Here is a 54,910-nt window from a genome sequence, read left to right on the forward strand (position 1 = left end):
CATCGCCCTGGTCGCCCGCCCGGGCGACGCCTCCCGGCACGAACGCATCGAGCTCAGCCCGCCGCGCCTGGCGCCGGTCGGTGTTGGCGGCGCGCCCTCGGGAGGCGCCGTGATGACGGCGCGCACGCAGCGGGACGCACCGGATACCGGAGAGTACGGCCTGGTGCCGGAAGCCGTCACGCCGCCCACCCGTGCCGAGGCTGCCCCTCCGGAGGCAAGGGAATGGCAGTCGGTCGAAATCGCCCCCGGCCAAACCCTGTCCGGGGCTTTCGATGAACTCGGCCTGGGCCCCAGCCAATGGATGCCGCTTCTCGAGATGGATGAGGAGGGCATCAGCCGCCTGCGCCGACCGCGCGCCGGCGACCGCATCGAGGTACAGAGCGAGGATGGCGAGCTGTTGGCGTTGCGCCTGGAGCTCGACGAGTTCCGTACGCTTTCCATCGAGCGCACCGGCGACGGCTTCGAGGCCTGGACCCTTTCGGCGGACGTCGAGCGTCGCCCGGCCTTCGCCTTCGGCCGCATCGAATCCTCGCTGTTTCTCTCCGGCAAGGCAGCCGGCATGTCCGATCGCCTGATTATGTCGATGGTTCAGGTACTGGGCTACGACATCGATTTCGCCCTCGACCTTCGTGAAGGCGACCAGTTCATCGTGCTCTACGAGGAACTCTACCGCGATGGCGAGAAACTGCGCGACGGCGAAATCCTCGCAGTGGAGTTCGTCAACCGCGGCCGCGAAGTGCATGCCCTGCGCTACGAGGACGAGGGAGGCCACACCAGCTACTACCGACCCGACGGCAAGGCCGTGAAGACGGCCTTCCTGCGCAACCCACTGGATGTCGTGCGTATCAGCTCACACTTCAACCCCAACCGCCGGCATCCGGTGCTGAACACCATTCGCGCCCATCGCGGCACCGACTACGCCGCGCCGCCCGGCACACCGATCAAGAGCACCGGCCAAGGCAAGATCGTGCACGCAGGCCCGAAGGGCGGTTACGGCAACGCTGTAATCGTCAAGCACGGCGGCACCTACCGCACGCTATATGCGCACATGTCGCGCATTCGCAGCGGCGTACGAACGGGCAAGCACGTGCGCCAGGGCGAGGTCATCGGCTACGTCGGCAGCAGTGGCCTGGCCACGGGGCCACATCTGCACTTCGAGTTCCTGGTCAACGGCGTGCACCGCAATCCGCTGACCGTGCCATTACCGCGTGCCGAGCCCGTCCCCAAATCGGAAATGGCGCGCTTCGAGTCCCGAGTCAAGCCCTACCTCGCACAGCTGGAAGCGCTGCGCCGCACGCAGACCGCCGACGTCAGCAACTGAGCCAGCCCGCATGGCACGTCTAGCCATCGGACTGATGTCCGGAACCAGCGCCGACGGTGTCGATGCCGTCCTGCTGGAGGCCGGCGGAGCTGGCTATCGCGTGCTCGGGCACTCGCACCACCCCTATCCCGAAACTCTGCGGAGCGCCCTGCTGCGCTGCGGTGAGGAAGACCATCGCATCAGCCTTCGCGAGCTGGCCGAGCTCGACGCCGAGGTCGGCGAGGCCCAGGCCGCGGCGGCGATGGCACTGAAGGCAGCTTTCCCGAAAGCAGGCCGTGCCGAAGTCATCGGCATGCACGGTCAGACCGTCTGCCACATCCCGCCGCGTAACAGCCTGCAAATCGGCGCCCCCGGACCGCTACTCGCGCGGCTGCGGATCCCGGTGGTCTGCGACCTGCGTCGCGGCGATCTCGCCCTCGGCGGACAAGGCGCCCCGCTGGTCCCCCCCTTCCACGCCGAAGCCTTCGGCGCCGGAAATGGCTGGCGCGTGGCCATGAATCTCGGCGGCATCGCCAATATCAGCTGGCTGCCGCCCACGAGCGGCGGCGCGCTCACCGGCTACGACACCGGACCGGCCAACGGTTTGCTTGATGCCTGGCATGCCCGGCATTGCGATGGCGCTTTCGACACCGACGGCAACTGGGCGGCAAGTGGCGAGGTGCTGCCGGAACTGCTGACGGCGTGGCTGACACACCCCTACTTCGCCCAGACGCCGCCCAAGAGCACCGGCCGGGGCACTTTCCACCTCCAGGCGCTCTTCGAACTCGCCGCACCCGGCGCGGATGCCCGCCCGGAGAACGTGCAGCGCACGCTGCTGGAGTTGAGCGCACGGAGTGCGGCCGACGCGCTGCAGCGTGACGGGCGCGACGTCGCAACGGTGATTATCTGCGGGGGTGGCGCGCGCAATCGCTGCCTAACGCAGCGTCTCGCCGAGCTGCTGGCGCCCGTACCCGTCCAGCACGCCGAGGATTACGGCATCGGCGCCGATCAGGTGGAGGCCGCGGCCATGGCCTGGCTGGCGCTGCGGCGTCGGGACGGCAAGCCCGCGACGCGGGCCACGGTCACCGGCGCGGCCGGCGACGCTGTCTGCGGCGCGCTGCATCTGCCGCCGCAGTCTACGGCGGGCTAAACCGCGAAGGAGTTGCCGCAGCCGCAGGTCGTGGCGGCGTTGGGGTTGCGAATGACGAACTGCGCACCTTCGACGTCCTCGCGGTAGTCGATCTCGGCCCCGGTCAGATACTGGGCGCTCATCGGATCGACGACCAGCGTCACACCACATCTCTCGATGACGGTGTCATCGTCTTCCTGAGCCTCGTCAAAGGTGAAGCCGTACTGAAAGCCGGAGCAGCCACCGCCCGTCACGAAGACGCGGAGCTTGAGGGCAGCGTTGTCCTCCTCCTCGAGAAGGCCGCGTACCTTCATGGCTGCGGGTTCGGTGAAGTTGATTGCTTGTGCTGTGCTCATGACCTGCGTCACTCCGAATGCTCGGCTTAGACCTGCGTACGGGCGCCGAGGTTCGCCCCATCGTTCGAATCGCCGCCTTCTTCCTGGCGGCGGGCGCTGTCGCCGCGGCTCTCGAAGGCCGTGACGTTGCCGCGCTCGCTTTCCACCTCGTGGACCATCTGGCCGTTGACGGTCGCGCCGCTGGCCATCTCCATGACCTTATAGTGCACATTGCCGGTCACACGCGCGCAGCTGTGCAAGGTGAGCTGCCCGAGGGCGTGGACGTCACCGTGGATACTGCCATTGAGAATCACGTTGGCAACGTAGACGTCGCCTTCGATGACCCCGGACTCGCTCACCGACAGCACAGCCTCCTTGTCGCCGCTGGCACTGACTTTCCCCTTGACGGTGCCGTCGATGTGCAGGCCGCCCGCGAAAGAGATATCCCCCTGTAGCTCGGTCTGACGACCGACCAGCGTATCGACCGTGCCTCCGGTGCCGCCGTTGCCCTGCGCTGGCTTCTTGCTGCTCTTGAGCATCGGCTCAACCCTCCGTTTCGGCAACGACGCGCTGCCATTCGTAGCTCGTATCCACCGGCTCGTCCCCGCCTTCACGGCGCAGCCTGACGCGCACTTGGCGCGGGCTGAAGCCGTCCGGCATCGTCATGGAGCCGGTGAACTCCTGAAAATGACGATACGAAAATAGCATGTCCGTCTCGCCCTCGGCATTGCTGGCCTGTAGCGTCTCGGCTTCGCCATCGCGCACGCCCTCAATCTGCAGGCTGAAGCGCCCCCGGACGCGGTCACTCTGATTGCGACCCTGAACCAGCACCATTTCGTAGCGCAACTGCTGCCCGCGCTGGCGGAAGATGAGATCGTGCACGCGCACGCCGCTGCTCTCATCCTCCGGCGTCACGATGCCCCGATAGAAGGCGAGTTGCTCCTGCGCGTCGACCAGTCGCGATTGCAGATCGCGCAGCGACTGGCGCAGCTGTTGGCAGGCTTCGCGGTCGATCTGCTGCGACTTTTCCAGATAGGCCAACCGCTCACGTAGCTCCTCGGATTTTCCCTGCTCCGCGCGCAGACGCTCGGCGAGGTCGCGCCGCAATGCCAGCAGGCGCTCACGGTCCCCGGTTGCTGCCGCGTAGCGCTCGGAGAGTTCGCCGGTCGTGAAGCTGTAAACCGCGTAACCGGCCGCCAGCAGCAGCACGACGCTGCCGCCAACGATCAGCCATCGGATCCATTTCGGCCGTTCATCGCCGCCGGTAACGATGCGCGGGCGCTGCCGCGACATCAGGGCCAGAGCGCCGGCTGGGCAAGGCCGGCAGCCTCATCAAGGCCCAGCATTAGATTCATGTTCTGGATCGCCTGGCCCGAAGCCCCCTTCACCAGATTGTCGATCACCGTACAGACAGTCACTCGCTGCCCGGACTGCGGCACCACCGCGATCTGACAGCGATTGCTGCCCCGGACATTGCGCGTCTCGGGCAGCACGCCGACCGGAAGCACATCGACGAAGGGCTCGTCCCGGTAGAAACCCTCGTAGAGCGCCTGCAGATCCTGGGCTTCATGCAACCGGGCATGCAGCGTGGCATGGATGCCGCGCTGGATGGGCAGCAGATGCGGAGTGAAGATGCAATCCACGGGCACGCCGGCGATGCGGCTCAGCTCCTGATTGACCTCAACACCGTGGCGGTGCCCGCTGGCGCCGTAGGCGCGGAAGGAATCGTGATTCTCGCTGAAGAGGCTGCCCGTCTTCGCCTCGCGACCGGCACCAGTCACGCCGGACTTGACGTCGGCCACCATGCTCTCCGGCACAAGCAACCCCTCGGCAAGCAGAGGTGCAAATCCGAGCTGCACCGCCGTGGGATAGCAGCCGGGATTGGCCACCAGGCGTGCGCCCGCGATCGCCTCGCGCATCAGTTCCGACAGGCCGTACACGGACTCGGCCAGCGCCTCGGGTGCCTCGTGCGACATGCCGTACCAGCGTTCGAAGACGGCGGCGTCGCGCAGCCGGAAATCGGCGGACAGGTCGATCACGCGCACGCCCGCCTCCAGCAGCGCCGGCGCCGCGCGCATGGCGATACCATGCGGCGTAGCGAAGAAGACGACATCGCAGTCGCGCAGCTCGGGCGTGTCCGGATCGCCGAAGCGCAGATCGGTAACGCCGCGCAGCGAGGGAAACATCGCGGCCACGGCCTCGCCGCGGTGCTGCCGACTGCTGATGCAGACCAGCTCCGCACCCGGATGCCCGGCGAGCAGGCGCACCAGCTCCGCACCGGTGTACCCCGTACCTCCCACGATTCCCACGCGCGCCTGGCGCATCGACGACTCCGCACTGCTGGCTGTCAGGCGCGCAATAATAGGGCCTTCACCCCCGTATTTCGAGGAAACGCATGCTCTGGCTGAAAGCTCTGCACCTGATCTTCATGGTCACCTGGTTCGCTGGGCTGTTTTATCTGCCGAGGATCTACGTCTATCTCGTTGAGCGTCAGGGCGAAGCGCTGCACGAAACGCTGCAGATCATGGCGCAGCGCCTCTACGCCATCATGACCATCGGCATGGTGGCGACCTGGGTCTTCGGCATCGCGCTGCTGGTCTGGAACCCCGGCTATCTGTCGCTGGGCTGGCTGCATGTCAAACTGACGCTGGTGGTCGCGCTGTCCGGCTACCACGGCTGGCTGAAAGTACAGCTCAAGCGCTTCGCAGCCGGCACCCAGAACCACAGCGGCCGCTTCTGGCGTCTCGCCAACGAAGTGCCTGCCGTGGCGCTGGTCGCGATCGTGCTGCTGGCCGTTCTGCGCCCCTTCTAGGGCGCGCGTCGGCGAACTGCTCTACAGCTGCGACTGCAAGTAGTTCTGCAGGCCCAGCTGCTCGACCAGCCCGAGCTGCGCTTCGAGATAGTCGATGTGCTCTTCCTCGCTGTGCTGGATCTCGACCAGCAGACGGCGCGTGACGTAGTCCTCGGCGCGCTCGCAGATGCCGATCGCCTCCTTGTACATGGGATGGGCTTCCTGCTCCAGCTTCAGGTCGCAGCGCAGGATCTCGACAACATCCTCGCCGATATAGAGCGCATCCAGGTCCTGCAGATTGGGCAAGCCTTCCAGGAAGAGGATGCGCTCGATGAGACTGTCGGCGTGCTTCATCTCGTCGATCGACTCGTCGTACTCCTTCTTCGCGAGCTTCTCGTAGCCCCAGTTCTGGAGCATGCGGTAGTGCAGGAAGTACTGGTTGACCGCGGTCAGTTCGCTCCGCAGCGCCCGATTCAGAATTTCAATGATTTGATTGTCGCCGCGCATGGCCCGACTCCTTGGTATCTGGAGCGACAGAGTAGCGGATCAAGGCTGGCCGATCAACGCTATCTGTTTGATTTTTATATAATTTTTAAAGCTTCTGCGTGCGATTCCCAATCGCGTCAGGCGCTCTCTGCCAGCGCGGCTTGCTGCCTACCGGCCCAGCGGCGCACCACCGGCAGTAGCTCCGCTTCGGCTTCACGCTCGGCAACCGCGTCCATGACCCGACGCGCGTGTCGCAGGCAGCGACCGCAGCCGGTGCCCAGGCCCAGCTCACGCACGGCGTCGCCGAGCCTGACAACGCCATCGCTCGTTCTGGCCTCGGCCAGAGCACGTAGCTGAGCTTCCCGGACTCTCTTGCAACTGCAGACAATCATGGCGGTCTCCTGATGCGTCGCCGCCATACTAACACGATTTGTTTTGAGAATTGTTCCTATTTGTGTTTATGATAGTCCCGCGGTCGGGTGCTGCATCCCGGCACCCTTCCGTCGCAGCCGGTCTTGCTGCGAACGCCTCTAACTGGCGCGGTCTATCGACCGCGCCTTTTTTATGCGCTGCCGCCGGCCAGAGGCTCGGCGCCATGGCGCCGGCTGAGGCGCGCATCCTCGCGGTACAGGGCGCGCTCAGCCGCGCGCAGCGCCTCCCGCTCGTGCAGGGGCGGATCCCCGAAGCGCTCACGATCGCGCGGCTGTACTGCGCCCACGCGCGCGTACTGCTCGATATCCGCCAGCCGCGCGCGCTGCTTCGCCAGCGCCTCGCCTTCGGCGTGCACGCGCAGGCCGTCAGCATGCGCCTCGCGTAGCGCGTTGTGCGCTTCGGCTGGGCAAACGTTGCGCCAGGCCTCGCCCGAGCGACCGCGTGCGTACTGGGCGGCCGTTGTGCAGAAGCCCGCCAGGCCCTCGGCGTGGCCGGCGCGAAATGCCGCCCGCGCCTGCTGCACGCCTGCGTTCGAACAAGCCTCCAGATGCAGCTCGACGATGCCCAGGCGATGCCCCGCTTGGCCCTGCGCTTCGCCGAATTCCGCCCAGTCGGCCGGGCAACTCTGCGCCCCCGACTGACGGGCTTCGGGCGGGTGCGCCGCGCATCCCCCCAGCAGAAGTGCCAATGCAACCACCCCGATGCAGCGAGTGCCGGCAAGCCGCAACACGCTCAGCCGACCAGGTGCCGGCGCGGCCATTGCCGAACAGGGGCACGCCCGCCCGGCGCCTTCGGCGCGAGACCTATCATGGGCCCCAGCTCGCGCAGCGCCGCGTCGTACACCGGCCGCTTGAAGGCGACCACCTCGCGCGCGGCCTGCGCGCAGGGGACCCAACGGAAGGCGTCGAATTCCGGCCGCGGGCCGCGATCGAAGCAGGGTTCGGCCTGCTCGTCGAGCAGGCGCAGCATGAACCACTTCTGCTTCTGGCCGATGCACTGCGGCATCCCGTCGCGAAGAAAGCGCTGCGGCAAGCGATAGTGCAGCCAGCCGCGCGTGCAGCCGACGATTTCCATCTGGCCGCGCTCGAAGCCCAGCTCCTCGTAGAGCTCGCGCCAGAGGGCGTCCTGAGGGGACTCGCCCGGGTCGATGCCACCCTGCGGAAACTGCCAGGCGTTGCGGCGGACACGCTTGCCCATGAGCAGCCGGCGGTGCGCATTCACCACCATGATGCCCACGTTCAGGCGATAGCCTTCCGCGTCGATCACGCCCGGCCTCCGCGTTATCGGGACTCGGCAAATAGACTACCACCCCCGACCGCGAATCCGAACCACCATGGCGCTTGCCGTTTTCGACCTCGACCACACCCTTCTGCGCGGCGACAGCGACTATCTCTGGGGAGAATTCCTCATCGCCGCCGGCCTTGTCGAGGCCGAGCACTATCGCGCGCAGAACCAGGCCTTCATGGCGGCCTACAACGCCGGCACGCTGGATATCCATGCCTTCTGCGCCTTTTCCTTCCAGCCGCTGGTGCGCTGGGGGCGCGGGCACCTGGAGCCGATGCGCCGGCGCTTCTTGGAAGAGGAGATCGCCCCGCGCGTCGCTCCCGGCGCACGACCGCTGCTCGACCGGCACCGTCAGGCGGGCGACCGACTGCTGATCACCACAGCAACCAATCGCTTCGTTACCGAACCCATCGCCGATCTGCTCGGCGTGGCCGACCTGATCGCCACCGATCCGGAAGAGCGCGACGGCGCATTCACCGGCGCCATTGCCGGCACCCCCAACTTCCGCGAGGGCAAGCCGCAGCGCCTGCGCCAGTGGCTGCGCGACAACGATGCCGAGGGGGAGACACTGGTCTGCTATAGCGACTCGCGCAACGACGTTCCGCTGCTGGAGATGGCCGACCGGCCGGTGGCGGTGGACCCGGACGATGCCCTGGCCGCACACGCCCGCGACCGCGGCTGGCCCATCATCTCGCTGGCCGAAGCGGGCGAGAACTGATCGGGATCAGACCAGCTCGCGCTGCAACCTGCGGTAGAGCTCGGGGGTCGCCGCAGCCAGCGCGTCGCCGGTCTCCAGCGTCAGCTGGCCACCGTCCAGCTCAGTGAAAACGCCGCCGGCCTCGCGCACGATCACTGCCAGTGCGGCGATGTCGAGGATGTTGATATCCGATTCCAACACCGCATCGATCTTGGCGCTGGCGAGCAGGTGGTAGTGCAGGAAATCGCCGTAGCCGCGGATACGCTGCAGCTGCGGAATCACCGAAGCTGCGAAGCGCGCAAAACGCGGCTGGCCAGCCAGCGTCGCGATATTGCCCATCGACAGCGAGGTCTCCGCATAATTCTCGGCCCGGCTCACCTGCACGCGGCTGGCGGCCGCGGCTTTCGCATCCACACCCTCACAGCGCCAGGCGCCCATGCCGCGTGCCGCAAAGAAGGTCTCGCCAGCCCCGAAGCAGGGTGCGCAGGACACGCCAACGATCAGCTCACCGCGATGCATCAGCGCGATCTGCGTCGAGAACATCGGATAGCCGCGCACGAAGGCCTTGGTGCCGTCGATGGGGTCCACCAGCCAGACATAGTCGGCGTCCGGCCGGTCGATGCCGAACTCCTCGCCGTAAAAGCCGTGATCCGGGAACAGCGCCGCAAGATGCGCCTTGATGGTCTTCTCGGCCGCTTCGTCGACTTCTGTGACCGGACTGGCGTCGGCCTTGGTGCGCACTTTGAAGCCACCGGCGTAACCGTCGCGAATCACGCCCGCGGCGGCGGTCGCGGCGCCCAGCGCCGCGTCGAGGAACTGCTGCATGTTCTGCCCGTTGCTGAACAATGAGGGGGCGCATCTTACCGGAAAGCCTGCTTACCCCCGGCCGGGCCGTTATGATCTGGGCCCCCGAGAAGACAACCAGAGCATGGGAAACCGACTCAGCAAGATCACTACCCGCACCGGCGACAGCGGCGAGACCGGCCTGGCCACCGGCGAGCGCGTCCCAAAGACCTCGCCGCGCGTCGGCGCCATGGGCGAGATCGATGAGCTCAACAGCCTGCTCGGTATCGCACTGGCCGACGGCCTGCCCGAGCCGCTGCCGGGGTTGCTGGCGCCTCTGCAGCATGAGCTCTTCGACCTCGGCGGTGAACTCGCCATGCCCGGGCACAGCCTCCTCGGCGAAGCGGCCGTCGCGCGCATTGAGGAAGCCAGCGGCCAGATCAACGAACTGCTGCCGCCACTCAAGGAATTCGTGCTGCCCGGCGGCACTGTCGCGGCTGCACGCCTGCACCTGGCGCGCGCCGTAGCGCGCCGCTGCGAGCGCGCCCTCTGGATCCTGGCCGCCGACGAGACGGTCACGCCCGAAGCGCTGATGTATTGCAACCGCCTCTCCGACCTGCTCTTCAACGCCGCCCGCCTCGCGGCCCGCGCCGACAGCGACAACGAAATCACTTGGCGACGACCCGGCCAACGCTGAGCTGGAACAGCGAAAGCTAGAGCCGCAGATTTCGCAAGTCTCCGGGGATAGGTCGACTGACTCAACGGGACGCGATGCCGCGAAGCGGCGAGCCGAGTAGTGCGTGCCCTTTGAGGTGTGATGCGCGACCGATTTGCCAGCGGCAAGTCGCAGCGCGCATCACGGCTGGGCCATGGGTCGATCGCATGTCGATCGACGGGTGCACAAGGATGTGCACCCCGGGCTTCGGGCGGAGCAGGAGTGCGCAGCCCGAAGGCCCAGCCAGGGTCACTTGGAGCAGTGCGCCGAGGAGGAGGGGCCCCGCGCCAGCGGGGATCCGACCGGCGCATCTGCGACGAGGTCCGGAAAACCGAGCCTAGTGACTGCGGCGATCTTTGCGCTCCAAGCAAAAGCAGCTATGCGGCAGGAACGTCGCTGCCCCAACTGCCGCTGTCACTAAGCTCGGCTCCTGCCTCGCTGAGTGATCCGGCCCGGACATCCATGTCCGCGCATTCACCCGCTGCGAATGCCCGCTGGGCATTCGGTCGGGCTCACCCGCACCGCCAGTGACGCTACGACCGGCAGCGCCAAGCTGACAGGGCGCGGAACCGTCAACACGACGGGTTCAATGCCCTCTGCACCAAGTCATTACCGGAAACTGGGGGATTTCGCACCGCCCTCCTAACGCCGATAACGCAACTCCGCCAACAGCCGCTGCCAGTCGAAATGCGGCCCCGGATCGGTCTTGCGCCCCGGCGCAATATCGCTGTGGCCAACGATGCGCGCTGGCGCGATCCCCGGATAGGCCGCCATCAGAGCGCGCGCAGCGCGCGTCAGGCTGGCGTACTGCGCCTCCGTGAAGCCCTCGGTGTCGCAGCCCTCCAGCTCGATGCCGACGGAGAAATCGTTGACGCGAGAGCGGTCGCCGAAGCTGGAGGCGCCAGCGTGCCAGGCGCGTGCGTCGAAGCCAACATATTGATGAACACCGCCGTCGCGGAAGATGCAGCAGTGCGCCGACACTTGCAGGCCGCGCAGTGCAGCGAAATAGGGGTGTGCGTCGCAATCGAGAGCGTCGGTAAAAAGGGCGTCGATGTGCGCACCGCCGTATTCGCCGGGTGGCAGCGAGATGGCGTGCACCACCAGCGTGTCGATATCGGCGGCGCCGCCCGGCCGCGCGTCCTGATGCGGGCTCGGGCGCCAATCAGCGGCATCCAGTCGGTGGCTTTGCGCATCGACCGTCCAGGGCTGTGGCAGCAGCGTGTCCGGCAGGCGAGCACGAGGGGTCATCATGAGGCAGCGAGCTCCCGGCGCCGCGCTACACTCGGTGCCCCCATTGCTTCTAGCCTGAGCTCCATGCCGCGCAACGCATCAATGCTTCGCATCCTGCCCCTCTGCCTGGGCCTTCTGGCCGGCTGCAGCCTCACCAACGAGCGCCCGGCCACCGCCGATGCGCCGGAGTTGCCACTGCCCACGGTCGACTGGTCGCAGCATACCCTCGACAACGGCCTGACGCTGCTCGTGCACGAGGACCCGAAGGCGCCAGTGGCGGGCGTCTACGTCTGGTATCGGGTGGGCTCCAAGGACGAGTCGCCAGGCCGCACGGGCTTCGCGCATCTCTTCGAGCATCTGATGTTCACCGGCACCGAGCACTTCGACGGCGAGTTCTTCGAGCCGCTGATCGCCGTCGGCGCCACCGGCATGAACGGCACCACCAGCACCGACCGCACGAATTACTACCAGACCGTGCCGGTGCGTGCGCTGGATCGGGCGCTGTGGCTGGAGTCGGAGCGCATGGGGCATTTCATCGGTGCCGTCACCGAGGACAAGCTCGAGCGCGAGAAAGGCGTCGTGCAGAACGAATACCGCCAGCGCCGCGACCGGCCCTACGGCGCGATGTGGGATCACCTCGTCAAGGGCAGCTACCCACAGGGCCATCCCTATTCCTGGCCGACCATCGGCCGCATGGAGGACATCGCCGCAGCCGAGCTCGACGAAGTGCGCGAATGGTTCAACACGCACTACGGCGCGGCCAACGCCATCCTCGTCGTAGCCGGCGACGTCGAGGCCGAGGCCGTGCGCGAGCGCGTGGCACATTACTTCGGCGGCATCGATCCGGGCCCCACCCTGCACAAGCCCCAGCGCGACATCGCGCGAATGGACGGCGAGAAGCGAGAGGTCATGGAGGACAAGGTTCCGCAGGCGCGCCTGTTGATGGCCTGGAACATTCCGCCCGAATTCGCCCCCGCGACCAACGCCCTGCATCTGGCCGGCGATCTGCTCGCCTCCGGGCGCGCCAGCCGCTTGCACCGCGAACTGGTCGAAGAGCGCGAGCTGGCGACCCAGGTCTCGGCCGGCGTCTGGGGTAAGAAGCTGGGCTCGCAATTCATCGTCGACGCCACCGCCGCCGAGGGCGTGTCGCTGGACGAGCTGGAGGCCGCCATCGACGAGATCCTCTCGCGCTTCAAAGCCGAAGGCCCCTCGGCGGAGGAGCTGCAGAGGGCGCGGGTTCGGCTCTACGCCTCGACGATCCGCGGCCTGCAGGATGTCGGCGGCAGCGGCAAGGCCGATCTGCTGGCGCGCTCGCTGGCCCTGGGCGGCAGCCCGGATGCCTGGCGCGAGCAGCTCATGCAGTACCGCGACGCCACCCCCGAGAGCGTGCGCAGTGCTGCCGCAGAGTGGCTGGAGGAGGGCCGCTACGTGCTGGAAGTGCACCCGCGCGGCAATCTCGCCGCCGGCGAGGACAAGGCCGACCGCAGCAAGATGCCCGAACCGCAGGGCGAGCCCCCGGCGCTGTCGCTACCCGATCTGCAGCACATGACGCTCTCCAACGGCCTGAAGGTCGCACTGGCCGAGCGCTCGGGCGTGCCGCAGGTGGAGTTCCGCTTCATCGCCGATGCCGGCTACGCCACCGACCCGGCACAGCTGCCCGGACTGGCGAGCATGGCCGAAGCGCTGCGCACGCGCGGCACGCCCGAGCGCGACGCCATCGCCATCAGCGAGACGACCGACTCGCTTGGCGCCCAATTGTCCGCCAGCGTGACGCGCGATCACGCCATCATCGGCCTGAGCGCGGTACGACCCTTCCTCGCCGACAGCCTGGCGCTGTTCAGCAATGTGCTGCGCGCGCCCAGCTTCCCGGAGGAGGAACTGGCACGCATGAAGCGCCGGCGCGAAGCGGCCATCACACAGGAGAAGGCACAGCCCTCCGGCCTGGTTTCGCGTCATCTGTCGACCCTGCTCTATGGCGAGGGCCACCCCTACGCCCAGCCGCCCAGCGGCACCGGCACAACGGAATCTCTGGCAACCATGACGCGCGCCGACCTGCAGGCCTATCAGCGCGACCATATCCGACCCGACAACGCGCAGCTGCTGGTCACCGGCGACATCGACATCGAGGCACTACGCCCGCTGCTCGAGCAGCACCTCGGCGCGTGGCAGCCGCCCGCGAACGCACTACCGAAGCAGCGCAGTCTGGCCGTGCCCGAACGCGACAACGGCCGCGTCTTCCTCATTGATCGCCCCGGCGCCCAGCAGTCCTACGTCGCCGCCGCGCGCACCGCTCCGCCTTCCGGCAGCCCGAACGACGTCGGCTTCGAGCTCGTCAACGAAGTGCTCGGCGGCAAGTTCACGGCCCGGCTCAACCAGGAGCTGCGCGTGGCGCGGGGCTGGTCCTACGGCATCGGCTCGGCGCTGACCGAGGCGCTCGGCCCGCGCCCCTTCTACGTCTACGGCGCAGTACAGACCGACCGCACCGCCGACGCAGCCGCGGTCATTCGCGACGAACTGGCCGCCATCCGCGGCGAACGGCCACCGACGCCCGGAGAGCTGGATGACGCCGCGCGCAGCCTGACGCTGAGCCTGCCCGGCGAGCATCAGACCCTCGGCCAGGTCACCAGCAGCCTAGGGGAGCTGCTGCGCCTGAATCTCCCCGAAGACTACTTCGCCGACTACGTGCCGGCCGTCAACGCCGCCGGCCCGGAGCAGGTCGCCGAAGCGGCAGACAAGCTGATTGCACCCGACGCCATGACCTGGCTCGTCGTCGGCGACCGCAGTCGCATCGAGGCGGATCTACGCGAGCTGGGGCTGGGCGAGCTGACGGTGCTCGACCGCAACGGCCAGCCGGTCGAGTAGGGGCGGGACATCGGCTGATGCACGTCGTCTACAAAGCGGCCGACCCGCTGGAGGCCGCCATCGTGCGCGACCTGCTGCGCGAGGCCGGGCTGAGCGCCGAATGCCTGGACGAGATGGCATGGGGCGCTCAGGGCGAGCTTCCGGCCAACCTTTTTCCGCGCGTGGCCGTGCGCTGGCAGCAGGAAGTCGCCCGCGCCCGCGAACTGATCCGCGACTATGAGCACAGCCCGCGCCAGTCTGACTGGCGCTGCCGCAGCTGCGGCGAAACCGTCGACGGCAGCATGGGGCTCTGCTGGAAGTGCGGCGCGCAACCGCCCGGCGAGGGCAGCGCGTGAGTACCGCCGGCCCGGCGGTGGTCCTGCTCGAACCGGAGATCCCCGGCAACACCGGCAACATCATCCGTCTCTGCGCCAACGCGGGAGCGGCGCTGCATCTGGTGCGGCCGCTGGGCTTCAGCCTGGAGGATCGCCTACTCAAACGCGCCGGCCTCGACTACCACGAGTATGTCCGCGTGCAGGTGCACGACGACCTGCAAGCCGCGCGCACGGCGCTGGGCGAGCGCAGATGGATCGCCTTCTCGGCGCACGGCACGGGCACGCACGCCGATTGGGACTACCGCCCGGACGACGTGCTGCTATTCGGCCCCGAGACGCGCGGCCTGCCGCCCGCGACACGCGAGGATGCCGCGGCTTGCCTGCGCATCCCGATGCAACCCGACGTGCGCAGCCTGAACCTTTCCAACGCCGCCGCCATCGTGCTCTTCGAGGCCTGGCGCCAGCAGGCCTTTGCGCCGGACTGGAGGCGCGGCTAGGGAAGTTCTGCAAAACGTCGCGCGCGAAAGCAGGTTGTCAGGCACATCCCTGTGCCTGTCCCCTGCGGGGCTAGCGCGCCACCGCCGGCGCTCAAGATGCCAAGCGCAGCAGTCGTGCAGAGCTTCCTAATCGGTCTCGGCGCGTGGCGGCCTGGTCGCCAGCCGTCGCAACGCTTCCACCGGCGTCGTCTCGCCGGCGAGGATAGCGACGACCTGCTCGGTGATGGGCATCTCTACGCCGTACCGCTGGGCGAGCCGCAGCACTTCCGGCGCCACGCGCACGCCCTCGACCACCTGCCGAATCTCGCGCTGAGCCGCTTCCAGCGACTTGCCGTCGGCGAGCGCCTTGCCCATGCGACGGTTGCGGGAGAGATCGTCGGTGCAGGTCAGCACCAGATCGCCCATGCCGGCCAGCCCCATCAGCGTCTCGCGATTGCCGCCGAGCGCCTCGCAAAGGCGCATGATTTCGGCGAGCCCGCGCGTAATCAGCGCCGTGCGGGTATTCGCACCCAGGCCGATGCCGTCGGTCATGCCAGTAGCGATGGCGATGACATTCTTGACCGCGCCGCCCACCTCCACGCCGATGACGTCGTCGTTCCAGTAGGCGCGGAAGGCGCCGTAATGGAATGCACCGACGATCTCCTCGGCGAAATCCTCTTCCTCGGAGGCGATGGCCACGGCCGTGGGCAGGCCCTGTCCGACTTCGCGCGCGAAGGTCGGGCCGGAAAGCACCGCCAGCCGCGGCCAGTCGCCGAGCACGGCCTGCGCGACCTCGTGCGGCAGTCGCCCGCTTTCCGGCTCCAGCCCCTTGCAGGCCAGCACCACACCCTGGCCTGCGCGCAAGTGCGGCTTCATCTGATGCAGCAGTTCGCCCAGGGCGTGACTCGGCACGACCACGAGCACCGGTCCGTCGACAGCCATCGCACGCGCCAGATCCGGCTCCACGCGCAGCGTCTGTGGCAGATGGCAACCGGGTAGGTACTCATGATTCTCGCGCTCGGCGTCCATGGCCGCCAGCGCTTCGGCGTCACGCCCCCAGAGCACGACCTCGTCGAGATGCTGGGCGAGGTGCGCAGCCAGAGCGGTGCCGAAGGAGCCGGCACCCAGCACGGCCATCGTCCGCACTGCCGGCACCTCGCTCATGGCTACTGCACCGTTTCCTTGGCACCGGAGCGCTGGCGCTCCAGATGCTCGCGATACAGCGCGTCGAAGTTCACGGGTTGCAGCAGCAGCTGCTGGAAGCCGCCGCGCTGCGCGAGCTCAGAGACCGCCTCGCGCGTGTAGGGAAAGAGCGCCTGCGGGCAGTGCGTATTGAGCACTTGCGGCAACTCCTGCTCGGAAAAGCCGGTCAGCAGGAAGAGGCCAGCCTGCTCAACCTCGATGATGAAGGCGGTCTCTTCCTCGAGCTTGGCCGACACCGTCACCTTCAGTGCCACCTGGTAGTAGCCAGCCTGTTCCAGCGCAGTGGTGGCAGTGCTCAAATTGACATCGACGGAGGGCTTCCAGGTTCTCTGGAAAATCTCGGGCGCCTTCGGAACCTCCAGCGAGGCGTCCTTGAGGTAGATCTTCTGTAGCGCCAACTGACGCTGCGGCTGCTCGTTTTCCGCCATTTCAGCTCTGCTCATTGATGTAGGGGGCAAGCATGGCGTCAAGCTTGCCGGCACGGTCCAACGCCGCCAGCTCGTCGAAGCCGCCGACATGCGTCTCGCCGATGAAGATCTGCGGCACCGTGCGCGACGCTGGCGCGCGCTTCTGCATCTCGGCGCGGGCAGACTCGTCCTGATCGATGCGCAAATCGTCGTAAGCCGCTCCTTTGGCGCTCAGTAGGCGCTTGGCCATGACGCAGTAGGGGCAGATGCGGGTGCTGTAGACGCTGATTCGGCTCATTTCGATGCATTGCTTATGGGTAGGCCGGCTTGCTGCCAAGCGTTGATGCCGCCGCGCATGGCGTAGACCTCTTCAACGCCCTGCTTGCGCAGCTTTTCGACGACACCGGGGGCGGTCGCCCCCAGCGCGCAATAGACGACCAGCGGTGCGCTCTTCAACTTGCCGAGTTCCTTCTGCGAACTGTCGATCTTGTTCGACGGAATGTTGACCGCACCGATGACGTGCCCACGCTTGAAGTCGGCCGGCGTACGCACATCGACAAAGCGCGCGTCGCGGTCGTTGGACAGCCGCACGGCTTCCACCGGCGTCAGTCGACGACCGCCGCGCAGCGTGCCGTGCAGCTCGTTGGCCACGATAAGGAGGGCGACAACGCCGAGGGCGCTGAAAAGCAGCGGGTTCCGGGCGACGAATGCGAGGAGCTCTTCCATGGGATCGGGTCTGGGAATGGGTGCGCGACGGTCGTGCCGCTTCGCGATGGCATTATCGCACTTCGCGAAGCCGCTCATAGACGCCCGGACCCGCAGCCATGCGCCGCCGCCTCCTCCTTCTGTCGCTGCTGCTGGCACTTTCGCCAGCAGCCGCAGCCGAGCGCGATTACGCGCAGAGCGCCGAGGCGCTGGAAGAGCTGCGCGACCGCATCGCCGAGATCGACGAGCGCCTGAGGGAAGCCGGCACGCGCCGCAACCGCCTGCGCGAAGCGCTGGAAGCGGCCGAGCGCGCCGCCTCGAAGGCAACCGCCGAGCTGGCCGAGACCAAGCAAGAACTACAGCGGCTCGAGGCGCGCGAGGCCAAGGCGCGCCAGCGCGTGCGCGAAGCCGAGACCGCGCTCGCCCGGCACCAGCAGGCCCTTGCCGATCAGCTGCGCGCAGCCTGGCTGCTCGGTCGTCAACCGCAGACCAAGCTGCTGCTTGAGCAGGATGCTCCGGCACGACTGTCACGCATGCGCGCCTACTTCGCGCGCATGAGCGCCGCCAGCGCCGATGCGCTGGAGCGCACGCGCCAAGCCCATGCCGAGCAGGAAGCCGCGCTGCAGTCGCTGGCCGAGACCCGGGAAGAACTACGCGCCGCGCGCGCCGAACAGGAAGCCTTGGCTGCCGAGCAGCAGCGCCGGCGCGAGCAGCGCGCGCGCACGCTTGCGGCGCTGGGCAAACGCATCGCCGACGACAAGCAGGCGCTGGCGCAGACGCGGCGCGACGCCGAGGAACTGGAAGCCCTTCTGCGAGGCCTGCGCGAGGCGCTGGCGGACATCCCCGCCGACGCGGGCGCCGCCGCCCCTCTCGATCAGCTGCGCGGCGAGCTGCCCTGGCCGCTACGCGGACCGGTGCTGGCCGCCTTCGGGCAGGCACGCGCCAGCGGCCTGCCCTGGAAGGGCATCTGGATCGCCGCCGACGGCGGCGCGCGTGTCGGCGCCGTTGCTTCAGGGCGTGTGGCCTGGGCTGGCTGGATGCACCGCTACGGTCTGGTCGTCATCCTCGAGCACGCTGGCGGCTTCTACAGCCTCTACGGCCATGCCGAGCGAAGCCTGCGCCGCGTCGGCGAATGGGTGGAAGCCGGCGCAGCCATCATCACAGCGGGGGACTCCGGCGGCCAGTCCCGCAGCGGCGTCTATCTGGAGCTGCGCAAGGGCGCCGATGCCCTCGATCCCATCGCCTGGCTCCGCCCCCGCAACTGAAGCTGCGGGCCGCCCGCGCGCTGTCTGCGCCCCGCCGAGCCAGCGCTGGTGCTGTGCTAGTCTGCGCCGTCAATCGTCACCTCCGCACGTGCCATGTCGTCTAAGTCTTCGCTACGCACCCTTCTGGGCATCGCCTTCGGCACCCTGTTCGGTGTTTCCATCGCCATCACGCACGGCGTGCTCGCCGAGCGAGAGGCACCCATGGCGGACGCGGCCGGCAACGCGGGCATCCCGGTGCAGGATCTGCAGACCTTCGTCGAGGTGCTGACCCGGGTTCAGGACGGCTACGTCGAAGAAGTCAGCGACACCGAGCTGCTGGAGCACGCGATTCGCGGCATGCTCAGTGGCCTTGATCCGCATTCGGCCTATCTCGACGCGCAGGAGTTCGAGGACATCACCGCCTCGACGCAGGGCCAGTTCGGCGGCCTGGGCATTGAGGTACAGATGCAGGATGGCCTGGTGCGTGTGGTTGCGCCCATCGACGACACGCCAGCGGCACGCGCCGGCATTCAGCCCGGCGATCTGGTCGTCAAGATCGACGACACCAACGTCAAGGGCATGACCTTGACCGAGGCCGTGCGCCGCATGCGCGGCGAGCCGGGCACCGACATCGAGCTCACCATCGCCCGCGAGGGCGAGGCGCAGCCGGTCGTAGTGGAAATCGAGCGCGCCATCATCAAGGTCTCCAGCGTAAAGTCACGACCACTGACCGACGACATCGGCTACCTGCGCGTCAGCACCTTTACCAACAACACCGGCAAGAACCTCGTCGAGGAAGTGGGCAAGCTGCGCGATGCGCTGGATGGTGAGATGCGCGGCATGGTGCTCGACCTGCGCAACAACCCCGGCGGCGTGCTCAACGCCGCGGTGGACGTCAGCGGCGCCTTCCTTGAGAGCGGCGATGTCGTCTCGATCCGTGGTCGCGCCGAGGGTCAACGCCGCAACTTTTCGGCCGACGCCGGCGACATCCTCGACGGCATGCCCATGGTTGTACTGGTCAACGGCGGCTCGGCGTCGGCATCGGAGATCGTCGCCGGCGCGCTGCAGGATCACCGCCGCGCCGTCATTGTTGGCAGCAAGACCTTCGGCAAGGGCTCGGTACAGACCATCCTGCCGCTATCCAATGAAGGCGCCGTCAAGCTGACCACGGCGCGCTACTACACCCCGGACGGCCGCAGCATCCAGGCCGAGGGCATCGACCCCGATATCGAGCTGCAGTCTTTCAAGCTGGAACGCGTCGCCGGCGGACTGTCGGTGCGCGAGGCCGATCTCGACAACCGTCTGAGCAACGGCCAGAAGGACAGCGAGCAGCAGGACGGTGCGCGCGACGAGGCCGTCAAAGCCGCCGAGGGCGACGACGAGGACGGCAAGGACGACGGTGGAAAGGGCGAGGACGGCAAGCTCAAGTCGCTCGACCAGATCGCCGAGGCGGACTTCGGCCTCTACGAAGCGATCATCGTTCTGCGTGGCCTGATCGTCTCGGATCGCCACCGCGCCGACGACTGATTCGGCGCGAATGCGGTCGCTCGTCCGCCGCGTCGTCTCGCTGCTGCTCTGCGGCTGGGTCGGCGCCGCGGCGGCGGGCGACGCGCCCAAGCTGGCGCTGATACTCGACGATCTCGGCGAGCAACGCGTCGCCGGCGAGCGCGCCCTGCGCCTGCCTGCCTCAGTGGCGCTGTCCTATCTGCCGGCAAGCCCGCACACCGCTGCCCAAGCAGCCCGCGGCGCAGCCAATGGCCATGAGATCCTGCTGCATCTGCCGCTGCAGGCCGAGGACCCGCGAGCCACTGACGCCCGCGCGCTATCGGTGACAGCCACACCGGCACGTATCGCTCGCACCCTCGGCGTCGCCATGGCGCAGCTGCCGCAGGCCGTGGGGGTCAACAACCATCAGGGCAGCCGCTTCACGGCCGACTTCGGCGCCGTCGACGCACTGATGCGGGCGCTGGCCAGCCTGCCGGGCACGCCCTACTTCATCGACAGCCGCACCACCGCCGCCACGCGCGCCTTTGCCCGCGCCCGCGCGCTCGGCATTCCCGCCGCCGAGCGCCACGTCTTCATCGACGCGCAACGCGGCGAAGCGGCGGTGCGTCAGGGCTGGCAGCGCTGGCTGGCACACGCGCGCCGCGAAGGCCGTGCGCTGGCCATCGCGCACCCCTATCCGGAAACGCTGGCGCTGCTGGAAGCCGAGCTGCCGCGCTTGCGCGCACAGGGCTACAAGCTGGTGCCGCCCTCGGAGTTGCTGGAAGGCCGCGGCGCGCTCAGCGCGCGCGCCACCAGCTCCATGCACCCAGAGCCGCGCTGACCATCGCCAGTGCCGGCCCGCCCGGCAGGCCGATACCGGCCGCTTCCATCCCACCGAGGCCGACCGCGGCGAGAATCAATGTCGCGCCGATGATGCTGCGCCGCGTACGCTGGTTATCCTCGGCAATGCGCGCCTCCAGCTGCGCCAGCCGCGCGGCCGTGCTGCGCACACCGGGCTGCTCAGCCTCGACCAGCGCGCGCTCGGCGAGCCGCGGCAGCGCCTCGATGACCAGCGGCGCCTGGCGCTGCAGCGCCTTCGAGAGCCGCGCAGGGGACAGGCGGTCGCGCATCCAGTCCTCCATGATCGGCTTGGCCGTCTTCCAGAGGTCGAGTTCGGGGTCGAGCTGGCGGCCGAGGCCCTCGACCTGCAGCAGCGTCTTCTGCAGCAGCACGAGCTGCGGCTGCACCTCGTAGCGGAAGCGGCGCGCGATCTGGAAGAGGCGCAGCAGGAAGAAGCCGAAGGAGATGTCCTTGATGGGCTTGCCGAAGATCGGCTCGCAGACGGTGCGGATGGCCGATTCGAAATCCTCGACGCGGGTGTCGGCCGGAATCCAGCCGCTGTTGACGTGCAGCTCCGCGACGCGGCGATAGTCCTGGTTGAAGAAGGCGAGGAAGTTCTCGGCCAGATAGCGCTGGTCATCCGGCGTCAGGCTGCCGACGATGCCGAAGTCCACCGCCAGATAGCCCGGCTCGGCCGGGTCGGTCGTATCGACGATGATGTTGCCGGGGTGCATGTCGGCGTGGAAGAAGTTGTCGCGGAAGACCTGCTTGAAGAAGATCTCGACGCCGTGCTCGGAGAGCTTCTTGAAGTCCACGCCCTGAGCGCGCAACGCCTCGAGATCCCGGATGGAGGTGCCGAAGACACGCTCCTGCGTCAGCACCTCTGGCCGCGTGGCTTCCCATATCACCTGCGGGTGATAGATCAGCGGCGATCCCAGCCAGTTGCGACGCAGCTGGGCGCAGTTGGCGCCCTCGCGCATCAGATCCAGCTCGTCGAAGAGGATGCGCTCGAACTCGGCGACGATCGCCAGCGGCCGCAGTCGATGGCCTTCCGGATGCAGGCGCTCGATCAGCCCGGCCAGGGTGTACATCAGCGCGACGTCGCGGGCGATGGCCTCGCGCATGCCGGGACGCAGGATCTTGACGATGACGGCCATGCCGGCGCCGCCGTCGGCCTCGCGCAGCCGCGCGCCGTGCACCTGGGCGATGGAGGCCGAGGCCATGGGCTCGGCCTCGAAATCGACGTAGACCTCGTCGATGGAGCGGCCCAGCGCGCGCTCGATCTCGGCGCGCGCCTCGACTGCCGGGAAGGGCGGCACGCGGTCCTGCAGCCTGGCCAGCTCGGTGGCGATCTCCGGCGGCAGCAGATCCGGACGCGTCGAAAGCGCCTGCCCGAACTTGACGAAGACCGGGCCGAGTTCCTCCAGCGCCAGCCGCAGGCGCTCGCCCTTGGCCGCGGCATCCACCGTGATATCGCCGCGCAGCAGCTCGCGCAGGCGGTAACGGCGGGCGACGGCGAGAATGCGCCAGAGGCGGGTGATCTTCATCGGCGGCTCCCGCCGCCGCGGCGCCGCTCCAGGCGATCCACGCGAGCGGCGGCGCGGGCGGCGCGATCGCGCAGCGCGTCGACCTCGTCGATGAAGCCCTCGACGCTGTCGCGGTCGGCGATATCGCCGGTCTCGTACTGCAGGTAGTCGGCGGTCTGCCGGCTCAGCGCATCCAGCGCGCCGCGCCCCCAGGCGAACAGGCCGGTGGCAGCCTCGGCCACGCGCTGGGCGGCGACGTCACCCAGCCAGGGCTCGAGAATCTCGGCCGGATCGAAACCGACCTGCATCAGCAAGGCCTGGAAGCGCTGCAGCAGCTCCGGATCGCCCTCGACGCGCAGTCCGCGCGGCAGCGCGCTACCGCGCGCGAGCTGTTCCTGGAAGAGCCGCGCATAGACCGAGGGCGCGCCGCGCACGACCGCCTCGGGCGTCGCCTCCGGCTCGGCGGCAACACGCACGCGGTCGCCGATGATCTCGAAGACCAGCTGCCAGCCCGGCGGATCGAAGACGAAGGCCAGCGAGCGGCCGTGCAGCGTGCGCAGCTCCTCAAGCGCCCGCGCGTCGAGGCCGAGATAGCGGTTCAGCGCGACCTCGACGGCCGCGCACACGGGCGCCGGCGTGCTCACAGCCGATAGCCGCGATGCACCGCGACGACGCCGCCGGTGAGGTTGTAGACCTGCACGCGCGCGAAGCCGGCCGTCTCCATCATGCCCTTCAGCGTGTCCTGATCGGGGTGCTTGCGGATGGACTCCGCCAGGTAGCGGTAGGCCGCCTCGTCGCGCGCCACATAGCGCCCGAGCAACGGCAGAACGCTGAAGGAATACGCGTCGTAGACACGCGAGAAGGCCGGGCTCAGCGGCTTGGAGAACTCCAGCACCAGCAGGCGGCCGCCCGGCTTCAGGCAGCGGTACATCGAGGCCAGCGCAGCCGCCTTGTCGGTGACGTTGCGCAAACCGAAGGCCATGGTGATGCAGTCCAGACTGGAGTCGGCCAGCGGCAGACATTCGGCATTGGCCTGGACATAGTCGATGCTCTCGACGACGCCCTCGTCCTGCAGCCGGCGCCGCCCTTCCTCCAGCATCTCGGCATTGATGTCGGAGAGCAGTACAAGACCGTCGCGGCCGACCCGCCGCGCGAAGTCGCGCGCCAGATCGCCGGTGCCGCCCGCCAGGTCGAGCACCGTTTCGCCGGCGCGCACGTCGGCGAGATCGATCGTGAAGCGCTTCCAGACCCGGTGAACGCCCATCGACATCAGATCATTCATGACGTCGTAGTTGGATGCTACCGAGGAGAAGACCGCGCCCACGCGCCGAGCCTTCTCCCTGACGGGGACTTCCTGGAAGCCGAAATGGATGGTGTCGCTGCGGCCTTGCTCGCTCATGACGGCAGTGTAGCCGAGCGCCTGCGCTCGTCGCCGCAACGATGCTAAGAGGGCGACGGACGGCTTCCTCCAGACTCGATTCCATCAGCCGAGGCGCGCGGAAAGATCGCGGCCTCCGATGCATGCGCGAATGCCCCAATATGACAGTTATTGTATTTGTTCTTGATGCCCTATGATTGGTGGATGGAAGGCAGTCTCGACTCCCGACTGATCGCACGTCAGCCCCAGCAGGAGCGCTCGCGTCTACGCTTCGAGAAAATGCTCGATGGCGCGCGCGAGCTACTGATCGAGGGTGGCCTCAACGGCTTCTCGATCCCCGCGCTGGCCGAGCGCGTGGGCTACAGCCGCGCGAGCATCTACCAGTTCTTCCCAACGCCCTACGCGCTGATCAACGAACTCATGCGCAGCGAACTCGCCGAGCTGGAATCCCTGCTCGAAGGCGAGGCCGAGCATTTGCTGGGCGTCCCCTGGCAGGACACGATCGCGCATATCGTGACGGTCGCCGGTGACTTCCACAATGCGCACCCGGTGGGTCGCATGCTGATTCTGGGCGGACCGGTAAGCGACGAGGGGCACCTGGCCCAGAGCCTCACCATTCAGCACCTGGGGCGGCTCGCCCGGGACCTGCTGGCCAACCGTGGCTTCCGGCTACCCGAGGAACCGGACGTCGCCGTTCTGGCCGTGGACATCGGCACGACCTGCATGCGCCTCTCCTTCCATAAGCACGGCACGGTCACTCCCGCCTATCGCGACGAGGCCATGCGCGCCATGATCACCTACCTGCTGCAATACGCACCGCAATCATGAGAGCGCTGCTCACCGCCGCCTGCTGCCTGCTCGCTGCTACAAGCCCACCCGTGCAGGCCATATCCGTGGGCGAGACCGCCCCGATCATCGAGGCGCCGGCGGGCGATGGCTCGGAATTCAGCCTCGAGGCATTGCGCGGCGAGGTTGTCTATCTCGATTTCTGGGCGTCCTGGTGCCCACCCTGCCGTGCGGCCATGCCGGCGCTGGACGCCTTGCACGAACGACTGGGCGAACGCGGCTTCTCGGTGGTCGGCATCAATGTCGACCGCAGCCGTGATGCGGCGCTGCGCATGCTCAAGTCGGTGCCCGTCGACTTCCCCATCGTTTTCGATCCGGATGGTCACTGGGCCGCGCGTTACGCACTGCCCGGCATGCCCAGCGGCTTCCTGGTCGACCGCGAGGGCATCGTGCGTTATCGCCACGAGGGATACAGCGCCGGCGACGTACCAGCGCTGAAGCAGGAAATCGAGCGTCTACTGGAGGAGGAGGAACAATGAAATTGAGAACGACGCTGTGCATCAGCGCCTGTGCGCTGCTGCCGGGGCTGCTCGGCGGCTGCGCCCTGAGCATGGAGCAGGTGCAGCCCTGGGAAATGGACCGCCTGGCGCGCTCCGAGATGGCACTGGAGGTAGACCCGCTGATGGCGGGCTATCGGCAGCACACGCAGTTCAGCAAGGAAGCCGCCACCGGCGGCGCCTCCGTCAGCGGCGGCGGCTGCGGCTGCAACTGAGAACGGGCCTTCCGGCCCAGGCGACGCAGATCGCCGGCCGGCGGTGGTAGCAGACAAGGACAGAAAGACAGGGGGATGACATGACGACATCGACATCGAGGCTGCGCCCGCGGCGCGGCGCGCGGGTGCGCGCATGAGCGGCTTTCGCAAGCCCTCGCTGGGGGCGCTGACCACCGCGGCGCTCGCGCTGCCGGGCCTGAGCGGCGCGCAATCCGCGCCCGGCTGGCAAACCGACTATCTCTTCAGCTTCTACAACGAAGGCGATATCTCGGGCAGTCGGACCAGCAGCGGCCAATCCAGCGAGCGCTACGAGATCCAGTCGCACAGCCTGCGCGCGGTGCGACCCGTCGGCGAGCGCAGCGTCGGTGTCGACGTCATGTACGAGACGCTCAGCGGCGCCTCGCCCTGGTACGTGCTGCCCGACGGTGAAACCGGCGAGCCCGAGCAGGTCATGAGCGGCCCGACGATTCACGAGGAACGCATCGATGTCTCGCTGTCCGGCGACACACCGATCACGCCGCAATTGTCGCTCAGCATGTCGGGCGGCATCTCGGACGAGGACGACTACCAGGCGCGCTACGGCACGGCCGAGATCGCCTACGAGCCGCCGCAGCTGCCGGCGACGCTCACCGCCAGCGTCAGTTACTCCGACGACACCCTCGACCCGACGGAGGGCGCCACGCCGGTGAGCGTGGACTCGGCCGACAAATCCTCGCTGCGCAGCACTGTCAGCGCCAGCTACGCGCTGAACCGCAATACCCTGGTGCAGGGCGCGGTCGGCTATCAGCGCCATTCCGGCTTCCTCAGCGATCCCTACAAAGCGGCGTTTATCCGGGACACCGCCAACACCGTGCCCGACGCGCGCCCGCGCGGCCGGCGCGGCGTCCACCTGCTGACGCGGCTGCGGCATTTCGTGGAGTCATTCTCCGGCGCGCTGCACGCCGACTATCGCTACTACGAGGATGACTGGGACATCCATTCCCACACCGTCGAGCTGACCTGGCACCAGACGCTGAGCGAGCGTTGGCGCATCTCGCCGGGGGTGCGCTGGTACAGCCAGAGCCAGGCCTTCTTCTACGCGCCCTTCTTCGACACCGCCCCTGATCACGGCTTTGCCTCCAGCGACTATCGCTTGTCGCCCTTCGGTGCGCTGAGCTTCCGCCTCGACGCCACCCACGCCTGGGACCGGCTCGCCGCCGGCTTCGGCGTGGAGTACTACGACGCCAGCGGCAGCTACGCGACCGGCTCGGTGGATGTCGAGGCACCGGGGCTCGTGCGCTACACGGTGTTCACGGCACGGCTCGCCTACAGCTTCTGATGCAGCTTCACCGCCAGGCCTTCAGGGCCATGGCCAGCCCCTGCGAGCTGCGCGTCTACGCCCAGCGCGCGTCACAGGCGCAGCATGCAATGTCGGCGGCCGAAGCCGAGGTGCGGCGCATAGAGGCCAAGTACTCGCGCTATCGCGAGGACAGCGTGGTGTCGCGCATCAACGCCGCGGCCGGCAGCGGCACGGCCGTGGAAGTCGACACGGAAACCACCGGGCTGCTCGACTACGCCGCCACCGTGCACGCCGAGAGCGAGGGGCTGTTCGACATCACTTCCGGCGTGCTGCGCCGGGTCTGGGATTTCCGCAGCAGTCGGCTGCCCGAGCCCGGCGCCGTCGAGGCCATCCAGCCGCTGATCGGGTGGCAGCGCGTGGACTGGGTAGCGCCGCGCATCCATCTGCCGCTGTCCGGCATGCAGCTGGACTTCGGCGGCTTCGGCAAGGAATACGCCGTCGACCGTGCCGCCACGATACTGCTGGAGATGGGCGTCGGCAGCGGCATTGTCGATCTGGGTGGCGACATCCGCGTGCTGGGCCCGCACCCGGACGGCAGCCCCTGGCGCGTCGGCATCCGCAACCCGAATGCGCCCGAGCGTGCCGTCGTGGCGGTGCACCTGGCGGGCGGGGCGATCGCCACCAGCGGCGATTACGAGCGCGCCTTTCTGCTCGACGGCAGGCGTTACTCGCATCTGCTCGATCCGCGCAGCGGCTGGCCGATCGCGGGCAGCCCCGCCAGCGCCAGCGTGCTGGCGGACCGCTGCCTGATCGCAGGCAGCGCCGCCACCGTCGCCATGCTCAACGGTGAGCGGGCGGCCGAATGGCTGCGCGCACTCGGGCTGCCGTGGCTGACGGTGAGCCACGATCTCGCCATCGATGGCGATGCCGTGCACCCCGCACCTGCAGGGTAGACAAAAAATTACATTTGTCTGATACTCCATCAGCACCTAATGGAGACTAGGGCATGATTACGAGAATTCGCATTGCCGCCGCGCTGGCCGCGGCCCTCGGTTTCGCCGCATGCAGCGGCGAGTACAGCGGCGGCCCCGCCGGCGGTGACGGCAACGGAGGTGATGGGGGTGGCGACACAACACCGCGCTCGATGGAAAGCTTCTACGAGCAGCGCGTGAGCCAGACATTGAGTTTCTGCCAGACCTGTCACATCCCCGGCGGCCTCGGCGACGTCACAGACGGCGAAGACTTCATGCTCAACACCGACGGCCCCCCGGAGTTGGCAGCGCTGCGTTCGAGCTGGGAGCGCCTCGGCGGCAACGACCCGGTCTCGCGCATCCTGCTGATGGCCTCCGGGCAGGAGAAGCCGCACGGCGGCGGTGCAGTCTGGCCGCAGGCCAGCGCGAGCTACGCCAACGTCGCGATCATCCTGCAATGCTTCGCGCAACCGGACACCTGCCCGGATCTTCTGGGCAGCGGCAGTGACGCGGACGAGGACGATCTGCCGCTGCTAGGCAGCAAGCACGCCGCGCACCGCTGGGCGAGCTACTGCAGCGAGCGGCCCGACGACGCCCCACTGCCACCGGACCCCCGCTCGCTGATACAGCCGGGTGCCAACCCCGACCGCGCCGTCTTTTTCAATGCCCATTGGGAGAACTGCCACGCAGAGCTACCCGAGGAGAAGCAGCAAGCACAGACCTGCGGCGAGTACCGTGCAATGCGCGACAAGGGCCTGGACTTCCTGAAGAACAAACTGCCCATGGCGGCGATGTCGGCCGAGGAACTCAACAATAGCTGGCAGACCTGGGGCTTCGACGAACGGCCGGAGAACTTCGACGAGATCTACCGGCTGCGTTACGGCCTCAACCGCGCCCCCTTCGACAACCCCTACCCGCTACCGGGAGAGGATCCGAACGCCACCGATGGCGGCAGCGGCCAGCTGCCACTGGGACTGCGCCAGCTGCGCGACGACGACGGCAACTGGAGCGGGGAGATCGGCACCGCCGCCTGCTTCCAGTGCCACGGTGGCAACATCGGCGGGGACGGTGAGAACCCGCTGGGGCTGGACAACCTCGGGCTCGGCAACAGCAACTATGACGTGCTGCAGGACGCCCAGGACAGCGCGCTCTGGGCCGGCACGCCCTTCGCAGAGGCGCTGCCGACGCTCGACGTCAACAGCCTGTTCAACATCGGGATCAAGCAGCGCGGGCAGAATAACGCCGTGGGCGCCTTCGAAATCCTGATCACGGTGCTCGACCTCGATTCGCTCGGGCTCAACCCGAACCCGCTGAAGACCGTGGTCGGTCAGAGCGGCCTGGCGGACATCGCGCATCCGCTGTCGCACACCCAGGACACACCACCCTGGTGGAACCTCGGCTCGCGACCGCGCAAGTTCTTCGACGCCGGCGTATCGGCCGACAGCACGCGCATCATCATGGCCGCCGGCCCCGGTGAGTTCAACGAACTGGTCAGCGCCGACGGCAAGGCCTATCGCGACCGCATCGCCGAATACGATCAGGCACTGGAAGCCTTCTTCCTGTCGCTGGAGTCACCCGAATACCCGGGCGAAATCGACGAGGCCCTGGCCCGCCAGGGCGCCGTCCTCTTCCACGGCCTCGATCTGTGGTCGAGGCCCGGCAACGACGACCATCCGGAGCCGCTGGGCGGCAACGGCTCCTGCGCCAGCTGCCACGGCGCCTATTCGCCGCGCTACGTGCACGACGACAGCTATCTGGAGGACCCGGTCCTGGAAGGCGTCGCCGGCCACATTTCGCCGCTGGAGGTCATCGATACCGACCACGCGCGCTCGGACATGCTGACGCCCACCCTGCGCGAGCGCTGGGATACCACCTACTGGGCCTTCCCCGAGGGCAGCGAGAACTACATCCCGCCCGAGGAGAAGTCGGCCGCGCTGGAAGCCGTCGACGACATGTACCCGACTGCACAGCGCCCGGACGGGGCCTGCGGCTGGGAGAAAGGCGTGATCGGCTACCAGGCGCCACCGCTCTACGGCATCTGGGCCACGGCGCCCTACTTCCACAACGGCTCGGTGCCCACCGTCGAGCAAGTGCTGGATTCCTCGCAGCGACCGGCCATCTGGCAGCGCAGGCTGCGCGAGGAAGGCCCCGTCAAGGGCTTCGACCTGCGCATGGAGACAGCCTACGATTGGCAGCGCCTGGGGTGGAAACACGACGTGCTGAGCTGCACCGACATCCCGGGCAATAACCTCTACAACTGCAACTTCTTCGACGAAGAGGGCCCATCGCTGATCCAGCTGACCGAGAATCTTCTCAACAACGCGGTGGGCCTGACCGGACTGCTGCCGCTGTCGGATCTGCTGGCGGTCGGCGCCTTCGACAAGCGCCTGGTCTACGACAGCCGCATCCTGGGCAATGGCACGGGCGGCCACACCTTCACCGACGTGCTGAGCGAGCAGGAGCGCCGTGCGGTCATCGAATATCTGAAGACGCTGTAGCCCGCGAGCGAAGCGGGGGGCAGCATTGCCACACAAGGCCGGGGCACGCTATCAGCGCGCCCCGGCCTTTCTCGTATGACAATCACCACGCGACTCAGAATCGCGCGCGCAGACTCACCGTGGCGGAACGCGGAGCGCCGTAGAAATTCTGGCGGCTGGGCGACGACACCTTCTCGTAGTACTTCTTGTCGAGCAGGTTCTCGACGACGAGGTTGAGCGCCAGATTCTCGTTCAGGTGGTATCCGAGGCGCGCATTGAGCAGGGTGTAATCACCGGAAATGATGCGCCGGTCCTCGTCGCCGGCGAGAAAGGAGGACGCGGAGAAGAACTCGCTGCGATAAGTCGCGCCCGCCCCAACATCCCATCGCGGCAGACCGATACCGGCGAGATCGTAGCGGGTGAACAGCGTGACCAAGTGTCGCGGCGTGACGGGGCTGAAGATCTCGCCCTGCTGCTCCGGCGGAGCGCGCTTGAACTCGGTATCAGTGTAGGCGTAGCCGACGACGAGATCCCAGTGCGTGGTGGCGGCACCGCGCAGCTCCAGCTCGAAGCCCTGGCTTTCCACCTCGCCCCGGGCCACCGAGACCTCGGGATTGTCCAGGTCGGATACCGCACGATTGTCGTCCAGCAGACGGAAGACCGCCGCCTGGGCGAGCAAGCGTTTCTCCAGCAGCTCGGCCTTGACGCCCAGCTCGACCTGTTCGCCGGTACGTGGCGGCAGGAGCTCGCCCTGCGCGTTGCGGGCGGTCTGCACGACGAAGGTTTCGGCGTAGCTCGCGTAGGGCGAGATACTGTCGTTGATGTCGTAGATCAGCGCGTAGTTCGGGATGAACTGCCTGCCCGGCTCGCTGCGAGCCGAGATCGATCCATCGTCGAGCTGCCGCGTACGGACTTCGTTCCAGCTGAGACGACCGCCGGCCAGGACGCGCAAGCGCTGCGTCGCGCGCAGCTGGACCTGGCCGTATAGCGCGTCCTCTTCGCGCTCGGTGATGCTCTGATAGCCGGGCAAATCGAGGTTCGGGAAGGGAACCCCGTAGTCCGGCTCGAAGATATTGAAATCCAGGTTCTCGCCAACAGCGAAATTGCCGCCGGTGTTGTCGCCCTCGAAATGGCTGGCGCCGAGCGTGAAGCGGTGCTGCCGGTTCCACAGCAGCACCTGATCCGTATAGAAGAGATCGTATTTACGGTCCGCGCCCTCCTGGGCGAAGTCCACGGGCTGCAGCTCGGTGTCGCCATCGGCGCTGGCCGGTGTGGCCGAGCGCGCGGCGCGATAGAACATTTCGCGATAGACGTCGCGGGCGGAGAACTTGATATAACCGCTGCCTCCGAAGCTGTGCTCCAGCTCCACGAAGCTGTCGCGGAATTCCAGATCCTGCCGGTTGTCGCTCAGGCCGGCGAAGGTCGAGCGCGGCAGATCGATGAGCGTGCCGTCGGCAAAGGTCGGCAGCCCCTGGTCGAGAACGGACTCGACCTGCTGGCGGGCAAAGCCAAGGGACAAGGTGGTCTGCGGCAACAGGTCGTATTCCAGCGTGCCGTAGCCCACCGTCTTGTCGGTCCCCAGCTCCGCAACGAAACTCTCGCGCTGATCCTGCACAGCGACGACGCGGCCACGAAGACGCCCGCCCTCGCTGAGCGGGCCGGTGAGGTCCGCAGTCAGGCGCCGCATATTGTCCGAGCCCAGCATGAAGCGCGTCTGCAGCGCCTGCTCGCCGCGCGCGCGCTTGCGAGCGAGGTTGATCGTCCCGCCTGGCTCGCTCGCGCCCTGCAGGAAACCGGCGGGGCCGCGCAGCACCTCGATGCGGTCGTAGAGAGCCGTATCGAGCGCCGTGGAGTAGTTGCCGCCCTGCACGAGCGGGATGCCATCCAGCTGGATGGCGCCAATCTCGAAGCCCCGCGAGCGGATCACATTGAAGTTGCCGGCGCCGTCGAAGCGTTCCACCACCAGGCCCGTGACCTGCTTGGAGATATCCTCGAGCTTCGTGATGTTGCGATCGTCCAGCTCCTGGCGCGTGACGACGCTGATCGACTGCGGGATATCGCGCAGCGAATCCGCGCCCTTGCCGAGCGTCACGGCAGCAGAAGCGTAAGCGTTTACGCTCTCGGTCGATTCCGACCGGCCGCGGACGGTCATCGGCGCCAGCTCGGCGCTGTCATCCGCGGGGGCGCCACTATTCGCGCTCGCTACATCCTCGTCGCCTTGCGCCAAGGCCGAGGCTGTGCCGAGCGTCAAGGACAGCAAGGCGGCCACCTGCATGGCACGCGCGCAGGCTTTTAGCCGCGCGATGTGCGGCGATTCTTCAACAAGATGCATGCAAGGCTCCCTGTCGTGAACGGCGCGCATGCATGGACAAGCATCACGCGAACACGAGTATTAATGCGAATTGTTCGCATAATATTGCACAAGAGGCAGCTTTGCAATCCGCCGGCGAGCTCTGCCTCGCCCGGTAGCGGTATCAAGGGAAGGCCATGCGCGAATCCTGACCGACCGGGGACTTTGCCGCCGACAATGACTCGTCACGCATGCGCCGCGCACGCTGACCGCCCGGCGCGTTCGACGGCAGATTTCCGCCTGCTTAAGGCAGGGAGTTGGCCGCTCTAACCCTTCGCCGGATAGTGCAGCGACTTGAGGCTGGCAACGTCGGAGTCGCGCGACATGCCCAGTTCCTCCAGCTCCGCCAGATACTGCTGCCAGAGCTCGTCCTGGCGGCGGCCGTACTCCTCGAGCAGGTCCCAGGTGTAGAGGCCGGTGTCATGGCCGTCGTCGAAGACGAGCTTGACCGCATAGTTGCCCACGGGCTCGGCGCGCTCGACGCCGACGTTGCGCTTGCCGGGCACCACCACGGGCCGACCGTGGCCCTGCACTTCGGCGGAAGGACTATGCACGCGCAGCAGTTCGAAGGGCAGCCGGTCGACCCGGCCCTCCGCCCAGCTGACCTCGAGTACCTTCGAGCCGCGCTTGATCGCGATGCGAGTCGGTGCCTGCATGGTTAGAGCACGTAACGCGAAAGGTCTTCGTCGGCCGCGATGTCGGCCAGTCGATCGTCGACATAGGCGGCGTCCACGGTGAGCGGCGCCTGCTGCGCGTCGGGCGCGTCGAAGGCGGCCTGCTCCATCAAACGCTCCAGCACGGTGTGCAAGCGGCGGGCGCCGATGTTCTCGGTGGACTCGTTGACGCGCCACGCCGTCTCGGCCAGGCGCTGGATGCCGTCCTCGGTGAAGGTCACTTCCAGCCCCTCCGTACCCAGCAGCTCGCGGTACTGCTGGGTCAGCGAATGGCGCGGCTCGGTGAGGATACGCTTGAAGTCCTCGACCTTGAGCGCCTCCAGCTCAACCCGGATGGGCAGGCGGCCCTGCAGCTCGGGGATCAGATCCGAGGGCTTGGCGACATGGAAAGCACCGCTGGCAATAAAAAGGATGTGGTCGGTGCGCACCGAGCCGTACTTCGTCGAAACGGTGGAACCCTCCACCAGCGGCAGCAGGTCGCGCTGCACGCCCTCGCGGGAGACGTCACCGCCGCCCATCTCGCCGCGCTTGCAGACCTTGTCGATCTCGTCGAGGAAGACGATGCCGCTCTCCTCGGCGCTCTTCAGGGCCTCGGCCTTGATGGCCTCCTCGTCGATGAGGCGACCAGCCTCTTCGTCGACAAGCTGCTTCCAGGCACGGCCGATGGTGATCTTGCGCGTCTGCTGGTTCTTACCCTGCATGTTCTGGAACATGGACTGCAGCTGCTGGGTCATTTCCTCCATGCCCGGCGGCCCCATGATCTCCATCTTCGGGCCGGCCGCGGAGAGATTGAGCTCGACCTCCTTGTCGTTGAGCTTGCCCTCGCGCAACTGCTTGCGGAAGACCTGGCGCGCGGCCTGGCCTTCGGAGGCACTCTGGTTGCTGCCCGATTCGCTGTGCTGCCTCGCCGGCGGCACGAGCGCGTCGAGGATGCGCTCCTCGGCCGCCTCCTCCGCCTGCACACGCACCTGCTCCATGGCGTTCTCGCGCGTCTTCTTCATCGAAGCATCGACGAGATCGCGGATGATCGACTCGACATCCTTGCCGACATAGCCCACTTCGGTGAATTTCGTCGCTTCCACTTTGATGAAGGGCGCACGCGCGAGCTTGGCCAGCCGGCGCGCGATCTCGGTCTTGCCGACGCCGGTGGGCCCGATCATGAGGATGTTCTTGGGCGTGATCTCGGCGCGGATCTCTTCGTCGAGCTGCTGCCGCCGCCAGCGGTTGCGAAGGGCAATCGCCACCGCACGCTTGGCTTCGGACTGGCCGATGATGTGGCGATCCAGCTCGGCGACAATCTGGCGCGGCGTCATCATGGTCTCGCCGCGGCTCTCCTGCTGCATGACTGTGGCTTCCATCGGATCAGCCCTTGGTGGCGGCCGGCAGCCGCTCGACGGTGAGTGAATGATTGGTATAGATGCAGATGTCGGCGGCGATGTGCATCGCCTTGTCGACGATCTCGTGGGCGGGCAGCTCCGTGTTGTCGAAGAGCGCCCGCGCAGCGGACTGCGCAAAGGGCCCGCCCGAGCCGATGGCCATGACGCCGTCCTCCGGCTCCATGACGTCGCCGTTGCCGGTGATCATCAGTGAGGCCTCGGCGTCCGCCACCAGCAGCATGGCCTCCAGACGGCGCAGCATGCGGTCGGTGCGCCAGTCCTTGGCCAGCTCCACGGCCGAGCGCAGCAGATTGCCGCCGTGCTGTTCCAGCTTGGCCTCGAAGCGCTCGAAGAGCGTGAAGGCATCAGCCGTGCCGCCGGCGAAGCCGGCCAGCACCTTCTCGTTGTAGAGCCGCCGCACCTTGCGCGCATTGCCCTTGACGGTGGTGTTGCCCATGCTGACCTGGCCATCGCCGCCGATGGCCACCTCGTCGGGCCGCCGGACACAGAGAATCGTGGTGCCGTCGAACTGCTGCATGCGCGGAGCGCTCCTTCGGGTCGGACTCACCAACCTTGGGGCGACAGTGGGTGAATCAAGGCTTGCGCCCGTGTGCGGAGAAGCCTGGAACCGCAGATTTCGCAGATTGACGCAGATTCCTGGCTTTGATCACGCGATGTCGCGAAGCGACGAGCCAGACCGGATCCGTGCCCTTTGAGGGCGGCCGAGGCGGGCGTCGCGCGCAGGCGTCGCTCGGCACGGACGCCGAGCGAGCGCGATCAGGCCAGGGATGGCCTGTTCGCGCGTGCGCCGAGCACGTCGCCCGGCTCGGGAACCTGCCGCAACGCAGTTGCGGCAGGCCGCCCGGCGGGCACCATGGCTTTGGTTACTTTGGCCGAAACCAAAGTAACCCGCGCCAAGCGCAAGGCGACAATCGGTAGCGCCAATGTCATAGGGCGCGGAAACGCGTGCATCAAGGGGGCCGACTGCCACCCCGGCAACGGCATAGCCGGTCAAGCCTTGTCAGGACCACTCCGCCGCGCCCGCGGATGCGCCCCGCGATAGACCTTCGCCAGATGATCGAAATCCAGCTGCGTATAGATCTGCGTGCTCGACAGGCTGGCGTGCCCCAGCAGCTCCTGCACGGCGCGCAAGTCGCCGGAGCCCTCCAGCATATGCGTGGCGAAGGCGTGCCGCAGGCGGTGCGGATGCACCGGCACGCCCAGTCCGGCCTCACCGGCACGGCGCGCCAGCCGCTGCTGGATGGCACGCCGCGAAAGGCGCGTGCCGCGCGCCGACACGAAGAGCGCCGGGCAATCGGCCGCGGCCAATTCGCCGCGCCGCTTCTGCCAAGCGGCCAGAGCCGCACGCGCCTCAGCCCCCACCGGCACTACGCGCGTCTTGCCACCCTTGCCAAGCACGCGCAGCTCGTCGCCAGCGGCCAGATCCTGGACGTCCAGCGCGGCCAGCTCGGCCAGACGCAGGCCGCTGGAGTACAACAACTCGACCACCGCACGGTCGCGCGCGGCCAGCGCATCATCGGCGGCGGGCGCGTGCTCGGCGAGCGCACCGGCCTGCTCGCGGGTGAGCGTGCGCGGCAGGCGCTTTTCCCCGCGCGGCGCGCGCAGCCCCTGCGCCGGGTTGGCGGCGGCGAGATCCTCGTCCATCAACCAAGCGTAGAAGCTGCGGATGCTGGAGAGATAGCGCTGGATGCTTGCCGGCTTGTGGCCGGCCTGGCTGCGCTGCGCCACGTAGCGCCGCAGCAGGTGGACATCCACCGCTGCCACCGTCTCGACGCCGTACTCGGCCGCGAAGACGCGGAAAGCGTCGAGATCGCGGCGGGCCGCGCTGAGGCTGTGTGGCGAGCCGCGGCGCAGATGCTGCAGGGCCTGCAGATAGCGCTCGACGGCCGCGTCGATGCGCATCAGCTCAGACGCGCGCGCAGGCTACCGGCCAGCAGCTCGGCCAGCATCTCCAGGAAGAGCTTGCCCTGGTCGGCCGTGAAGCGCTCGGCGTCGGCCGCACCCAGCACCAGCAGGCCGATGGTCTCGCGCTTGTCGACCGGCACCACCGCCGCCGATGCCGGCAGCGGATCGGCGCGCGGGAAAAGCAGACGCGCGCGCTCGGCGTCCAGCGGCCCGGTCTCGATGAGTCGGGTACGAAAGCTGTTATCGAATGCATGCGCCACTGACCCCTTGGGGTCGATGCGCGACAGCCCGGCGATATCGCTGCGCCGCAGCTTGGCGCCGAGCACGCCGAGATAGATGGCGTCGAACTCGAACTCCTCGCGCAGCTGCTTGCGCAGATTGTCCACAAGAACCGCCAGCGTCGGTGCGCGCAGCAGCAGATGTGCGATCTTCAGGATCTTGCGCGCGCGCTCCTCGTTGTCGCGGGCGGTGTCGGTGAGCTGGCTCATACGCGCTTCCAGTCGCGCATTCTTGGCGCGCAGCCACTCGACCTGCCGCTCGATCAGCGAGCTGGCGTGGCCGCTCTCGTGCTGCAGATCCACCTGTTCCAACAGCTCGGGGTGCTTCTGCAGGAACTCCGGGTGCGCCAGCAGCCATTCGCGCACGCTATCGGCGTCGAGCCCAGGTGCATCGTCGGCGGGAGTGGACGCTACCGATTCGGCCATTGCAGACATCCGTCGTAAACATGAGTGGCCGGTCCGCGCATGCGCACCGGCGATTGCGGCGAGGATAGCGAACCGGACCAGGCAATGTGCAGGCTGCCACCGCGCAGCTCCAGTGTCACGGCCTCGTCGGCCAGACCGCGCAGCACCGCCGACACGGCGGCCGCGCAGGCGCCGCTGCCACAGGCCAGTGTCTCGCCGGCGCCGCGCTCGTAGACGCGCAGCCGACCCTCGCCGCGGCCCTGCATCTGCAGGAAACCGACATTCACCGAGGCCGGAAACAGCGGCAGCGCCTGCAGCGCCGCGCCCAACTCGGCGACCGGCGTGGTATCGACGTCGTCGACCAGCAGCACTGCGTGCGGATTGCCGAGCTGCACGAGCCCGACGCGCAGAAGGCCGAAGCCGGGCACCTCCAGCTCGTGCTCGGCCGCTGGCGCGGCATCCAGGCGGCTGGGCAACGCCGCCGGCTCCAGGACCGGCGGCGCCAACTCGACCTCGTAGTCGGCATCGTCGCAGCGCGCGATATGCATGCGCGTATCGCTGGTACGCACGCTCAGGCGATCCTTGTCGGACAAGCCCTGCCCGTGGATGAACAACCCCAGGCAGCGCGCACCGTTGCCGCACTGGCCGGAGCGGCTGCCATCGGCGTTGTAGATGCGGTAGCCGAAATCCTCGTCGCCGGCGGGCGGATCAACGACCAGCACCTGGTCGGCGCCGACGCCGAAATGGCGGTCGCAGAGCCAGGCGAGCTGCTCGGTGCTCGGCGCGAAGGCTTGCCGCGTAGCGTCGACCACGACGAAGTCGTTGCCCAGGCCGTGCATCTTCGAAAAGCGCAGCGCCTCGATCATCGCGCCACCTCGGGCGCGTCGCGCCGGATCAGCGCAATCATGCGCCGCGCCAGTTCCGGGCCCTGATCCTCCTGGATGAAATGGCCGCCACGCAGGCGGTCATGCGGCTGGCCGGCTGCGCCCGGCACGTGCCGCTGCAGCGCACGATCGGCCTTGCCCAGAATCGGGTCGCCAGCGCCGAAGAGCGTGACAAAGGGCTTGTGGAAGTTGCCCAGCGCCTGCCAGGCAGCACGGTTGGCGGGCACGGCCGGGTCCTTCGGGGTCGTCGGAACCAGCGCCGGAAAGGCGCGTGCGCCGGCCTGATAGCGCGCGGCCGGGAAGGGCGCGTCATAGGCCGCGCGCTCGGCGGGGCTGAGCTTGCGCGCCGAGCCGAAGTCGACGATGCGCCCGGTGGGAAACACCGGGGTGTAGAGCGCGAAGGCACGCCATAGATGAAAGGCCGCCGGCACACCGTGATCGCCAGTGGGCAGCATGCCGTTGCCGACGACGATGCGCGCGAAGCGTTCCGGATGCTCGCCGGCCAGCCGCAGGCCGAGCAGCGAGCCCCAGTCCTGGCAGAAGAGCGTGATGTCGCTCAGCCCCTGCTGTTCGACCCAGTGCCACAGCCAGTCGGCGTGACGCTGGTAGGAGTAATCGGCCACGCGCGGCAGCTTGTCGCTGCGGCCGAAACCGATCAGATCCGGCGCCAGCACGCGCATGCCGGCCTCGGCCAGCGGCGGAATCATGTGGCGGTAGAGATAGCTCCAGGTGGGCTCTCCGTGCAGCAGGAGCACGACGGGGCCGTCGGCCGGACCGGCCTCGACGTGCGCCATGCGGAGGCCGTCGACCTCCGTGTAGCGGGGCTCGAAGGCGAAATCCGGCAGCGCCGCAAAGCGCGCCTCAGGAGTACGCAGGACATCCATAAATCGGCACCTGTGGGCGGTGGCAATGGGCCCGGCGCATTGCCGGGCCGCGAAGCCGCATGATAGAAGGCTTCATCCAATCGCAAGGGGCGGGCGCATGCAAGTGCTGGGACTCGATATCGGCTTCGGCTTCACCAAGGTCACCGACGGCCGCAGTCACCAGATCTTCAAGTCGGTGGTGGGCGAAGCCGCCGAGGCCGCCTTCAACAACACCATCAACCCCGGTTCGGCGGCACCCTTGGGCCCCCACCGCCAGATCACCATCGGCGAGGAATCCTACTTCGTCGGCGAAACCGCCGAAGCGGAATCGCGCGGCCGCGGCTTCACGCTCGACCAGCAGCAGCTGCTGTCGCGCTACGCGCGCGTGCTGGCGGCTGCCGCCATCGCCCCCATGGTGCCCTCGGGCGAGCCGCTGCGCGTGGTCACCGGTCTGCCCATCAGCTTCCTGCGCCGCCACCGCGACGGGCTGACGGCACTGCTGCAGCAACGACAGCAGGTGACGCTGACGCATGCCGACGGCAGCACCGAGGACAAACAGATTCACATCGAGAAGGTGCGCGTCATCCCGCAGCCTTTCGGCGCGCTTTTCAACAACATGCTCAATGAGCACGGCAAGCCCTCGGCGCAACGCTTCGTCACCGAGAAGCTGGGCATCATCGATATCGGCTTCCGCACCGCCGACTACGCGATATCGGACCGCACGCGCTACTCCGAGCGGGGCTCGCAGTCCTCCGACGCCGGCATCTCGCTGGCCTACACCGCCATCGCCAATTCCCTGACCGAGCAGTCCGGCGTGCAGGTGGAGCTCTACCGGCTCTACGAGGCCGTCGAGCGCGGCTCGATCAAGATCAAGGGCAAGCGCTACGACCTGACCAAGCTCACCGAGCGCGCTTTCCGCTCGCTGGCCACGCGCGTGTCCAATGAGGTCAACCGCCTGTGGGCCGACGACTGGGATCTCGACGCCGTCGTGCTCTCCGGCGGGGGCAGCGGCGCGCTACTGCCCTATCTGCAGCCACTGCTGGAGCACGAGCTGCTGCCCGTCACCGAGGGCGAGGACCCGCGCCTGCTCAACGTCCGCGGCTATTACAAATACGGCCTGCACCTCTGGCCCCCCGAGGCGGCACGTCAGTCGACGCGGTAGAGCGATTTCATCTCCTCCAGCGCCTCACTGGTGAAGACGGCCAGGCGCTGCATGCTGGGCAGCGTGTCGCGGCAGCCGGTAAAGCCGAAGTTGAGGGTGTCGGCATAGCTGACGCAGGTGATGTTCAGCGCCTGGCCGTGCGCCACCAGCGACACCGGATACATCGCCTCCAGCCGCGCGCCACCCATGTAGAGCGGCTGCTTCGGGCCGGGGACGTTGGAGATGGCGAGATTGAACATCGGCGCCGTGCGCCCGCCCAGATGCAGCAGCAGCTGGGCGATATAGGGCCCCATGAGCATCATCGTGTAATGGTCCAGCGCGTCCTTGGGCAGCGACTGCAGGTTCTCCTTGGCACGGCGCGTCGAGCGCTGGATGGCCTCCATGCGCTTGCGCGGATCAGCGATGTCGGTAGCCAGACTGGCGACGATGAAACTGATGGCCGTGCCCACCGCGACATCATCCTGCGGCCGCACTGATACCGGGATACCCGCCGTCAGCGAGCGCCGCGGCATGGCATTCACTTCCTTGAGATAGCGCCGCAGCGAGCTTGCGCACAGACCGAGCACGACATCGTTGAGGGTGCCCCCCGATGCCTCGGCGACGCGCTTGAGCAGCGGCATGTCGTACTGCTGCGTGGCGAAGCGGCGCTGACCGGAGATGCGCTTGTTGAGTACCGAGCTGGGCGCGTCGTAGGGGCGCACCAGATCGTCGCCGCTGTGCGAGCCGACGCGATAGGAATCGAAGAGTGCGCGTGCGGCGGTCGGCACGCCGCCGCCAAAGCGATGCAGCGAGGGCATCGCGAGCTGCGTGCGCGCGGTCGCCGAGGCAGTGCCGCTGCCGCGCGCCTTTTCATAGTCAGCCCCCACGCTCCAGGGCGGCACGAAGGGCGTCTTCGGGTCGCTGCTCATCGCGCGCTGGACCATGCGCATGCCGCCAACGCCGTCGACCAGCGCGTGATGCATCTTGGTGTAGATGGCGAAGCGATTGTTCTCCAGCCCCTCGATGAGATGGCATTCCCAAAGTGGGCGCGTGACATCCATGGGATGGCTGTGCAGGCGCGAAATCAGCACGCCCAGTTCGCGCTCGCCGCCGGGCGCGGGCAGCGCCGAGTGCCGGAAGTGATAGTCGATGTCCAGATCGTCGTCGCGCTCCCAGGCCGGTAGCACACCGCGCAGCGGCGACGGCTTCAGGCGCAGATTCCAGGGCGGCGCGAAGCTGCGCGACGCGCGCGCCTGCGCGGCGAGGTTGCTCAGAAAATCCCGCGGTGCGCCCTCAGGCAACGAGAAAATCTGCAGCCCCGCCACATGCATGGGGGTGTGGGGGCTGTCGACATAGAGCCAGGCGGCGTCCATGGGCTTCAGGCGCGTCATTGCGATCTCCCTACTTGCGCACTCGGTGCGGCGTATTTTTCTGGACCTAGTGTAGGGATGTGCACACGATATGTGTTACGGACTTTGGCACGCGCCGCGCCGGTGGCATACTGATTGAACGAGCGTTAGGCAATTTCCGGAGGAGAGACCGATGAACAAGGCCGCCCAAGCCGTAGAAACCACCGCCGTCGAATCGGCGGACCATGAGGAGATCCGTCGTGTCTTCGCCGCCCAGCGCGACACCATGCTGGCCTGGCGCCAGTCCACGGCCGCCGAGCGGCTGGGGCGCATCCAGCGCCTGGTCGACGCCGTGCGCGCCCATACCGACGAGATCGTCGAGGCTGGCGCCAAGGACTTCCGCAAGCCGCCCGAGGAGGTCCACCTCACCGAGATCCTGCCCATCTACATGGAGGCCAAGGACGCACAGCGCCACCTCAAGAAGTGGATGAAACCGGAGAAGGTGGCGCCGACGCGCATGATGGTGGGCACCAAGGGCTACATCCAGTACGAGCCCAAGGGCCGGGCGCTGATCATCTCGCCCTGGAACTACCCGCTGAACCTCAGTCTCGGGCCGATGGTGTCGGCGCTGGCCGCCGGCTGCCCCGTCATCCTCAAGCCCTCCGAGATGACCCCGCACATGAGCGCGCTCATGAGCCGCCTCATCCGTGAGACCTTCGACGAAACCGAGGTCGCGGTCTTCGAAGGCGAGGTGGATGTCAGCCAGACCCTGCTCGACCTGCCCTTCGATCACATCTTCTTCACCGGTAGCCCGGCCGTCGGCAAGATCGTCATGGGCGCAGCCGCCAAGAATCTGACCAGCGTGACGCTGGAGCTGGGCGGCAAGTCGCCGACCATCGTCGATGAAACCGCCGACATCAAGGCGGCGGCCCAGACCATCGCCTGGGGCAAGTACACCAACAACGGCCAGACCTGCATCGCGCCCGACCACATCTACGTGCACAACAAGGTGCGCGAGGACTTCGTGCGCGCCACGGTCGAGGCCCTGCAGAAGGCCTACGGCGATTCCGCCGACGCGCAACAGGAATCCCCTTTCCTCGCGCGCATCGTCAACGCCAATCACACCGCGCGCATCAAGGGCCTGCTGGATGACGCCAAGGAGCGCGGCGGCCGCGTTCTCTACGGCGACACAGTGGACGAATCGGATCGCTACATCGCACCGACCCTGCTCACCGACCTGCCCGACGACGCCAGGATCATGGAGGAGGAGATCTTCGGTCCGCTGCTGCCCATCATCGGCTACGACTCCCTGGACGAGGTCATCGGCAAGGTCAATGATGCGCCCAAGCCGCTGGCGCTCTACATCTGGAGCAAGAACGAGAAGAACATCGACGAGGTCATGCACCGCACCAGCTCGGGCGGCGCCTGCATCAACCACGCCGTAGTGCACTTCCTGCACGGCCACCTGCCCTTTGGCGGCGTCAACAACTCCGGCATCGGCAACGCACACGGCCTATTCGGCTTCAAGGCCTTCTCGCACGAGCGCGCCGTGGTCCGCACGCGCTTCATGCTGGCGCGGATGTTCTTCCCGCCGTACACGAAGCTCACCAACTTCATCATCAAGATCCTGCCCAAGAGCCTCTGAGCCTCGGGACGGCGGTTCTGGCTGAACATCCGGCCGGCACGGTGCCGCCGCCGAGCCGGCGGCGCACCAATACGCGGCTGCGCATCATCAAGGCCGCCGCCGAGGTCTTCGCCGAATGCGGCGCCGAGGCAGCCACTGTCGCGGCCATCCTGCGGGCGGCCGGTGTGTCGCGCCGCACCTTCTACCAGTTCTTCCGCGACAAGCAGGATGCGCTGGCCGCCGTCTACGAGCGCTCCACCGAGCATCTGCTGCGCCTGCAGGCACCCGCCGTGGCGCGCGGTGACAGTGGGCTGGCCTGCATCCTGAACGGGCAGGACACCTACATGCACTTCGTCGCGGCCGCCGGGCCGATCGTGCGCGTGCTCGCCACCGAGTCGCTGCGCCCGGACAGCCCGCTGGCGCCGCACCGGAGCACGCTGCATCAGCGCATCGCAACACTCTACGGCGACGCCTACGAGCGGGCGGAAGGCCAGCAGCTGGACCCGCTGGTACTGATGAGCGCCATCCTGCTTGTGGAGAGCGTCAGCATCCACGTCATGAGCCAGCGCGACACGGCGCCCGACAGCGTCGAGCGGGCGATCAGCGTGCTGCGCGAACTGGTCGCCCGCATGCTGGAACCGCCACCGACCGTCGCCTGACGGTCGGCGGCGGGGCCGGGCATCCCTCAGCGCACGCCCTTGTTGCGCAGTGCGGCGGGCGCGAAGTCGCTCGGACTGCGGTCGATGGGCTCGTAGAACTTGTCCGATTCGTTGCGCAGCGTCATCGCCAGATAGCGACCCGACTGCAGGTCGTGCTTGACCTCCAGCGCCGTGCTCAGGAAGGGAACATCGTAGAAGGGCATGGTGTGCAGCTCGTCGACGCGCCAGAGCTCGTCGCGGTTGTCGTACTTGTCCTGCACGTGCACGATCCAGCTGTCCTCGTCGAGATACATCGTGCGGCGCTTATAGATGTGCGAGGTGCCCTCCTTGAGGGTGGCCTCCACAACCCAGACGCGGTGCAGCTCGTAGCGCGTGTGCTCGGGATTGACGTGGCCGGGCCGCAGCACATCGCCGATGGATAGCGCGGTCGAGCTGGCGCGATAGGCGTTGTAGGGGATGTACATCTCCTGCTTGCCGACCAGCTTCCAGTTGTAGCGATCCGTCGCGCCGTTGAACATCGCGAAGTCGTCGTTGGTACGCAGGCCGTCGGCGGCCGTGCCAGGATTGTCATAGGCGACATTCGGCGCCAAGCGCACGCGGCGCTGGCCGGGGTTGTAGGTCCAGGCCTTGCGCGGCTGGGCGACCTGGTTGGCGTATTCATGCACCAACAGGATACTGCCCGACAGCCGCGGCGGCTCCAGCACCATCTGCAGGAAGTAGAAGAGCAGGTTGTCCTGCCGCTCCTCCGGCGCGCGCTGCTGGTTGCTGTAGTCGAAGTCATACTCGTAGTCGAAGCGCACCAGGTTGTAGTCGCCGCCCTCGGTGACCGCCGCCTGCGCCCAGCTGGTCGAGTACATATCGCCCTTGTAGGTCGTCAAGTGGTTCCAGATGGCCTCGACGCCGCTCTGCGGAATCGGAAAGGCGAGACCGCCGGAAGCGCCCTCGAAGCCGTTGCCGCCCTCAACCAGCGAGACGCGGGTGGCGTTCTGCCGGGTTTCCTCGTAGTAGCCCTCGGGATAGGCAGCGCTGCGATGACTCGGATAGACCGGCATTTCCCAGGTGTCGTAGCGCTTCAGCAGCGCGATCTGACCCGGGCTGAGCTTGTCCGCGTACTGCTCGTAGTTGTCTCCGTCGATGACGAAGAGCGGCTCCTCGTCAGCGTAGGGATCCGGATAGGACCCGCCGGGCTCGAAGTCGGGATGCACTTTGGTGAGCCCACCCTCCCAGGCCGGGATGCTGCCGTCGTCGTTGCCGGCGCGCTCGGCGCCCATGGGCGTGAGCGAATCGCCCAGCTTCTCGGCGGCTTCGGGCGAGACGCCGGCGTGGATGCTGCCCGCGACCATCATCAGGCAGGCGGCGGTAATGCTGTGCTTGGCTGTCATGAAGTTCTCCGTGCGGACGCGTTCAGAATGCGTACGAGACGCTGATGTTCAGGAAGTCGCGGTCGCCGTTCGGATTGGCGCTGGTCGCATAGTTCTGAGGCTGGCCTTCGGGCGGGGGCAGCAGATCCGTGCCCGAATAGGTGCGACCACCGAAGAAGCTCGTGTAGGCCACATTCGCCTGCCAGCGATTCAGATAATTGACCTCCACGCCGGCGGTGAGGGCCATGGTGTCCTCGTTGAAGGTGGCGCTGACGCCGTTGACGTCGTGCGCGAAGACCAGCCGCGGGCTGATGTTGGCCGCCCCCAGGGCGTTGTCGTAGGTCAGCGCACCCACCAGGCGATAGCCCCAGGAGGTGCGCGTGGCGAAGCCCTCTTCCTGGATAGAACCGCCGGAGGCCGCGCCGTCCGCCTGGATCAGCTGGTCGCCGCTCTGGATGGGCAGGCCGGAGCCCGGCGCGGGCAGCGCCACGCCGGGGCCGGCGTAGAACTGGTCGTCAGGCAGCATCTGCCGGGTAACGCCGACCTCGCCGAGGGTGACCAGCTGATTGGCGCCGAACTGCGGGCCGAAGGACTTGGTGAGCGTCATCTGCGCCTGGTGCACGCCGACGCGGTCGTAGCCCTGAATGACGGTGCCGGGAGCGGTCAGAATGGCTTCGGGCGCCATATTGCCGCCGCCCACATCGACGAAACCCTGCCCGGTGACGCTGTTGGAGACGCCCAGCGAGGCCATGACCAACTCCGGGCCGGAGATCTGCACCGGCTGGTTGGGCCGATAGGAGTATTCACCCTGGATGGCGATGCCGGCCGGTGCGCTGGTATTGAAGCTGAGGCCGAAGAGATTAATGTTGCCCGGGTAGCTGCCGAAGTAGCTCGCCCGGCAGCTGGGGGTATCCGCCGCCTCGCTGCAGGTGGGCAGCGCCCCGTTCAGGCTATTGGTGCCACTGCTGCCAGGCGAAGCGTTGTCGCCCTGGATCGTCGACAGATGCGGCGTGCGGCTGTGGTAGTGCAGGTAGTAAAGGCCGAACTCGGTGTTGCCCAGCGCCTGCGAGAAGTAGCGGAAGGCCACGCCACCCTGCTTATAGCCCTCGGGGTCATCGCGAAACTCGCGCGGCAGCCAGACCATGGCCGCGTCGTCCTCCACAGGGCTGGTCAGCGCGCTGTTGTCGTCCTTGCGGCGGCCGAAGGTCACGACCACCTTGTCGCCGTCGTTGGACAGGGTGTCGTTGGTGGAGAAGAAAGAGCCGCGCGGATCGATCTCGGTCCGGCGGAAGGCCGTGAGCCACACGAATTCCATGCTCATGGCGTTGCTGAGCTGCATCGAGCCCCAGAGCATCGGCGTCGGCGTCAGCGCCTCGCGCAGCTCCGAGCCGGGCGCGCGAATGCGCGCGACATCGATGGGATTGATGCTGTTGATGCTGTTGCGGATGAAGGTGCTTTCGCCCCAGTTCACGACCTGATTGCCGAAGCGCAGCGCAACCGAACGGTCGGCGACGCGGAAGCGGCCGAAGACGAAGAGGTCGAGCAGGTCGATGTCGTGCTGCAGGCGTCCGCGCGCGCGCCGACCCAGCTCGTAATTGCCGGGCTCGCGGTCGCTTACCGGCAGACCGTCGGCGTCGAAGCGCGCCTCGCGGTCGTCGGCGTCCGTGGCGATCTGGTCGTAGAAGTAGCTGAAGCGCGAGAACAGGCCGTAGTTGCCGCGGCGCAACTCGAAGTCATGCGTCGCCTTGGCCACCGCCGCGACGACATCGCCGGCCTCGAAGCCGAGGTTGCCATCGTCGCCGTTGGCGGAACGCGCCAACCCGCCGTTGCTGATACCGATCTGATCGGCATCCGGGTCCTGCGTCCGGAATGTCGCGCCAATCGACAGCGTGGTATCCAGCCGCGCATCGAATCCCGCGACGTTGAAGCTGTTCGCCGGTGCCACCAGCGGCAGCGCCAGCGCCAGGCCAGCGGCGCCCAGGCGCAAGCGCCCCCCGAGTCTGCTCTGCATTGTCGTCTCCTTCGTCCCGCACCAAAACGGCCGGCCAGAAGCCGGAACCCATCTGCGTGGCGGTACGCGGCAGCGCCCGCCAACTTGTATATGCTCTGTTTACATCACTAATATGCGAGCGGTGGCCAAGGGACACCCGACTCCGGGCGCCAAGCTGGTGACCGGGGGCGACAGCGGCAAGCAAGGGGGACAAGCGATGCAACGGAGCGCAAGCAGCCTCAGCAGCTGGGCCCTCGCCATCCGGCGGACGCTGGACGACGCCGGGCACGACGGGCTGGCGCTAATGCACCGCGCCGGTATGGACCCGGCAGCGCTGAGCGACCCCGACGCGCGCTACCCGCTGGCGCAGACCACACGGCTTTGGCGCCTCGCCGTCACCGAGACCGGCGACCCCTGCATCGGCCTGCGCGTGGCCAGCCGCATCGGCCAGACCACCTTCCACGCGCTGAGCTATGCGCTCATGGCCAGCAGCACGCTGCGTGAATCCTTCGAGCGGCTGACCCGCTATTGCCGGATGGTCACCGACGCCGTCGACATGGACTTCACGCGCGACGGCAACTGCTACCGCCTCCGGATCCGTGTTCCCGAAGACGGTGAACAGCCCGCCTTCGAAGCGCTCGACGCTTTCGTCGCAGCCTATGTCCGCATGTGCCGCTCGGCGCTGGGCCGGCACTACAGCCCGCTGCGCATCGAGCTGCAGCGGCCGGAGCCGGCCGAGGCCGACTGCTTCCGCCGCATCCTGCGCGCACCGCTGTGCTTCAGCGCGCCGATGACCGAGCTGGTCTTCGACGCCGCCAGCCTGGAGCAACGCCTGGAAACGGCCAACCCGGAGCTGGCGCGTCACAACGACGCCGTCGTGCTGCACTACCTGGCGCGCTTCGATCGCGAGGACACCGTCGCCCGTGTACGCGCGACGCTGGTCGAACATCTGCCGCGCGGCGAACCCTCGCAGGGCTTCGTCGCCGACCGGCTGGGCCTGAGCGCGCGCAGCCTGCAGCGCCGGCTCGCCACCTTCGGCGTGACCTACAAGACGGTGGTGGACGAAGCGCGGCGCGAGCTGGCGCTGTCCTATCTGAGCCGCAACCTCACCAGCGTCACCGAAGTCACCTATCTGCTGGGCTTCTCGGACACCAGCAGCTTCGCGCGCGCTTTCCGGCGCTGGACCGGCGCCACCCCTACGCAATGGCGTCGCAGCCGGGCAGCACACGGTGTGACTGCGACCACGCGCGTCATCGCGACCGACGCCCAGCCGCTAGGCGCGGCCGGAAGCCCCTAGCGGCCGACACAGTGGCCACGGCTACACTGGCCGGCCACACCCGTCATCAACGCGCAGCCCGCAAGGCCGCGCGCGCCAGGTCACCCCATGCATCCGCCGCTACGCCGCCTTCTCCGCCGCACCCGACCGACGCTTGCCACAACGCTCATCGGCGCGCTGCTCGCCGGCGCCGCGCTGCCAGCCACCGACAGCGTCGACACCCGGCGGGGCGAGCACGCCGAGACGCTGCACGGCATTCGCGTCGCAGACCCCTACCGCTGGCTGGAGGACACGGCGTCTTCCGAAGTCGGCGACTGGGTGGCGCGCCAGAACCAGCAGGCGCGCCGTCATCTGGGCGCGCTGCCGCAGCACGAGGCCTTCGTTGAAGGGCTGACCGCTCTCTGGGACTACGAGCGGCGCAGCCTGCCCGGGCTCAGCGCCAGCGGCGCGCAGGTCTTCGAGGTCAACAGCGGGCTGCAGGAGCAGCCTGTGCTGCACTTCCGGGCCGCCCCCGAAGCCGAGGCGAGGGTGCTGCTCGACCCCAACGCCATCGACGCCGAGGAACCGCTCTCGGTGGCCGACTACGCGCTGTCGCCGGATGGCGAGCTGCTGGCCTACGCGCTGTCGCGCTCGGGCTCGGACTGGCGCACCATCCGCGTGCGCCGCACCGCCGGCGGCGAGGACCTGCCAGTGACGATCCGGCGCGTTAAATTCTCGGACATCGCCTGGAGCGCCGACAGCGCCGGCTTCTTCTACTCGCGCTACCCGGAGGCCCCCGACACGGCGGACGAGAGCTTCGACCCGCTCGCCCACCAGCAGCTGCGCTTCCACGCCATCGGCAGCGACCCCGCCAAGGACCCGGTGGTGCGCGCCGATCCCGAGCACCCGCGACGCGGCTTCTCGGCGGAGGTCTCCGACGACGGCGCCTGGCTGTTCCTCTACGACTGGGAGGGCACGCGCCACAACCGGCTGCACGTCCAACGCCTGTACCGTGACGCCCGCGCCCGCCTCAGCGGCGAGACGGTTCCCGTCGTGCGCGAGCTGCGCGCGGACTTCGAGGTTGTCGGCAATCACGGCGACACCCTCTATGTGCTGAGCAACGACGCCGCGCGCGGGCGCATCTTCGCCGTCGATCCCGGCGCACCGCAGGACTGGCGCCCGGTCATCCCCGAAGGCGAGGATGTGCTGCGCGACGCGCGGCTTGTAGGCGGCAAGCTCGTCGTGCACGCGCTGCGCGACGCAGCTTCGGTGCTGCGCGTGCACGACCGGCACGGCAAGCTGCTGCGCGAGATCAAGCTTCCCGGTCTGGGAACCATCACGGGCATCCGCGGCCGCGCCGAGAGCTCGCGGCTCTACTACGGCTTCACCAGCCCGACGCAGCCGACTCGGCTCTACGGCCTCGATCTCCACAGCGATGCCGAGGCCGATCTGCTGCACGCACCAGCGGTCGCCTTCGCTGCCGAGGCCTACGTCACGCACCGCGGCTTCGCCAGCTCGCGCGACGGCAGCCGCATCCCGGTGCTGGTGACGCATCGCCGCAACATCGAGCATGACAGCGACAACTCCACCGTTCTCTACGGCTACGGCGGCTTCAACATCGCGCTGACGCCTCGCTTCTCGGTGCCGGCAGCCGCCTGGCTGCAGGCCGGCGGCGTCTGGGCCATCGCCAATCTGCGCGGCGGCGGCGAATACGGGCGTGCCTGGCACGAGGCCGGCATCCGCACCAACAAAACCAATACCTTCGACGATGTCATCGCGGCGGCCGCGTGGCTCAAGAACGAGGGGTACTCGAAGCCCGCTCGCATGGCGCTGCACGGCGCCTCCAACGGCGGAATGGTGGTGGGCGCGGTGCTCAACCGCCGGCCCGATCTCTTCGCCGCGGCCGTGCCCGCCGTCGGCGTCATGGATCTGCTGCGCTTCCACGAGTTCACCATCGGCTGGGCCTGGATGCCGGACTACGGCGACCCCGGCGACGCCGAGGATTTCGAGACGCTGCACGCGATCTCGCCCTATCACAACATCCGGCCCGATACCGCCTACCCGGCGACGCTGATCACCACCGCCGACCACGACGACCGCGTCGCCCCCGGGCACAGCTACAAGTACGCCGCCCGCCTGCAGCGCGCTCAGGCCAGCGACGCCCCGGTGCTGCTGCGCGTGCAGACGCAGAGCGGCCACGGCACCGGCAAGGGCACGAGCCAGCGCATTGCCGAATGGAGCGACATTCTCGCCTTCATCGCTGAGCACACCGGACTGGAGCTGACCGAGAACGAGGTCGCGGACGACGCCCGCTAGGGCGCCAGCTCGCGCTCCAGCCGCAATCCCTCGCCACCGTCCTCGTAGTAGCCGGGCAGACGCGTGCGCTCGACATAGCCCAGCGCCGCGTAAAGCGCGCGCGCAGCCGCGTTGTCGGCGCGCACTTCCAGGCGCATGCGCACACAGCCCCGCCGGCGCGCCTCCTGCTCGAGTGTCGCCACCAGCGTGCGGGCCAGCCCGCGTCCGCGCGCGCCGGGCGCGACCACCAGGCTGTAGATGCGCCCGACCCGACTACCGACACGCGTCAACAGCACACTGGCACCGGCCAGCCCATCGACGCCGTCGACGACAAGCATGCAGGCCGAAGGCGAGCGCAGCAGCCGGCGCAGCGAGCGCGCGGACAGACGATCGCCCGGAAACAGCGCCTCCAGCGCAACCAGCGCCGGAAGATCCGCCGCGACGGCCGGGCGCGGCGTCTTCACTGCGGCATGCGGCCGTAGCGGCGCGCGTCGAGCTGGGCGCGCATGTGCGCAATGACACGCTCGTAAAGCGCATGCCCCAGCACCTGATCCTCGACGCCGGCGTCGAGATTGGGGTTGTCGTTGACCTCGATGACCTTGACGCGGCGGCCCGACTGCTTGAGATCGACGCCGTAGAGCCCGTCGCCGATGGCGCGCGCGGCGGCGACCGCGGCGCGCAGCACCGCACGCGGCGCCTCTTCGACGGGAATCGTCTCGTGCGCACCCTCATCGACACCGCCGGCGCCATCGCGCTTGACGATCTGCCAGTGCGCCTTGGCCATGAAATAGCGGCAGGCGTAGAAGGCCTCGCCGCCGATGACGCCGATGCGCCAGTCGTAGTCGGTGGGCTCGAAGGCCTGCGCAACGATGATATCGGAGCGCTCCAGCATGGCCTGCGCGGCGCGCTTCAGCGCCGCGGCGTCGTCGACCTTGACCACGCCCAGCGAGAAGGCCGAATCGGGCTGCTTGAGTACGCAGGGCAGTCCCAGCCGGCCGACCACCTCGCCGAGGTTGCGGGCGTGCACGAGCATGGTGGCAGGCGTGGCGATGCGGTGGCGCGTCATCAGCTCGGCCAGGAAGACCTTGTTGGCGCAGCGCAGGATGGACTCCGGATGATCGATGACCACCAGGCTCTCGCGCGCGGCACGGCGCGCGAAGCGATAGGTGTGGTGGTTGACGGCCGTCGTCTCGCGGATGAACAGCGCATCGAACTCGGCGATATGGCCGTAGTCGCTGCGGTCGATGAACTCCACCGCGAAGCCCTGCGCCTCGGCGGCGCGCTCGAAGTGCTTCAGCGCACGCGCGTTGGAGGGCGGCTGCGCCTCGTCGGGGTTGACCAGGATGGCGAGGTCGTAGGCGTGCCGGCGGCGGCTGCCGCGGCTGCGCCCGCGCTGGCGGAAGTAGTCGGCGGCAACCTCCGCCAGAAAACCGCGATGCGCCTCCGGCACTTCACCCAGCGCCAACGCGCGGATGGCCTCCACGCGCCAGTCGTTACCCCGACGCGCCAGACGTATCTCCAGCAGCGGCGCCGGGAAGGCGTTGAATAGTGCCCGCGCCAGCCGCGCGTGGCGCTGCACCGGGCAGCGGCCAAAGTAGGCGTGCAGAACATGGCGGGGCGACTCCAGCGGAGCCAGCGAGGACTGCAGCAGGCGATCCAGATCCTCGTTGAGCAGGCGCGGACCGTCGCGCAGCTTGAGGTCCTGGATGGTCGTCACTTCCGGCAGCGGTCGATGGCCGCGCGCGGCCGCCAGCAGCGAAACGTAGTAGCCCGAGCTCTGGTAGGCGAAGGAACGACAGAGGTTGTAAACGCGCGTGCGCGGCGGCTCGCCGGCTGCCTCGTTGAGATACTCCCAGGCCGTCATCACGCGCACGGCCGCGTCGCCCGCAACGGGTGCCGGCCAGTCGGCACGCTGGTCCACCACGACGATGCCGGTCATGCGCTCCCTCCCCCTCCGGTCTTCGACGGCTCGATAACGAGCAGATTGCAGTCGTAGGACACCACGCCCAGCAGCACGGCCGCGATAAGGCGCTCGATCTTTACCGGGTAGACGCGCGCCTCGCCGTCGAAGGGATTGCCGGCCCAGGGGTCCGCCACCCATACCTCGCGCTTGCTTCGATCGTAGCCGGAAAGCACGACGAAATGCCCGCCCGGCTCGCCGTGCAGATCGTCGAACTCGTTGTCCGGGCGCTCGCGCGGCGTGCGGTAGAGCCACGTGGAGGACAGGCCGGTGAGGATCGGAATACCGCGCGTCAGATATTTGCGCAGCAGCGCGCCGGTGAGGTCTGCCATGCGCAGCTCGCCGCCGGCGCGCAGCACCTCGATGTAGCCCTGCGTCGCCACTGCCAGCTTGGGATGCGCCGCGCACTTGATCGGCAGCTGCGCTTCCAGCTTGGCGATGAGCGCGGCACGCGACAAACTCACCCAGCTCGGGTCGAAGACGGCGAGATTGTGCAGATAGATGCGCGCCCGATAACCACGCGCCAACGCGTGCAGGGCCAGGAAGGCGTCGAGGGTGCCGCCGTCGCGCAGCTCGCGTGTCTGCTCGATAACCGCCTCCAGCGCGATGTCGTCGCCGTGATAGCGGTAGACCGCGTGCAGGCAGGTCGGCCCGCAGGTGGTGTCGGTGGGCTGGGCGGGGACTTCGAAAGCGAGACGAGTTGTCATGGGCGGTAGGCGAGCGGCGCGCGCATTCTGCGCCTTGCGGCGCGCCCGCGCATCGCCCAAGATGCCGCTCGATGAGCGCTTCCGCCACTTTCCGACGAACGGCCTGCCTGCTGCTGTTGGGCGCGCCCCTGCTCACCCTCGCGGAGGGCGACTGGCGCGCCGAGCGAGTAGGTGGTGAAGTGCTGCGCGATGGGCAGCAGGCCCTCGCCGACGGCGAGCCGGTGGCGTCCCCGGCACGCCTACAGCTGGCGGAAGGCGCCGCCCTGACCTTGCGCAGGGACGCCTCTCGCCTGCGTCTGCGCGGCCCGGCAGAGCTGCGCCTACACGAGGAAGGGCCCGACGGTGGCGCGCGGATCGTGCTCAGCAAAGGCGCCATGCGCACCAGCGCCGAGTCGGGCCCGGCGCTGAAGATCAATGCGGGTGCGCTGCGTCTGCAACTGGACGAGGCTGAGGCCTGGGTGGAGACCGCCGATACTGGCCGCGTCTGCGCGCTGCATGGCGAGATCGCCGTGCAACACGCCGAGGCCTACCCCACCTACCGACTGCAGGAAACGGGCGCCTGCCTGGCCGCGGCCTCTGATGGCGTGCTGCTGCACGAGTGGCCGGACCGGGCAACGCTCAACGCCCGGCTCGCGCGCGCCGACGGCGGCAGCCGGCCGCTGCCGGCCAACTTCCGCCCGCCGCTGGCGCCGGCGCGGCCTGCGGATGCGGCACTGCCACGCGAGCCGGCAGACGCACCGACATCCGATGCCACGACGCCCGTGAACGAAGGCGGCTGGTACGTCGTGCTGGGCGCCTTCTCGACTCAGGAGCGCGCTCAGCGGCAGCTCGACACGGCCGCCGTAGACGGTCAGGTACTACCGGGTACCGCGGACGCAGCACCCTATCGCAGCGTGGCCGGCCCGCACGCCGACCGCGAAGCCGCCGAAAGCGCGCGGGAAGCACTGCGCGAACGCGTCCCTGGCGCCTGGCTGCTGCAGCACACCCCATAAAAGCGGGACGGCGCGACATACGCGCGCATGCTACATATTCCCTGTCTTCAATCCGGAATAACGCCATGCACCGTGTCTTTCCCGCCGCCGGCCTTGCCGTGCTGCTAACACTGACCTCCTTCTCCGCCATCGCCGGAGGCTGGGCGCGCATCGCCTCCGAGGGAGAAAACATGAAACTGGAGTACGGCGACGCAGCGCTGCGCATGAGCGTAGGCGGTCAGGGCGAGGACGCCTACCTCCTGATCCGGGACGGCAAGATCTACTCGGTCACCGGCGGGGTGGTGATCGACGCCACCAGCATGATGGAGCGCTTCGGTAACAAGACGAAGACGCCGGGCGACTCACTGGCACGCTTCCACGGCCTGGAAGCCACCGGCCGCAATGAGACGGTTGCGGGCATAAGCGGCGAGGTGCATGTGCTGGATTTCACCGACCACAACGGCCGGCGCCAGCAGAAGGAGGTCGTGCTGTCGGATGACCAGCGCGTGGTCGAAATGCAGCGCGCCTTCCTGCGCATGACGAAGACGATGGCCGACGCCGCCGGCACCGACACGGCCGGCGCTGCCGACTTCGAGGCGGCGCTGGGCAGCCGCGGCGTGCTGCGCATGGGCAACGAGATGCGCGTGGCGGAAATCAGCGGCGACGACCCGGGATCCGCCCGTTTGGAGCTGCCCTCGAAGCCGATGAGCTTCGGTGACTTCGGCGGCGCTTTCGGGAAGTAGCTAGCGCGCCGGTAAGGCAGCGGCGGCCGGCTCGCGAGCCAGCCAGCCGATGCGGTGGGCCGCGGGCTCGTAGACCTCGCGCCAGCCGCTGCGCACCGACAGCAGGATCAGCAGGCTGCCGTCTTCCAGCTGCGTGATGGCCTCGCCGTCCGGCGCGTCATGCAGCATGGCGGCCTCGCTCAAGCGATAGCG

56 protein-coding genes (2 of these 56 running past the window's edge) are annotated in these 54,910 nt (G+C 67.9%); 24 read left to right on the forward strand and 32 right to left on the reverse strand.

Annotated features, from left to right (window positions below):
- Window positions 1–1,321, forward strand: the 3' portion of a protein-coding gene (locus U743_RS14740) for an OapA family protein (RefSeq protein ID WP_052368239.1). The gene continues 17 nt to the left of window position 1, outside the view; 1,321 of the gene's 1,338 nt are visible here — the last part of the coding sequence; its start codon lies beyond the left edge, outside the window; its stop codon occupies window positions 1,319–1,321.
- 10 nt (window positions 1,322–1,331) lie between these two features.
- The gene (locus tag U743_RS14745) at window positions 1,332–2,450 is read left to right on the forward strand and encodes an anhydro-N-acetylmuramic acid kinase (RefSeq protein ID WP_043769263.1); all 1,119 of its coding nucleotides are present in this window, start codon (window positions 1,332–1,334) and stop codon (window positions 2,448–2,450) included.
- On the opposite strand, the gene erpA is transcribed toward U743_RS14745, so the two are convergent.
- Genes erpA through argC form a run of 4 tightly spaced genes read right to left on the reverse strand, consistent with a single transcriptional unit; the run spans window position 2,447 to window position 5,088 of the window.
- Window positions 2,447–2,785: an iron-sulfur cluster insertion protein ErpA gene (gene erpA, locus U743_RS14750; RefSeq protein WP_043772392.1), complete on the reverse strand. Its 339-nt coding sequence runs from the start codon at window positions 2,783–2,785 to the stop codon at window positions 2,447–2,449. The two genes, U743_RS14745 and erpA, sit on opposite strands and share 4 nt — an antisense overlap.
- Window positions 2,786–2,811: 26 nt before the next feature.
- Entirely contained in the window at window positions 2,812–3,303 is a 492-nt protein-coding gene (locus tag U743_RS14755; protein ID WP_052368240.1) for a bactofilin family protein, read from the reverse strand.
- A 4-nt stretch (window positions 3,304–3,307) separates the two neighbouring features.
- The gene (locus tag U743_RS14760; protein WP_043769265.1) at window positions 3,308–4,057 is read right to left on the reverse strand and encodes a DUF6776 family protein; all 750 of its coding nucleotides are present in this window, start codon (window positions 4,055–4,057) and stop codon (window positions 3,308–3,310) included.
- Window positions 4,057–5,088: an N-acetyl-gamma-glutamyl-phosphate reductase gene (argC, locus tag U743_RS14765; protein WP_043769267.1), complete on the reverse strand. Its 1,032-nt coding sequence runs from the start codon at window positions 5,086–5,088 to the stop codon at window positions 4,057–4,059. The genes U743_RS14760 and argC overlap by 1 nt, the downstream gene beginning before the upstream one ends.
- Window positions 5,089–5,159: 71 nt before the next feature.
- Here argC and U743_RS14770 point away from each other — a divergent pair, with 71 nt between their 5' ends.
- Window positions 5,160–5,576: a CopD family protein gene (locus U743_RS14770; protein WP_043769268.1), complete on the forward strand. Its 417-nt coding sequence runs from the start codon at window positions 5,160–5,162 to the stop codon at window positions 5,574–5,576.
- Window positions 5,577–5,597: 21 nt separating this feature from the next.
- On the opposite strand, the gene bfr is transcribed toward U743_RS14770, so the two are convergent.
- From bfr to U743_RS14790, 4 genes are all read right to left on the reverse strand, one after another.
- Entirely contained in the window at window positions 5,598–6,062 is a 465-nt protein-coding gene (gene bfr / locus U743_RS14775; protein WP_043769270.1) for a bacterioferritin, read from the reverse strand.
- Window positions 6,063–6,178: 116 nt separating this feature from the next.
- Entirely contained in the window at window positions 6,179–6,433 is a 255-nt protein-coding gene (locus U743_RS14780; protein ID WP_198022065.1) for a (2Fe-2S)-binding protein, read from the reverse strand.
- Between the two features lie 170 nt (window positions 6,434–6,603).
- Window positions 6,604–7,161: a DUF2799 domain-containing protein gene (locus U743_RS14785; RefSeq protein ID WP_198022066.1), complete on the reverse strand. Its 558-nt coding sequence runs from the start codon at window positions 7,159–7,161 to the stop codon at window positions 6,604–6,606.
- Window positions 7,162–7,205: 44 nt separating this feature from the next.
- Window positions 7,206–7,739 (reverse strand): RNA pyrophosphohydrolase, encoded by a 534-nt coding sequence (locus tag U743_RS14790; protein WP_052368241.1) that lies wholly within the window; start codon window positions 7,737–7,739, stop codon window positions 7,206–7,208.
- Between the two features lie 67 nt (window positions 7,740–7,806).
- Between U743_RS14790 and U743_RS14795 the strand changes: the two genes are divergently transcribed.
- Window positions 7,807–8,475, forward strand: a complete 669-nt coding sequence (locus U743_RS14795; protein WP_043769276.1) for a histidinol-phosphatase — start codon at window positions 7,807–7,809, stop codon at window positions 8,473–8,475.
- 6 nt (window positions 8,476–8,481) lie between these two features.
- Here the strand turns inward: U743_RS14795 and U743_RS14800 are convergent, their stop codons facing one another.
- Window positions 8,482–9,279 carry an inositol monophosphatase family protein gene (locus tag U743_RS14800; RefSeq protein ID WP_043772396.1) on the reverse strand — a complete coding sequence of 266 codons (798 nt, stop codon included), beginning with the start codon at window positions 9,277–9,279 and terminating at the stop codon, window positions 8,482–8,484.
- 103 nt (window positions 9,280–9,382) lie between these two features.
- Between U743_RS14800 and U743_RS14805 the strand changes: the two genes are divergently transcribed.
- Complete coding sequence (locus U743_RS14805; RefSeq protein WP_043769278.1) at window positions 9,383–9,934, forward strand: cob(I)yrinic acid a,c-diamide adenosyltransferase; 552 nt, start codon at window positions 9,383–9,385, stop codon at window positions 9,932–9,934.
- A gap of 660 nt (window positions 9,935–10,594) precedes the next feature.
- Here U743_RS14805 and ampD read toward each other — a convergent pair.
- Window positions 10,595–11,203 (reverse strand): 1,6-anhydro-N-acetylmuramyl-L-alanine amidase AmpD, encoded by a 609-nt coding sequence (gene ampD / locus U743_RS19175; RefSeq protein WP_232226804.1) that lies wholly within the window; start codon window positions 11,201–11,203, stop codon window positions 10,595–10,597.
- A gap of 81 nt (window positions 11,204–11,284) precedes the next feature.
- Between ampD and U743_RS14815 the strand changes: the two genes are divergently transcribed.
- Genes U743_RS14815 through U743_RS14825 form a run of 3 tightly spaced genes read left to right on the forward strand, consistent with a single transcriptional unit; the run spans window position 11,285 to window position 14,855 of the window.
- Window positions 11,285–14,044, forward strand: a complete 2,760-nt coding sequence (locus U743_RS14815; RefSeq protein ID WP_052368242.1) for a M16 family metallopeptidase — start codon at window positions 11,285–11,287, stop codon at window positions 14,042–14,044.
- 17 nt (window positions 14,045–14,061) lie between these two features.
- On the forward strand, window positions 14,062–14,379 hold the full coding sequence (locus U743_RS14820; RefSeq protein ID WP_043769282.1) for a putative signal transducing protein: 318 nt from the start codon (window positions 14,062–14,064) through the stop codon (window positions 14,377–14,379).
- Window positions 14,376–14,855, forward strand: a complete 480-nt coding sequence (locus U743_RS14825) for a tRNA (cytidine(34)-2'-O)-methyltransferase (protein WP_043769284.1) — start codon at window positions 14,376–14,378, stop codon at window positions 14,853–14,855. The genes U743_RS14820 and U743_RS14825 overlap by 4 nt, the downstream gene beginning before the upstream one ends.
- A 126-nt stretch (window positions 14,856–14,981) precedes the next feature.
- Here U743_RS14825 and U743_RS14830 read toward each other — a convergent pair whose 3' ends face one another.
- From U743_RS14830 to U743_RS14845, 4 genes are read right to left on the reverse strand one after another with little or no spacing between them, the layout of a single operon-like run.
- Window positions 14,982–15,998: an NAD(P)H-dependent glycerol-3-phosphate dehydrogenase gene (locus tag U743_RS14830; protein WP_043769285.1), complete on the reverse strand. Its 1,017-nt coding sequence runs from the start codon at window positions 15,996–15,998 to the stop codon at window positions 14,982–14,984.
- Between the two features lie 2 nt (window positions 15,999–16,000).
- Window positions 16,001–16,465, reverse strand: coding sequence for a protein-export chaperone SecB (secB, locus tag U743_RS14835; protein ID WP_043769287.1), 465 nt, complete (start codon window positions 16,463–16,465; stop codon window positions 16,001–16,003).
- 1 nt (window position 16,466) lies between these two features.
- Complete coding sequence (grxC, locus tag U743_RS14840; protein ID WP_043769289.1) at window positions 16,467–16,742, reverse strand: glutaredoxin 3; 276 nt, start codon at window positions 16,740–16,742, stop codon at window positions 16,467–16,469.
- Window positions 16,739–17,170, reverse strand: a complete 432-nt coding sequence (locus tag U743_RS14845; RefSeq protein ID WP_043772399.1) for a rhodanese-like domain-containing protein — start codon at window positions 17,168–17,170, stop codon at window positions 16,739–16,741. Before U743_RS14845 ends, grxC begins: the two co-directional genes overlap by 4 nt.
- 98 nt (window positions 17,171–17,268) lie before the next feature.
- Here U743_RS14845 and U743_RS14850 point away from each other — a divergent pair, with 98 nt between their 5' ends.
- The 3 genes from U743_RS14850 to U743_RS14860 all read left to right on the forward strand — a co-directional run bounded on the left by U743_RS14850 (window position 17,269) and on the right by U743_RS14860 (window position 20,719).
- A complete protein-coding gene (locus U743_RS14850; protein WP_043769291.1) occupies window positions 17,269–18,414 on the forward strand; it encodes a murein hydrolase activator EnvC family protein in 1,146 nt (381 codons plus the stop codon).
- Between the two features lie 93 nt (window positions 18,415–18,507).
- Entirely contained in the window at window positions 18,508–19,920 is a 1,413-nt protein-coding gene (locus U743_RS14855; protein ID WP_043769293.1) for a S41 family peptidase, read from the forward strand.
- 10 nt (window positions 19,921–19,930) lie between these two features.
- Window positions 19,931–20,719: a divergent polysaccharide deacetylase family protein gene (locus tag U743_RS14860; protein ID WP_043769296.1), complete on the forward strand. Its 789-nt coding sequence runs from the start codon at window positions 19,931–19,933 to the stop codon at window positions 20,717–20,719.
- Here the strand turns inward: U743_RS14860 and ubiB are convergent.
- The 3 genes from ubiB to ubiE are packed head-to-tail and all read right to left on the reverse strand — an operon-like array spanning window position 20,676 to window position 23,643.
- Entirely contained in the window at window positions 20,676–22,265 is a 1,590-nt protein-coding gene (gene ubiB / locus U743_RS14865) for a ubiquinone biosynthesis regulatory protein kinase UbiB (protein ID WP_043769298.1), read from the reverse strand. The two genes, U743_RS14860 and ubiB, sit on opposite strands and share 44 nt — an antisense overlap.
- Window positions 22,262–22,888, reverse strand: coding sequence for a ubiquinone biosynthesis accessory factor UbiJ (locus U743_RS14870; protein ID WP_043769300.1), 627 nt, complete (start codon window positions 22,886–22,888; stop codon window positions 22,262–22,264). Before U743_RS14870 ends, ubiB begins: the two co-directional genes overlap by 4 nt.
- Complete coding sequence (gene ubiE / locus U743_RS14875; protein ID WP_043769301.1) at window positions 22,885–23,643, reverse strand: bifunctional demethylmenaquinone methyltransferase/2-methoxy-6-polyprenyl-1,4-benzoquinol methylase UbiE; 759 nt, start codon at window positions 23,641–23,643, stop codon at window positions 22,885–22,887. The genes U743_RS14870 and ubiE overlap by 4 nt, the downstream gene beginning before the upstream one ends.
- 183 nt (window positions 23,644–23,826) lie before the next feature.
- On the opposite strand from ubiE, the gene U743_RS18325 reads away from it, so the two are divergent.
- From U743_RS18325 to roxC, 6 genes are all read left to right on the forward strand, one after another.
- Window positions 23,827–24,450, forward strand: coding sequence for a TetR/AcrR family transcriptional regulator (locus U743_RS18325; RefSeq protein ID WP_198022067.1), 624 nt, complete (start codon window positions 23,827–23,829; stop codon window positions 24,448–24,450).
- Complete coding sequence (locus tag U743_RS14885; protein WP_043769303.1) at window positions 24,447–24,947, forward strand: TlpA family protein disulfide reductase; 501 nt, start codon at window positions 24,447–24,449, stop codon at window positions 24,945–24,947. Before U743_RS18325 ends, U743_RS14885 begins: the two co-directional genes overlap by 4 nt.
- Window positions 24,944–25,180 carry a DUF4266 domain-containing protein gene (locus tag U743_RS14890; protein ID WP_052368245.1) on the forward strand — a complete coding sequence of 79 codons (237 nt, stop codon included), beginning with the start codon at window positions 24,944–24,946 and terminating at the stop codon, window positions 25,178–25,180. Before U743_RS14885 ends, U743_RS14890 begins: the two co-directional genes overlap by 4 nt.
- A 133-nt stretch (window positions 25,181–25,313) precedes the next feature.
- A complete protein-coding gene (locus U743_RS14895; protein ID WP_043769304.1) occupies window positions 25,314–26,498 on the forward strand; it encodes a DUF3570 domain-containing protein in 1,185 nt (394 codons plus the stop codon).
- Window positions 26,498–27,412 (forward strand): FAD:protein FMN transferase, encoded by a 915-nt coding sequence (locus tag U743_RS14900; RefSeq protein WP_198022068.1) that lies wholly within the window; start codon window positions 26,498–26,500, stop codon window positions 27,410–27,412. Before U743_RS14895 ends, U743_RS14900 begins: the two co-directional genes overlap by 1 nt.
- Window positions 27,413–27,465: 53 nt before the next feature.
- Window positions 27,466–29,928, forward strand: a complete 2,463-nt coding sequence (gene roxC / locus U743_RS14905) for a putative rubber dioxygenase RoxC (protein WP_043769308.1) — start codon at window positions 27,466–27,468, stop codon at window positions 29,926–29,928.
- 94 nt (window positions 29,929–30,022) lie between these two features.
- Here roxC and U743_RS14910 read toward each other — a convergent pair whose 3' ends face one another.
- The 8 genes from U743_RS14910 to U743_RS14945 all read right to left on the reverse strand — a co-directional run bounded on the left by U743_RS14910 (window position 30,023) and on the right by U743_RS14945 (window position 38,684).
- Complete coding sequence (locus tag U743_RS14910) at window positions 30,023–32,239, reverse strand: TonB-dependent siderophore receptor (RefSeq protein WP_043769310.1); 2,217 nt, start codon at window positions 32,237–32,239, stop codon at window positions 30,023–30,025.
- A 284-nt stretch (window positions 32,240–32,523) separates the two neighbouring features.
- The gene (locus tag U743_RS14915; RefSeq protein WP_043769312.1) at window positions 32,524–32,913 is read right to left on the reverse strand and encodes a gamma-butyrobetaine hydroxylase-like domain-containing protein; all 390 of its coding nucleotides are present in this window, start codon (window positions 32,911–32,913) and stop codon (window positions 32,524–32,526) included.
- Window positions 32,914–32,915: 2 nt separating this feature from the next.
- A complete protein-coding gene (hslU, locus tag U743_RS14920; protein WP_232226805.1) occupies window positions 32,916–34,289 on the reverse strand; it encodes an ATP-dependent protease ATPase subunit HslU in 1,374 nt (457 codons plus the stop codon).
- A 4-nt stretch (window positions 34,290–34,293) separates the two neighbouring features.
- Window positions 34,294–34,845, reverse strand: a complete 552-nt coding sequence (hslV, locus tag U743_RS14925; protein WP_043769314.1) for an ATP-dependent protease subunit HslV — start codon at window positions 34,843–34,845, stop codon at window positions 34,294–34,296.
- Between the two features lie 473 nt (window positions 34,846–35,318).
- The gene (locus U743_RS14930; RefSeq protein WP_043769316.1) at window positions 35,319–36,230 is read right to left on the reverse strand and encodes a tyrosine recombinase XerC; all 912 of its coding nucleotides are present in this window, start codon (window positions 36,228–36,230) and stop codon (window positions 35,319–35,321) included.
- Window positions 36,230–36,937 carry a DUF484 family protein gene (locus U743_RS14935; RefSeq protein WP_043769318.1) on the reverse strand — a complete coding sequence of 236 codons (708 nt, stop codon included), beginning with the start codon at window positions 36,935–36,937 and terminating at the stop codon, window positions 36,230–36,232. The genes U743_RS14930 and U743_RS14935 overlap by 1 nt, the downstream gene beginning before the upstream one ends.
- Window positions 36,922–37,779 (reverse strand): diaminopimelate epimerase, encoded by an 858-nt coding sequence (gene dapF / locus U743_RS14940; protein ID WP_156966542.1) that lies wholly within the window; start codon window positions 37,777–37,779, stop codon window positions 36,922–36,924. Before dapF ends, U743_RS14935 begins: the two co-directional genes overlap by 16 nt.
- On the reverse strand, window positions 37,779–38,684 hold the full coding sequence (locus U743_RS14945) for a haloalkane dehalogenase (protein WP_043769322.1): 906 nt from the start codon (window positions 38,682–38,684) through the stop codon (window positions 37,779–37,781). Before U743_RS14945 ends, dapF begins: the two co-directional genes overlap by 1 nt.
- Window positions 38,685–38,781: 97 nt before the next feature.
- Between U743_RS14945 and U743_RS14950 the strand changes: the two genes are divergently transcribed.
- Window positions 38,782–39,825, forward strand: coding sequence for a ParM/StbA family protein (locus U743_RS14950; RefSeq protein ID WP_043769324.1), 1,044 nt, complete (start codon window positions 38,782–38,784; stop codon window positions 39,823–39,825).
- Here the strand turns inward: U743_RS14950 and U743_RS14955 are convergent.
- The gene (locus tag U743_RS14955) at window positions 39,810–41,195 is read right to left on the reverse strand and encodes a WS/DGAT/MGAT family O-acyltransferase (RefSeq protein WP_043769326.1); all 1,386 of its coding nucleotides are present in this window, start codon (window positions 41,193–41,195) and stop codon (window positions 39,810–39,812) included. The genes U743_RS14950 and U743_RS14955 overlap by 16 nt on opposite strands.
- A gap of 151 nt (window positions 41,196–41,346) precedes the next feature.
- On the opposite strand from U743_RS14955, the gene U743_RS14960 reads away from it, so the two are divergent.
- Both U743_RS14960 and U743_RS14965 read left to right on the forward strand, forming a co-directional pair.
- On the forward strand, window positions 41,347–42,798 hold the full coding sequence (locus U743_RS14960; RefSeq protein ID WP_043769329.1) for an aldehyde dehydrogenase family protein: 1,452 nt from the start codon (window positions 41,347–41,349) through the stop codon (window positions 42,796–42,798).
- Between the two features lie 41 nt (window positions 42,799–42,839).
- Complete coding sequence (locus U743_RS14965) at window positions 42,840–43,436, forward strand: TetR/AcrR family transcriptional regulator (RefSeq protein ID WP_043769330.1); 597 nt, start codon at window positions 42,840–42,842, stop codon at window positions 43,434–43,436.
- A gap of 26 nt (window positions 43,437–43,462) precedes the next feature.
- Here U743_RS14965 and U743_RS14970 read toward each other — a convergent pair whose 3' ends face one another.
- Both U743_RS14970 and U743_RS14975 read right to left on the reverse strand, forming a co-directional pair.
- Window positions 43,463–44,818, reverse strand: a complete 1,356-nt coding sequence (locus U743_RS14970) for a DUF1329 domain-containing protein (protein WP_043769332.1) — start codon at window positions 44,816–44,818, stop codon at window positions 43,463–43,465.
- Window positions 44,819–44,840: 22 nt separating this feature from the next.
- Window positions 44,841–46,808 carry a DUF1302 domain-containing protein gene (locus tag U743_RS14975; protein WP_052368246.1) on the reverse strand — a complete coding sequence of 656 codons (1,968 nt, stop codon included), beginning with the start codon at window positions 46,806–46,808 and terminating at the stop codon, window positions 44,841–44,843.
- A gap of 196 nt (window positions 46,809–47,004) precedes the next feature.
- Here U743_RS14975 and U743_RS14980 point away from each other — a divergent pair, with 196 nt between their 5' ends.
- Together U743_RS14980 and U743_RS14985 are read left to right on the forward strand one after the other, a co-directional pair.
- The gene (locus tag U743_RS14980; RefSeq protein ID WP_084191591.1) at window positions 47,005–48,084 is read left to right on the forward strand and encodes an AraC family transcriptional regulator; all 1,080 of its coding nucleotides are present in this window, start codon (window positions 47,005–47,007) and stop codon (window positions 48,082–48,084) included.
- Between the two features lie 87 nt (window positions 48,085–48,171).
- The gene (locus U743_RS14985) at window positions 48,172–50,358 is read left to right on the forward strand and encodes a prolyl oligopeptidase family serine peptidase (RefSeq protein WP_052368247.1); all 2,187 of its coding nucleotides are present in this window, start codon (window positions 48,172–48,174) and stop codon (window positions 50,356–50,358) included.
- Here the strand turns inward: U743_RS14985 and U743_RS14990 are convergent.
- The 3 genes from U743_RS14990 to U743_RS15000 are packed head-to-tail and all read right to left on the reverse strand — an operon-like array spanning window position 50,355 to window position 53,004.
- Window positions 50,355–50,801 carry a GNAT family N-acetyltransferase gene (locus tag U743_RS14990; RefSeq protein ID WP_043769334.1) on the reverse strand — a complete coding sequence of 149 codons (447 nt, stop codon included), beginning with the start codon at window positions 50,799–50,801 and terminating at the stop codon, window positions 50,355–50,357. The genes U743_RS14985 and U743_RS14990 overlap by 4 nt on opposite strands.
- Window positions 50,798–52,276, reverse strand: coding sequence for a RimK family protein (locus U743_RS14995; RefSeq protein WP_043769336.1), 1,479 nt, complete (start codon window positions 52,274–52,276; stop codon window positions 50,798–50,800). The genes U743_RS14990 and U743_RS14995 overlap by 4 nt, the downstream gene beginning before the upstream one ends.
- On the reverse strand, window positions 52,273–53,004 hold the full coding sequence (locus U743_RS15000) for a C39 family peptidase (RefSeq protein ID WP_043772412.1): 732 nt from the start codon (window positions 53,002–53,004) through the stop codon (window positions 52,273–52,275). Before U743_RS15000 ends, U743_RS14995 begins: the two co-directional genes overlap by 4 nt.
- Before the next feature lie 71 nt (window positions 53,005–53,075).
- Between U743_RS15000 and U743_RS15005 the strand changes: the two genes are divergently transcribed.
- Together U743_RS15005 and U743_RS15010 are read left to right on the forward strand one after the other, a co-directional pair.
- Window positions 53,076–53,996, forward strand: coding sequence for an SPOR domain-containing protein (locus U743_RS15005; protein WP_043769338.1), 921 nt, complete (start codon window positions 53,076–53,078; stop codon window positions 53,994–53,996).
- A gap of 65 nt (window positions 53,997–54,061) precedes the next feature.
- Window positions 54,062–54,718 carry a hypothetical protein gene (locus U743_RS15010; RefSeq protein WP_043769340.1) on the forward strand — a complete coding sequence of 219 codons (657 nt, stop codon included), beginning with the start codon at window positions 54,062–54,064 and terminating at the stop codon, window positions 54,716–54,718.
- Here the strand turns inward: U743_RS15010 and U743_RS15015 are convergent, their stop codons facing one another.
- Window positions 54,719–54,910, reverse strand: partial view of a hypothetical protein gene (locus tag U743_RS15015; RefSeq protein WP_043769342.1) — the 3' portion only. 300 nt of this gene lie beyond the right edge of the window; only the last 192 of its 492 coding nucleotides appear in the window; its start codon lies beyond the right edge, outside the window; its stop codon occupies window positions 54,719–54,721.

Source organism: Algiphilus aromaticivorans DG1253 (assembly GCF_000733765.1).
Taxonomy (GTDB): domain Bacteria; phylum Pseudomonadota; class Gammaproteobacteria; order Nevskiales; family Nevskiaceae; genus Algiphilus; species Algiphilus aromaticivorans.

Coding starts and splice junctions, on each gene's coding strand:
- U743_RS14895 (WP_043769304.1), top strand. CDS start 25,314: ATGAGCGGCTTTCGCAAGCCCTCGCTGGGGGCGCTGACCACCGCGGCG.
- ubiB (WP_043769298.1), bottom strand. CDS start 22,265: ATGAAGATCACCCGCCTCTGGCGCATTCTCGCCGTCGCCCGCCGTTAC.
- U743_RS14805 (WP_043769278.1), top strand. CDS start 9,383: ATGGGAAACCGACTCAGCAAGATCACTACCCGCACCGGCGACAGCGGC.
- U743_RS14850 (WP_043769291.1), top strand. CDS start 17,269: ATGCGCCGCCGCCTCCTCCTTCTGTCGCTGCTGCTGGCACTTTCGCCA.
- secB (WP_043769287.1), bottom strand. CDS start 16,465: ATGGCGGAAAACGAGCAGCCGCAGCGTCAGTTGGCGCTACAGAAGATC.
- U743_RS14800 (WP_043772396.1), bottom strand. CDS start 9,279: ATGCAGCAGTTCCTCGACGCGGCGCTGGGCGCCGCGACCGCCGCCGCG.
- U743_RS14745 (WP_043769263.1), top strand. CDS start 1,332: ATGGCACGTCTAGCCATCGGACTGATGTCCGGAACCAGCGCCGACGGT.
- U743_RS14970 (WP_043769332.1), bottom strand. CDS start 44,818: ATGACAGCCAAGCACAGCATTACCGCCGCCTGCCTGATGATGGTCGCG.
- U743_RS14820 (WP_043769282.1), top strand. CDS start 14,062: ATGCACGTCGTCTACAAAGCGGCCGACCCGCTGGAGGCCGCCATCGTG.
- hslV (WP_043769314.1), bottom strand. CDS start 34,845: ATGCAGCAGTTCGACGGCACCACGATTCTCTGTGTCCGGCGGCCCGAC.
- U743_RS14830 (WP_043769285.1), bottom strand. CDS start 15,998: ATGAGCGAGGTGCCGGCAGTGCGGACGATGGCCGTGCTGGGTGCCGGC.
- U743_RS15000 (WP_043772412.1), bottom strand. CDS start 53,004: ATGACAACTCGTCTCGCTTTCGAAGTCCCCGCCCAGCCCACCGACACC.
- U743_RS15010 (WP_043769340.1), top strand. CDS start 54,062: ATGCACCGTGTCTTTCCCGCCGCCGGCCTTGCCGTGCTGCTAACACTG.
- U743_RS14845 (WP_043772399.1), bottom strand. CDS start 17,170: ATGGAAGAGCTCCTCGCATTCGTCGCCCGGAACCCGCTGCTTTTCAGC.
- ampD (WP_232226804.1), bottom strand. CDS start 11,203: ATGATGACCCCTCGTGCTCGCCTGCCGGACACGCTGCTGCCACAGCCC.
- argC (WP_043769267.1), bottom strand. CDS start 5,088: ATGCGCCAGGCGCGCGTGGGAATCGTGGGAGGTACGGGGTACACCGGT.
- U743_RS14780 (WP_198022065.1), bottom strand. CDS start 6,433: ATGATTGTCTGCAGTTGCAAGAGAGTCCGGGAAGCTCAGCTACGTGCT.
- U743_RS14860 (WP_043769296.1), top strand. CDS start 19,931: ATGCGGTCGCTCGTCCGCCGCGTCGTCTCGCTGCTGCTCTGCGGCTGG.
- U743_RS14915 (WP_043769312.1), bottom strand. CDS start 32,913: ATGCAGGCACCGACTCGCATCGCGATCAAGCGCGGCTCGAAGGTACTC.
- U743_RS18325 (WP_198022067.1), top strand. CDS start 23,827: ATGGAAGGCAGTCTCGACTCCCGACTGATCGCACGTCAGCCCCAGCAG.
- U743_RS14985 (WP_052368247.1), top strand. CDS start 48,172: ATGCATCCGCCGCTACGCCGCCTTCTCCGCCGCACCCGACCGACGCTT.
- U743_RS14950 (WP_043769324.1), top strand. CDS start 38,782: ATGCAAGTGCTGGGACTCGATATCGGCTTCGGCTTCACCAAGGTCACC.
- U743_RS15005 (WP_043769338.1), top strand. CDS start 53,076: ATGAGCGCTTCCGCCACTTTCCGACGAACGGCCTGCCTGCTGCTGTTG.
- U743_RS14815 (WP_052368242.1), top strand. CDS start 11,285: ATGCTTCGCATCCTGCCCCTCTGCCTGGGCCTTCTGGCCGGCTGCAGC.
- U743_RS14910 (WP_043769310.1), bottom strand. CDS start 32,239: ATGCATCTTGTTGAAGAATCGCCGCACATCGCGCGGCTAAAAGCCTGC.
- U743_RS14935 (WP_043769318.1), bottom strand. CDS start 36,937: ATGGCCGAATCGGTAGCGTCCACTCCCGCCGACGATGCACCTGGGCTC.
- U743_RS14795 (WP_043769276.1), top strand. CDS start 7,807: ATGGCGCTTGCCGTTTTCGACCTCGACCACACCCTTCTGCGCGGCGAC.
- U743_RS14960 (WP_043769329.1), top strand. CDS start 41,347: ATGAACAAGGCCGCCCAAGCCGTAGAAACCACCGCCGTCGAATCGGCG.
- U743_RS14890 (WP_052368245.1), top strand. CDS start 24,944: ATGAAATTGAGAACGACGCTGTGCATCAGCGCCTGTGCGCTGCTGCCG.
- U743_RS14760 (WP_043769265.1), bottom strand. CDS start 4,057: ATGTCGCGGCAGCGCCCGCGCATCGTTACCGGCGGCGATGAACGGCCG.
- U743_RS14770 (WP_043769268.1), top strand. CDS start 5,160: ATGCTCTGGCTGAAAGCTCTGCACCTGATCTTCATGGTCACCTGGTTC.
- bfr (WP_043769270.1), bottom strand. CDS start 6,062: ATGCGCGGCGACAATCAAATCATTGAAATTCTGAATCGGGCGCTGCGG.
- U743_RS14900 (WP_198022068.1), top strand. CDS start 26,498: ATGCAGCTTCACCGCCAGGCCTTCAGGGCCATGGCCAGCCCCTGCGAG.
- U743_RS14955 (WP_043769326.1), bottom strand. CDS start 41,195: ATGACGCGCCTGAAGCCCATGGACGCCGCCTGGCTCTATGTCGACAGC.
- U743_RS14995 (WP_043769336.1), bottom strand. CDS start 52,276: ATGACCGGCATCGTCGTGGTGGACCAGCGTGCCGACTGGCCGGCACCC.
- ubiE (WP_043769301.1), bottom strand. CDS start 23,643: ATGAGCGAGCAAGGCCGCAGCGACACCATCCATTTCGGCTTCCAGGAA.
- U743_RS14975 (WP_052368246.1), bottom strand. CDS start 46,808: ATGCAGAGCAGACTCGGGGGGCGCTTGCGCCTGGGCGCCGCTGGCCTG.
- U743_RS14945 (WP_043769322.1), bottom strand. CDS start 38,684: ATGGATGTCCTGCGTACTCCTGAGGCGCGCTTTGCGGCGCTGCCGGAT.
- U743_RS14885 (WP_043769303.1), top strand. CDS start 24,447: ATGAGAGCGCTGCTCACCGCCGCCTGCTGCCTGCTCGCTGCTACAAGC.
- U743_RS14855 (WP_043769293.1), top strand. CDS start 18,508: ATGTCGTCTAAGTCTTCGCTACGCACCCTTCTGGGCATCGCCTTCGGC.
- grxC (WP_043769289.1), bottom strand. CDS start 16,742: ATGAGCCGAATCAGCGTCTACAGCACCCGCATCTGCCCCTACTGCGTC.
- U743_RS14930 (WP_043769316.1), bottom strand. CDS start 36,230: ATGCGCATCGACGCGGCCGTCGAGCGCTATCTGCAGGCCCTGCAGCAT.
- U743_RS14755 (WP_052368240.1), bottom strand. CDS start 3,303: ATGCTCAAGAGCAGCAAGAAGCCAGCGCAGGGCAACGGCGGCACCGGA.
- U743_RS14980 (WP_084191591.1), top strand. CDS start 47,005: ATGCAACGGAGCGCAAGCAGCCTCAGCAGCTGGGCCCTCGCCATCCGG.
- roxC (WP_043769308.1), top strand. CDS start 27,466: ATGATTACGAGAATTCGCATTGCCGCCGCGCTGGCCGCGGCCCTCGGT.
- hslU (WP_232226805.1), bottom strand. CDS start 34,289: ATGGAAGCCACAGTCATGCAGCAGGAGAGCCGCGGCGAGACCATGATG.
- erpA (WP_043772392.1), bottom strand. CDS start 2,785: ATGAGCACAGCACAAGCAATCAACTTCACCGAACCCGCAGCCATGAAG.